General features: G+C 40.3%; 55 protein-coding genes and 1 other annotated feature (2 of these 56 only partly in view). Of the genes, 40 read left to right on the top strand and 15 right to left on the bottom strand.

The window, feature by feature from the left end:
- The 8 genes from ptsP to A9267_RS09850 all read left to right on the top strand — a co-directional run.
- Positions 1 to 587, top strand: partial view of a phosphoenolpyruvate--protein phosphotransferase gene (gene ptsP / locus A9267_RS09815; RefSeq protein ID WP_055025585.1) — the end only. 1,648 nt of this gene lie to the left of the window's left edge; 587 of the gene's 2,235 nt are visible here — the last part of the coding sequence; the start codon falls outside the window, past its left edge; its stop codon occupies positions 585 to 587.
- A 32-nt stretch (positions 588 to 619) separates the two neighbouring features.
- On the top strand, positions 620 to 1,423 hold the full coding sequence (locus tag A9267_RS09820) for a sulfite exporter TauE/SafE family protein (protein ID WP_065109031.1): 804 nt from the start codon (positions 620 to 622) through the stop codon (positions 1,421 to 1,423).
- A gap of 84 nt (positions 1,424 to 1,507) precedes the next feature.
- Positions 1,508 to 2,359: a thymidylate synthase gene (locus A9267_RS09825; RefSeq protein ID WP_065109032.1), complete on the top strand. Its 852-nt coding sequence runs from the start codon at positions 1,508 to 1,510 to the stop codon at positions 2,357 to 2,359.
- A 675-nt stretch (positions 2,360 to 3,034) separates the two neighbouring features.
- Entirely contained in the window at positions 3,035 to 4,213 is a 1,179-nt protein-coding gene (gene nhaA, locus A9267_RS09830) for a Na+/H+ antiporter NhaA (RefSeq protein WP_055025588.1), read from the top strand.
- Between the two features lie 13 nt (positions 4,214 to 4,226).
- On the top strand, positions 4,227 to 4,616 hold the full coding sequence (locus A9267_RS09835; protein ID WP_065109033.1) for a hypothetical protein: 390 nt from the start codon (positions 4,227 to 4,229) through the stop codon (positions 4,614 to 4,616).
- Positions 4,617 to 4,643: 27 nt separating this feature from the next.
- Positions 4,644 to 5,576 (top strand): transcriptional activator NhaR, encoded by a 933-nt coding sequence (gene nhaR, locus A9267_RS09840; protein ID WP_065109034.1) that lies wholly within the window; start codon positions 4,644 to 4,646, stop codon positions 5,574 to 5,576.
- Between the two features lie 31 nt (positions 5,577 to 5,607).
- Complete coding sequence (locus A9267_RS09845) at positions 5,608 to 5,856, top strand: FAD assembly factor SdhE (RefSeq protein WP_119968899.1); 249 nt, start codon at positions 5,608 to 5,610, stop codon at positions 5,854 to 5,856.
- Positions 5,857 to 5,931: 75 nt separating this feature from the next.
- Positions 5,932 to 6,360, top strand: a complete 429-nt coding sequence (locus A9267_RS09850) for a protein YgfX (RefSeq protein WP_065109035.1) — start codon at positions 5,932 to 5,934, stop codon at positions 6,358 to 6,360.
- Positions 6,361 to 6,450: 90 nt separating this feature from the next.
- On the opposite strand, the gene nadB is transcribed toward A9267_RS09850, so the two are convergent.
- Entirely contained in the window at positions 6,451 to 8,064 is a 1,614-nt protein-coding gene (gene nadB, locus A9267_RS09855; RefSeq protein WP_065109036.1) for an L-aspartate oxidase, read from the bottom strand.
- A gap of 224 nt (positions 8,065 to 8,288) precedes the next feature.
- Between nadB and rpoE the strand changes: the two genes are divergently transcribed.
- The 12 genes from rpoE (at position 8,289) to A9267_RS09915 (ending at position 18,559) form a co-directional block, all read left to right on the top strand.
- Complete coding sequence (rpoE, locus tag A9267_RS09860; protein WP_055025593.1) at positions 8,289 to 8,867, top strand: RNA polymerase sigma factor RpoE; 579 nt, start codon at positions 8,289 to 8,291, stop codon at positions 8,865 to 8,867.
- A gap of 25 nt (positions 8,868 to 8,892) precedes the next feature.
- A complete protein-coding gene (locus A9267_RS09865) occupies positions 8,893 to 9,507 on the top strand; it encodes a sigma-E factor negative regulatory protein (protein ID WP_055025594.1) in 615 nt (204 codons plus the stop codon).
- A 12-nt stretch (positions 9,508 to 9,519) separates the two neighbouring features.
- Positions 9,520 to 10,464: a MucB/RseB C-terminal domain-containing protein gene (locus A9267_RS09870; protein WP_055025595.1), complete on the top strand. Its 945-nt coding sequence runs from the start codon at positions 9,520 to 9,522 to the stop codon at positions 10,462 to 10,464.
- A gap of 119 nt (positions 10,465 to 10,583) precedes the next feature.
- Positions 10,584 to 11,051 (top strand): SoxR reducing system RseC family protein, encoded by a 468-nt coding sequence (locus A9267_RS09875; protein ID WP_065109237.1) that lies wholly within the window; start codon positions 10,584 to 10,586, stop codon positions 11,049 to 11,051.
- Positions 11,052 to 11,191: 140 nt separating this feature from the next.
- Positions 11,192 to 12,982: a translation elongation factor 4 gene (gene lepA, locus A9267_RS09880; protein WP_055025596.1), complete on the top strand. Its 1,791-nt coding sequence runs from the start codon at positions 11,192 to 11,194 to the stop codon at positions 12,980 to 12,982.
- A gap of 294 nt (positions 12,983 to 13,276) precedes the next feature.
- Complete coding sequence (gene lepB, locus A9267_RS09885; protein ID WP_065109037.1) at positions 13,277 to 14,191, top strand: signal peptidase I; 915 nt, start codon at positions 13,277 to 13,279, stop codon at positions 14,189 to 14,191.
- A complete protein-coding gene (gene rnc, locus A9267_RS09890; RefSeq protein WP_055025598.1) occupies positions 14,191 to 14,871 on the top strand; it encodes a ribonuclease III in 681 nt (226 codons plus the stop codon). Before lepB ends, rnc begins: the two co-directional genes overlap by 1 nt.
- Positions 14,868 to 15,872, top strand: a complete 1,005-nt coding sequence (era, locus tag A9267_RS09895) for a GTPase Era (RefSeq protein ID WP_055025599.1) — start codon at positions 14,868 to 14,870, stop codon at positions 15,870 to 15,872. The genes rnc and era overlap by 4 nt, the downstream gene beginning before the upstream one ends.
- Positions 15,873 to 15,916: 44 nt before the next feature.
- Positions 15,917 to 16,624, top strand: coding sequence for a DNA repair protein RecO (recO, locus tag A9267_RS09900; protein ID WP_055025600.1), 708 nt, complete (start codon positions 15,917 to 15,919; stop codon positions 16,622 to 16,624).
- Between the two features lie 91 nt (positions 16,625 to 16,715).
- Positions 16,716 to 17,453, top strand: coding sequence for a pyridoxine 5'-phosphate synthase (pdxJ, locus tag A9267_RS09905; RefSeq protein WP_065109038.1), 738 nt, complete (start codon positions 16,716 to 16,718; stop codon positions 17,451 to 17,453).
- Positions 17,453 to 17,833 (top strand): holo-ACP synthase, encoded by a 381-nt coding sequence (gene acpS / locus A9267_RS09910; RefSeq protein ID WP_055025602.1) that lies wholly within the window; start codon positions 17,453 to 17,455, stop codon positions 17,831 to 17,833. Before pdxJ ends, acpS begins: the two co-directional genes overlap by 1 nt.
- 183 nt (positions 17,834 to 18,016) lie before the next feature.
- Positions 18,017 to 18,559: an Mpo1 family 2-hydroxy fatty acid dioxygenase gene (locus tag A9267_RS09915; RefSeq protein ID WP_065109039.1), complete on the top strand. Its 543-nt coding sequence runs from the start codon at positions 18,017 to 18,019 to the stop codon at positions 18,557 to 18,559.
- A gap of 72 nt (positions 18,560 to 18,631) precedes the next feature.
- Here the strand turns inward: A9267_RS09915 and A9267_RS09920 are convergent, their stop codons facing one another.
- Both A9267_RS09920 and A9267_RS09925 read right to left on the bottom strand, forming a co-directional pair.
- A complete protein-coding gene (locus A9267_RS09920) occupies positions 18,632 to 19,918 on the bottom strand; it encodes an HlyC/CorC family transporter (protein WP_065109040.1) in 1,287 nt (428 codons plus the stop codon).
- Between the two features lie 101 nt (positions 19,919 to 20,019).
- Entirely contained in the window at positions 20,020 to 20,808 is a 789-nt protein-coding gene (locus A9267_RS09925) for a cytochrome C assembly family protein (protein ID WP_055025605.1), read from the bottom strand.
- Between the two features lie 266 nt (positions 20,809 to 21,074).
- On the opposite strand from A9267_RS09925, the gene ffh reads away from it, so the two are divergent.
- The 8 genes from ffh to A9267_RS09965 all read left to right on the top strand — a co-directional run bounded on the left by ffh (position 21,075) and on the right by A9267_RS09965 (position 27,519).
- The gene (gene ffh / locus A9267_RS09930) at positions 21,075 to 22,448 is read left to right on the top strand and encodes a signal recognition particle protein (protein ID WP_055025606.1); all 1,374 of its coding nucleotides are present in this window, start codon (positions 21,075 to 21,077) and stop codon (positions 22,446 to 22,448) included.
- A gap of 217 nt (positions 22,449 to 22,665) precedes the next feature.
- Positions 22,666 to 22,917, top strand: coding sequence for a 30S ribosomal protein S16 (rpsP, locus tag A9267_RS09935; protein WP_055025607.1), 252 nt, complete (start codon positions 22,666 to 22,668; stop codon positions 22,915 to 22,917).
- Positions 22,918 to 22,937: 20 nt separating this feature from the next.
- On the top strand, positions 22,938 to 23,468 hold the full coding sequence (rimM, locus tag A9267_RS09940) for a ribosome maturation factor RimM (protein WP_055025608.1): 531 nt from the start codon (positions 22,938 to 22,940) through the stop codon (positions 23,466 to 23,468).
- 15 nt (positions 23,469 to 23,483) lie between these two features.
- Positions 23,484 to 24,230, top strand: coding sequence for a tRNA (guanosine(37)-N1)-methyltransferase TrmD (gene trmD / locus A9267_RS09945; protein WP_055025609.1), 747 nt, complete (start codon positions 23,484 to 23,486; stop codon positions 24,228 to 24,230).
- Between the two features lie 34 nt (positions 24,231 to 24,264).
- Positions 24,265 to 24,618: a 50S ribosomal protein L19 gene (gene rplS, locus A9267_RS09950; RefSeq protein ID WP_055025610.1), complete on the top strand. Its 354-nt coding sequence runs from the start codon at positions 24,265 to 24,267 to the stop codon at positions 24,616 to 24,618.
- Between the two features lie 203 nt (positions 24,619 to 24,821).
- Positions 24,822 to 25,898 carry a 3-deoxy-7-phosphoheptulonate synthase gene (locus A9267_RS09955; RefSeq protein WP_065109041.1) on the top strand — a complete coding sequence of 359 codons (1,077 nt, stop codon included), beginning with the start codon at positions 24,822 to 24,824 and terminating at the stop codon, positions 25,896 to 25,898.
- A gap of 29 nt (positions 25,899 to 25,927) precedes the next feature.
- Positions 25,928 to 27,067 (top strand): bifunctional chorismate mutase/prephenate dehydrogenase, encoded by a 1,140-nt coding sequence (gene tyrA, locus A9267_RS09960; RefSeq protein ID WP_055025612.1) that lies wholly within the window; start codon positions 25,928 to 25,930, stop codon positions 27,065 to 27,067.
- A 119-nt stretch (positions 27,068 to 27,186) separates the two neighbouring features.
- Complete coding sequence (locus A9267_RS09965) at positions 27,187 to 27,519, top strand: hypothetical protein (RefSeq protein WP_055025613.1); 333 nt, start codon at positions 27,187 to 27,189, stop codon at positions 27,517 to 27,519.
- A 144-nt stretch (positions 27,520 to 27,663) separates the two neighbouring features.
- Here A9267_RS09965 and A9267_RS09970 read toward each other — a convergent pair whose 3' ends face one another.
- Together A9267_RS09970 and hpf are read right to left on the bottom strand one after the other, a co-directional pair.
- Positions 27,664 to 29,619: a chorismate mutase gene (locus A9267_RS09970; protein ID WP_065109042.1), complete on the bottom strand. Its 1,956-nt coding sequence runs from the start codon at positions 29,617 to 29,619 to the stop codon at positions 27,664 to 27,666.
- 59 nt (positions 29,620 to 29,678) lie between these two features.
- Positions 29,679 to 29,792: a sequence feature (Phe leader region), on the bottom strand.
- A 145-nt stretch (positions 29,793 to 29,937) separates the two neighbouring features.
- On the bottom strand, positions 29,938 to 30,291 hold the full coding sequence (gene hpf / locus A9267_RS09975) for a ribosome hibernation-promoting factor, HPF/YfiA family (RefSeq protein WP_055025657.1): 354 nt from the start codon (positions 30,289 to 30,291) through the stop codon (positions 29,938 to 29,940).
- 507 nt (positions 30,292 to 30,798) lie between these two features.
- On the opposite strand from hpf, the gene A9267_RS09980 reads away from it, so the two are divergent.
- Entirely contained in the window at positions 30,799 to 31,479 is a 681-nt protein-coding gene (locus A9267_RS09980) for a cytochrome b/b6 domain-containing protein (protein ID WP_065109238.1), read from the top strand.
- Positions 31,480 to 31,571: 92 nt separating this feature from the next.
- Here A9267_RS09980 and A9267_RS09985 read toward each other — a convergent pair whose 3' ends face one another.
- Positions 31,572 to 32,021: a c-type cytochrome gene (locus A9267_RS09985; RefSeq protein WP_065109043.1), complete on the bottom strand. Its 450-nt coding sequence runs from the start codon at positions 32,019 to 32,021 to the stop codon at positions 31,572 to 31,574.
- A gap of 220 nt (positions 32,022 to 32,241) precedes the next feature.
- Here A9267_RS09985 and trpR point away from each other — a divergent pair, with 220 nt between their 5' ends.
- Positions 32,242 to 32,517 (top strand): trp operon repressor, encoded by a 276-nt coding sequence (gene trpR / locus A9267_RS09990; RefSeq protein WP_055025616.1) that lies wholly within the window; start codon positions 32,242 to 32,244, stop codon positions 32,515 to 32,517.
- 55 nt (positions 32,518 to 32,572) lie between these two features.
- Here the strand turns inward: trpR and A9267_RS09995 are convergent, their stop codons facing one another.
- Both A9267_RS09995 and A9267_RS10000 read right to left on the bottom strand, forming a co-directional pair.
- Positions 32,573 to 32,956: a hypothetical protein gene (locus tag A9267_RS09995; RefSeq protein ID WP_055025617.1), complete on the bottom strand. Its 384-nt coding sequence runs from the start codon at positions 32,954 to 32,956 to the stop codon at positions 32,573 to 32,575.
- A 224-nt stretch (positions 32,957 to 33,180) separates the two neighbouring features.
- On the bottom strand, positions 33,181 to 33,738 hold the full coding sequence (locus A9267_RS10000) for an FKBP-type peptidyl-prolyl cis-trans isomerase (RefSeq protein ID WP_065109044.1): 558 nt from the start codon (positions 33,736 to 33,738) through the stop codon (positions 33,181 to 33,183).
- 754 nt (positions 33,739 to 34,492) lie between these two features.
- Here A9267_RS10000 and thrA point away from each other — a divergent pair.
- From thrA to A9267_RS10020, 4 genes are all read left to right on the top strand, one after another.
- Positions 34,493 to 36,961: a bifunctional aspartate kinase/homoserine dehydrogenase I gene (gene thrA, locus A9267_RS10005; protein ID WP_065109045.1), complete on the top strand. Its 2,469-nt coding sequence runs from the start codon at positions 34,493 to 34,495 to the stop codon at positions 36,959 to 36,961.
- Entirely contained in the window at positions 36,958 to 37,890 is a 933-nt protein-coding gene (gene thrB / locus A9267_RS10010) for a homoserine kinase (RefSeq protein WP_065109046.1), read from the top strand. Before thrA ends, thrB begins: the two co-directional genes overlap by 4 nt.
- 29 nt (positions 37,891 to 37,919) lie before the next feature.
- Positions 37,920 to 39,203 carry a threonine synthase gene (gene thrC / locus A9267_RS10015; RefSeq protein ID WP_065109047.1) on the top strand — a complete coding sequence of 428 codons (1,284 nt, stop codon included), beginning with the start codon at positions 37,920 to 37,922 and terminating at the stop codon, positions 39,201 to 39,203.
- Positions 39,204 to 39,419: 216 nt separating this feature from the next.
- Entirely contained in the window at positions 39,420 to 39,953 is a 534-nt protein-coding gene (locus A9267_RS10020) for a hemerythrin domain-containing protein (RefSeq protein ID WP_065109239.1), read from the top strand.
- Positions 39,954 to 40,042: 89 nt separating this feature from the next.
- Here the strand turns inward: A9267_RS10020 and A9267_RS10025 are convergent, their stop codons facing one another.
- The 5 genes from A9267_RS10025 to A9267_RS10045 form a co-directional block, all read right to left on the bottom strand.
- The gene (locus A9267_RS10025) at positions 40,043 to 40,228 is read right to left on the bottom strand and encodes a DUF3545 family protein (RefSeq protein WP_055025622.1); all 186 of its coding nucleotides are present in this window, start codon (positions 40,226 to 40,228) and stop codon (positions 40,043 to 40,045) included.
- Between the two features lie 198 nt (positions 40,229 to 40,426).
- Complete coding sequence (gene pgi / locus A9267_RS10030; protein WP_065109048.1) at positions 40,427 to 42,064, bottom strand: glucose-6-phosphate isomerase; 1,638 nt, start codon at positions 42,062 to 42,064, stop codon at positions 40,427 to 40,429.
- Between the two features lie 25 nt (positions 42,065 to 42,089).
- The gene (gene tal, locus A9267_RS10035; protein WP_065109049.1) at positions 42,090 to 43,043 is read right to left on the bottom strand and encodes a transaldolase; all 954 of its coding nucleotides are present in this window, start codon (positions 43,041 to 43,043) and stop codon (positions 42,090 to 42,092) included.
- Between the two features lie 306 nt (positions 43,044 to 43,349).
- A complete protein-coding gene (locus tag A9267_RS10040) occupies positions 43,350 to 44,459 on the bottom strand; it encodes an OmpA family protein (RefSeq protein WP_065109050.1) in 1,110 nt (369 codons plus the stop codon).
- 361 nt (positions 44,460 to 44,820) lie between these two features.
- The gene (locus A9267_RS10045) at positions 44,821 to 47,187 is read right to left on the bottom strand and encodes a phosphoketolase family protein (RefSeq protein ID WP_065109051.1); all 2,367 of its coding nucleotides are present in this window, start codon (positions 47,185 to 47,187) and stop codon (positions 44,821 to 44,823) included.
- A 545-nt stretch (positions 47,188 to 47,732) separates the two neighbouring features.
- On the opposite strand from A9267_RS10045, the gene A9267_RS10050 reads away from it, so the two are divergent.
- Together A9267_RS10050 and yaaA are read left to right on the top strand one after the other, a co-directional pair.
- Positions 47,733 to 49,169, top strand: a complete 1,437-nt coding sequence (locus A9267_RS10050; protein ID WP_055025660.1) for an alanine/glycine:cation symporter family protein — start codon at positions 47,733 to 47,735, stop codon at positions 49,167 to 49,169.
- A 165-nt stretch (positions 49,170 to 49,334) separates the two neighbouring features.
- Positions 49,335 to 50,111: a peroxide stress protein YaaA gene (gene yaaA / locus A9267_RS10055; protein ID WP_065109052.1), complete on the top strand. Its 777-nt coding sequence runs from the start codon at positions 49,335 to 49,337 to the stop codon at positions 50,109 to 50,111.
- 117 nt (positions 50,112 to 50,228) lie between these two features.
- Here yaaA and A9267_RS10060 read toward each other — a convergent pair whose 3' ends face one another.
- A complete protein-coding gene (locus A9267_RS10060; protein WP_065109053.1) occupies positions 50,229 to 51,662 on the bottom strand; it encodes a M28 family metallopeptidase in 1,434 nt (477 codons plus the stop codon).
- Between the two features lie 135 nt (positions 51,663 to 51,797).
- On the opposite strand from A9267_RS10060, the gene A9267_RS10065 reads away from it, so the two are divergent.
- The gene (locus A9267_RS10065) at positions 51,798 to 52,094 is read left to right on the top strand and encodes an ArsR/SmtB family transcription factor (RefSeq protein WP_055025629.1); all 297 of its coding nucleotides are present in this window, start codon (positions 51,798 to 51,800) and stop codon (positions 52,092 to 52,094) included.
- Positions 52,095 to 52,472: 378 nt separating this feature from the next.
- Here the strand turns inward: A9267_RS10065 and rpsT are convergent, their stop codons facing one another.
- Positions 52,473 to 52,739 carry a 30S ribosomal protein S20 gene (rpsT, locus tag A9267_RS10070; RefSeq protein WP_055025630.1) on the bottom strand — a complete coding sequence of 89 codons (267 nt, stop codon included), beginning with the start codon at positions 52,737 to 52,739 and terminating at the stop codon, positions 52,473 to 52,475.
- Positions 52,740 to 52,993: 254 nt separating this feature from the next.
- On the opposite strand from rpsT, the gene murJ reads away from it, so the two are divergent.
- The 3 genes from murJ to ileS form a co-directional block, all read left to right on the top strand.
- A complete protein-coding gene (gene murJ, locus A9267_RS10075; RefSeq protein WP_065109054.1) occupies positions 52,994 to 54,553 on the top strand; it encodes a murein biosynthesis integral membrane protein MurJ in 1,560 nt (519 codons plus the stop codon).
- A 64-nt stretch (positions 54,554 to 54,617) separates the two neighbouring features.
- Positions 54,618 to 55,553 (top strand): bifunctional riboflavin kinase/FAD synthetase, encoded by a 936-nt coding sequence (ribF, locus tag A9267_RS10080; RefSeq protein ID WP_065109055.1) that lies wholly within the window; start codon positions 54,618 to 54,620, stop codon positions 55,551 to 55,553.
- A 32-nt stretch (positions 55,554 to 55,585) separates the two neighbouring features.
- Positions 55,586 to 57,671 carry the 5' portion of an isoleucine--tRNA ligase gene (ileS, locus tag A9267_RS10085; protein WP_065109056.1) on the top strand. It continues 737 nt past the right edge of the window, so only the first 2,086 of its 2,823 coding nucleotides appear in the window; the start codon lies at positions 55,586 to 55,588; its stop codon lies beyond the right edge, outside the window.

The following is a 57,671-nucleotide window of genomic DNA, read 5'->3' on the forward strand; positions in this document are numbered from 1 at the left end:
AGCTACAAATTTTGCTACCTATGGTCAGTAACCTTGATGAAATTGATAGGACTTTATTATACCTAGAACAAGCTTATTCAGAATTAACTGACGAATTACAGCGTAGGATCCCTAAACCTAAAATTGGGGTTATGTTAGAAGTGCCTTCGTTACTGTTTCAGTTAGAAGATGTGGCTAAGAGAGTCGATTTTGTTTCAGTTGGCAGTAACGATTTAACTCAGTATTTACTTGCCGTTGATAGAAATAACCCCAGTGTTAGCTCACTTTTTGATAGCTTTCACCCTGGTGTGTTAAGAGCGTTAAAATGGACAATTACTGATTGTAAACGCTATAAATTGGATGCCAGTATCTGCGGAGAGCTAGCAGGTGAACCAATGGGGGCATTACTCCTTGTCGCTATGGGCTATGACAAATTGAGTATGAATCAAGGCAGTATTGCTCGAATTAATTATTTATTACGCCGGATTGATAAACAGTCATTAGAACAAATTTTGGATACCGCTCTGACACTCTCTAACGGGGAGCAAGTCAGGACATTACTCAATGACTTTTTAGCTGAAAACGGCTTATCTGCCATTTTGCATTAGCCGATTTAGCTATACACGGATAAGGTTTTACTGTGGACAATCTTTTACTGATTTTTTTAATCTGCTTGTTACTGGGCTCATTTGTCGGTTTCATGGCTGGCTTATTAGGTATCGGCGGAGGCTTAATCATTGTCCCAGCCCTTTTATATCTTCTCCCTTGGGTTGGTGTTGAGTCATCTCAGTTAACCCATGTTGCTATTGCAACCTCATTAGCCTCTATTATTTTAACTTCTTTTTCATCTGCGTTAGCTCATCACAAACGTGGAAATGTTCCATGGAATCTATTCAAACCCATGTTGCCGGGTATCATGTTAGGGGCACTAGCGTCTGGGTTTATTTCAGAAAAAATTCCATCTGCTGATTTACAAACCGCATTTTCGATATTTGTGATACTTATGGCCATACAAATGGCGTTCCCATTCAAGCCTAAAGCAAATGAGCAAATACCTGCATTTATCGTGTTATTTTTGGTTTCCTCGATTATTGCTATCGTTGCTGGATTAATGGGTATTGGTGGTGGGGTACTGTTTGTGCCATTTTTGAGCTATTGCGGCATTCAAATGCGCAGTGCTGTAGGGTTTTCTTCGGTAACGGGTTGTCTTATTGCACTAGCTGGTACCACTGGATACATCATTGCAGGCTTAAATGCACCTGATTTACCCCAAGGTACCATTGGCTTTATATACTTACCCGCTTTGTTTGGCATCATTATCAGCTCAATGTTAGTCGCACCATTAGGGGTAAAAATGGCAAGCGTATGGCCGACTGCTGTGCTTAAAAAGATATTTGCACTGTTATTAATGGTTATTGGATTAAAAATGGCGATAACCGCATAAAATTCTTGTTATCATCTACCCAATAATCGGAGACTGTCTCTTCAGGTAACCGAAACTTATCGAGCTTTTATATAGGAATGTACAATGCGTCAGTATTTAAATTTATGCCAAAACATCGTAGACAATGGTCATTGGATAGAGAATGAACGCACTGGAAAACGTTGTTTAACCATCATTAATGCTGATTTAGAGTACGATGTTAAAAATAACCAATTCCCAATTATTACTACTCGTAAAAGCTTTTATAAAGCTGCGATTGCTGAGCTTATTGGCTATATTCGAGGTTATGATAATGCTGCAGATTTTAGGGCTTTGGGCACTAAAACTTGGGATATGAACGCGAATGATAATGCTAGCTGGCTTGCTAATCCACATCGTAAAGGAGAAGACGATATGGGGCGGGTATATGGCGTTCAAGGTCGACGTTGGCAGAAAACCTCAGGTGGTACTGTCGATCAGTTAGCCAAGATTGTTGATAACCTGTCCAAAGGAGTTGATGACCGTGGTGAGATTATTACATTTTATAATCCAGGTGAGTTTGATGTGGGTTGTTTAAGACCATGTATGCATACACATACCTTCTCATTACTAGGTGATACTTTGCACCTAACGAGTTATCAACGTTCGTGTGATGTGCCATTAGGGCTTAACTTTAATCAGATTCAAGTGTTTACCTTTTTAGCATTAATGGCACAAATTACCGGTAATAAGGCGGGTACCGCATACCATAAAATCATTAATGCACATATTTACGAAGACCAATTAGATCTAATGAAGAATGAGCAGCTAACTCGCGAACCATTTCCTTCACCACAATTAAAAATTAACCCAGACATTAAGAGTCTTAAGGATTTAGAAACTTGGGTGACTATGGATGATTTTGAAGTTGTGGGTTATCAGCATCATGATGCGATTAAGTATCCATTTTCGGTCTAATGCTGATCAGATAAGCTAACTCATTGTATTAACGGTTTTTCACTTTTGATAAACCGTTAAAATCATTTGGTTATTGTAAATTACACTGTAATGACAGCTAAACTCTCTCAAATTCACTTCATAAACGACTACACTGATTCGTGTTAACTCACTTCATTTTTGTCTGAGATTGCACCTGGAAGCCTAAAAAACAAGCTAAACTAGTTGTATCCTACTTGGTTAGCATTTTTTGCGCTTTTGACACTGTATTTCACTTCTGTTTAAAACTCACAGTGAATTCCTATACTGATTTCATATTAATAGTTATTCAATGGGAAGTAGTCATATCAGCTTAAGTCTGTTTGGCTGATTATGTTAATAAATAGCCTTTTATTCTTGCTGGATTTTTTCGATAGTTTTTTATTAATAATTCATCAGCTAAAACAGTGTAATGTATGTTATTTCGTCAGTTGAGTAATTTATTGTGAATAAATAAATATGCGCCTAAACTTGAATAATGCGCATATTCCGAGTTAAACGTCGATCTGCTTCGCGTTTAGCGGGTGTTGTGTGATTAATCTCACTGCGTTTTGATACATACATCGGAAATACCGAGGTATTAATGCGAAACTAACGATTATGATTGTTTGAAAAATTCCGATAGACTCGAATTAATTGTTTTTTTTGGAGTGAATTATGGAACGTGCAATTAAGAATTTCTTAAGTCAAGAATCTGCAGGGGGTATCATTTTAATGATCTCTGTAGCACTGGCTATGTTAATGGCAAACTCGCCATTAGCTGGTTTATACAGTGGATTCCTTGATACAGAAGTCCAAGTGCGTATAGGTTCATTAGATATTGATAAGCCATTATTATTATGGATTAACGATGGTTTGATGGCACTTTTCTTCTTATTGATTGGTTTAGAAGTAAAGCGTGAATTATTAGAAGGCGCACTATCTAGTGTTGCTAAAGCTTCATTACCAACTTTTGCTGCTGTTGGTGGCATGGTATTTCCAGCTTTATTTTATCTAGCATTTAACTACTCAGATCCTGTTACTCAGGTTGGTTGGGCTATTCCAGCTGCAACAGATATCGCCTTTGCATTGGGTATTATGGCCTTACTTGGTAGCCGTGTGCCTGTTGCTCTTAAAGTCTTTTTATTAGCCCTAGCTATTATGGATGACTTAGGTGTTATTGTGATTATTGCATTGTTCTACAGTGCTGATTTATCAATGACAAGTTTAATTGTTGCTGCTATTTCTATCACATTAATGGTAGCGCTAAATCGTAAAGGTGTTAGCTCGTTAATCCCTTATGGTTTGTTAGGCGTTATCCTTTGGGTAGCTGTACTTAAGTCTGGTGTACACGCGACTTTGGCTGGTGTCATTATCGCATTCTGTATTCCGCTGCGAGCTAAAGATGGCTCATCTCCTTCAGAGCACTTAGAGCATAGTTTGCACCCATGGAGTACATTCTTTATTTTACCTGTGTTCGCGTTCGCTAATGCTGGTCTATCGCTATCGGGAATGAGCATCACTTCATTAGCAGAGCCTGTGACTATCGGTATTATTTTAGGTCTGCTACTTGGTAAGCCTGTAGGTGTATTACTGTTTAGCTTTGTTGCTGTAAAACTAAAATTAGCTGAGCTACCTCCTGGGATTAGCTGGAATCAAATTATCCCTGTTTCAATTATGTGTGGTATTGGTTTCACTATGTCAGTGTTTATTTCATCACTTGCATTCGAATCGGCCCCTGCACAATTAGGTGACTTTGCTCGCTTAGGGATTCTAATGGGATCTATGCTAGCTGCGGTTATCGGTTATGTATGGCTTGATAAAGTACTTCCTAAAGCTAAAGCTGAAGCAAAGTAGTATCGGAGCAAAAATGAAAACAAAACTGTTGATGTTAGCCTTAGCAATGGGTGTGATTGCCGCACCCGCTCAAGCAACCTCGTTTAATGTTTGCCAAGCAAACGTTGAGTCAAGCGAATGTAAAAGTTATTTAGACGGCGTTGTAGATGGTGCGTTGATGTATCACACTGATGCATCAAGTAGCCGTCTTGAAGCTGATAGTGGATATGAGTCTCGTGCACTTAAATATCGAGCTGGAAAACGTTATCAAGAGGCTAATCGCAGTTATTGTGCAGACAGAAAACCGCATAAAGATGAAATCGTTTTAGCTATTCAGGAACAAACCGCCGCTAAAAACGTTAACAACTTAAATGAGTTATCGATATTAATTGATAGCTTGTTGGACTGTCAGCGATTAAAATAAACCAACGCTCTTAGCTGGTTTATTTACATGCAACATTTAAATTATAACCATCTATATTATTTTTGGATGGTTAGAAAGAAAGCTTCGGTGGCTAAGGCCGCCGAAGCTTTATGTCTCGCACCTCAGACCATAACAGGTCAAATCCGCTCATTAGAAGATCGTCTTAACGGTAGTCTATTTAAACGAGTCGGCCGCTCGCTAGAACCCACTGAACTTGGTGAATTGGTATTTCGCTATGCAGACAAAATGTATAGCTTAAGTTATGAGATGCTGGATTTACTGGCTTACCAAAAAGACGAATCAATTCTATTTGAAGTTGGCTTTGCTGCTGCTCTATCAAAAGCGCTTGCGAGTCGGGTATTACTGACTGTCATTCCAAATGATGGCTCAATGCACCTAAGTTGTTATGAATCGACCCATGAAAACCTCATTCAACGCTTACGAGAACACAAGTTGGATATGATTTTATCTGACTCGGCTGGTGAATCTTTAAAATATCCTGAGATTTTATCTAAGAAACTAGGGCAATGCGGCATCAGCTTTTTTGCGGCATCTAAACCATCTTTAGACTTCCCTGCATGTTTAGAGCAAGAAAAGTTACTTATTCCAGGTAAAAGAACATCGCTAGGTCAGCAGTTACATCGATGGTTTGCTGAAAAAAATCTTGATGTCAGTATTCTTGGTGAATTCGATGATGCTGCGATGATGAAAGCATTTGGTTTATTCCAACGAGGAATTTTTGTCGCTCCATCTATTTATCGACATGATATACTGTCCCAAGGCATGGTTTTGATTGGTGAAACTGAAGATATACATGAAGAATATCATGTGATGTTTGCTGAGCGAATGATTCAGCATCCGGCAGTTCAGCGTCTTTTAGACACTGACTTTACCGATTTATTTGCAGGTGTCGATCCCCAAATACAAGATGTTGAATACAGAAGTTCGCATCAAAGATAAAGTATCCGCAGAAGATGTTAGGAGAATAGCGTTGGAATTAATGAATATTGCTAGAGTTCGTTGGGCTTGTCGTCGTGGGATGTTAGAGTTAGATGTCTTGTTTCAACCTTTTGTTGATTCACAATATGAAACACTTTCCGATACCGATAAACAAACCTTCATAGACTTACTGGCATGTGAAGATCCGGAATTATTTGCATGGTTTATGGGCCACGAGGTTTGCCCCGACCCAGCGCTAAGAGAAATGGTCAATACTGTCCGTGGTCGTCCTCAACCTTAAACATTCTATCCATTTATTCGCCATGAGACTCCTAGATAGCCTGATTAATTTCGGGCTTAATTTCAGGATTATTTTATGCCGTTCACGTTAACAACCTCATTCAGCCAAGTGCTTTCTCACCTTGTGCTTATCGCTATTTGTTTGACGAGTTTTATTCTTTGGCCGGATATCCATCATTGGGCTTATCAGCTTATATTTGCAGTAACGCTGACAATAGCATTGATTTTTTTCATTAAGCATTTGTTTACGTTACGCCAATTTCACACTCAATTTGTGTTACTAGAACAAGGTGTGGGGAAGCTAAATCATCAATATGAATTTACTCAATGGCGAGCGCCAATTGTGACTGTTTTTGCATCCGTAATATTTATTGAGTTCGACAGAACGGCGGCTAACAAGCTTAAAAAGACCAGGCAGTTAGTAATTGTTTGGTCAGATATGTTGAGTGATAAAGAGTACAGAAGTTTGTGTAGGGAGTTAGTAAAACTGCAGTCTACGCTTTGACATTAAATGGGCTAGTAGTTTGCGATAGCTGTTTACTATAGAACGCTGGCTTATTTTAACAGTGAAACAAGCCAGCATTACGAGCTTCGATTATCGCTCTGGTTGTAAAATTGTCGGCTGAGGATTATCTAATTGCTCTGGGTAATCAGCATTATAGTGCAGGCCGCGGCTTTCTTTTCGCTCCATGGCGCAGCGAATAATTAATTCAGCAACTTGAACTAAATTACGTAACTCTAGTAAGTTATTACTCACTCTAAAGTTACTGTAATACTCTTGAATTTCTTGTTGTAGCATGGCGCAACGTCGTAATGCTCGTTCTAGCCTTTTATCGGTACGAACAATACCGACGTAATCCCACATGAATAATCTTAACTCATGCCAGTTATGGGCGATAACCACTTCTTCATCTGAATTACTGACTTGGCTTTCATCCCAATGGGGTACGGGACCTGGGGCTGGAATTTTACTGAGCAAACTTTCAATATCTTGTGCAGCAGCACGGGCAAAAACTAAACATTCTAATAACGAATTACTCGCAAGGCGATTCGCGCCATGCAGTCCAGTGTAGGCCACTTCACCAATGGCATATAAACCATTGATGTCTGTCTGACCGTGTAAGTCAGTCATTACACCACCACAGGTATAATGCGCCGCTGGTACCACAGGAATAGGATCCTTTGTGATATCGATGCCAAACTCTAAACATCGTTTATGTATGGTAGGAAAATGCTTGATGACAAAGTCGGCAGGCTTATGGCTTATATCAAGGTACAAGCAATCGGCACCTAAACGCTTCATTTCATAATCTATGGCACGGGCAACAATATCGCGGGGGGCAAGTTCGGCGCGTTCGTCAAACTCAGGCATGAAGCGTGTGCCATCGGGACGTTTTAAGTAAGCACCTTCGCCACGTAAAGCTTCAGTAAGCAGATAGTTGCGAGCATCAGCATGATATAAGCAAGTTGGGTGGAATTGATTAAACTCCATATTCGCTACACGGCACCCAGCACGCCAAGCCATGGCAATACCATCACCACTGGCAATATCGGGATTTGAGGTATATTGATAAACTTTCGAGCTTCCACCTGTGGCAATCGCGACAAACTTGGCTGTGACAGTTTCAACGTGCTCAGCATCTCGATTCCATACATATGCGCCAACAACACGATTTCCAGGGCGATTAAGCTTTCTCGTCGTAATTAAGTCAATGGCGTTATAACGCTCTAGTACCTTGATGTTCGGATGCGCTAATGCCTGATCTTGAAGTGTCGTTTGGACCGCTTTACCCGTTGCATCAGCAGAGTGAAGAATACGTCGATGACTATGACCACCTTCTCGAGTTAGATGATAAGGTGCTGAACTTTGGTCGCCGTCACTGGTTTCTTCTTTATCAAAAGCAACGCCGCATTGAATTAGCCATTTCATCGACTTTTTGGCATTCTCAGCGGTATAAGTCACCACATCTTTGTCACAAAGCCCTGCACCAGCGATAAGCGTGTCGCTCACATGTGACTCAATCGTATCTGATTCATCAAATACAGAGGCGATTCCGCCTTGTGCATAATAGGTTGAGCCTTCAGCTAAAGGTCCTTTCGAAAGGAGAATAACTTGTGACTTTTCAGCTAGATGGAGTGCAAGCGTGAGTCCTGCTGCACCACTACCTATAACCAAAATATCAGATTGGTGTTCAACTGCTTGTTTCATAAGGTATCATGGGTGACTTAATATGGTTCTATAATGGTAAATCAAAACCGCTTTATTGGGTACTGAGACATTACTATTAAGCGAGATTTAGCCATTTTTTATAAAAAATTAAATTTTTTTCATTCAATATCGAACTTTTTCAAAGCATGCGAGTCTACTTTAATGTGAATATGATTCGAGCGACTGAGAAATCAGTATTATAGATTTAGGAGTAGTCGGCTCGGATGAGTGGACAAATAAGTGATCAACAGTTAGTTGAGCGTGTACAACGTGGCGATAAAAACGCATTTAATCTGTTAGTACAGAAATACCAAAATAAAGTAATGAGCTTGATCTCACGCTATATCAGAAATCAAGCAGACATCAGTGATGTGGCACAAGAAGCCTTTATTAAAGCTTACCGTGCATTACCTAATTTTCGTGGTGAAAGTGCTTTTTACACATGGTTGTATCGCATTGCAGTAAACACTGCAAAAAACCATTTGGTTTCTCAAGGCAGAAAAACACCGGCTAACAGTGTTGATGCAGAAGAAGCTGAATACTATGAAGGCAGCGATGCATTAAAAGAATTTGCATCACCAGAACGTCTCGTTTTGTCTGATGAAATTAATAAGGTGATTTTTGAAACCTTAGAAACGTTGCCAGAAGAATTGAAGATAGCAATTTCTTTACGTGAACTTGATGGTATGAGTTACGAAGATATTGCCAACATCATGGATTGTCCTGTTGGTACAGTAAGATCACGTATCTTCCGTGCTAGGGAATCAATCGATAAGAAACTCCAGCCTTTGCTGGAACAGTAATAGTCTTTATTGACACAGGTGAAAAATGCTTAAATCAGGTCAAGAATGGGTTTCATCAGCAGTTGATGGCGAAGTTGATGCTAAAACATTAGCAGAGTTATCAGCAGACGAAAGCTCACATAAGCAATGGCAAAACTATCACATGATTGGTGATGCTATGCGCGGAGAGTTACCGCAGACAATTGATTTAGATCTAACAGCAAGCATTGCTGCTGCTATCGAACTCGAACCTGCGATAATTGCACCGCAAACTGATACCGTTTCTCAGCATGATGAAAAAGTCACAGAAGTAGAAACCAAGAAGGACAATGTTGTTCCTTTCTTCAAGCAATTTGGCCAGTATGCGATTGCGGCTACAGTTGCTATGGTTGCTATTGTTGGTGTACAAAATTACGGTCAAGATCAAAATGCTGATTCGCCACTACCAGTACTGAATACTCGTCCATTGATTGGTACCGCTTCTCCAGTAAGCTTGCAAACAGGTGCAGTACAGAGTCAGTCGGCTGTAAACAATGATAATGTTGTAGAGCAACGTCGCAGAATAAATTCATATATTCAGGACCACATGCTACAACAAAGGTTGAATTCAGGTGTTGTTGTACAGCACAATAACGATACTGATAACAACATTAATAATTAATCTGGAGTTAGCTTGCGTCTAATCCTGTTAGTACTTGCTGCAATGGTATTCCCTGTTGCAGCAGAAGGTATCCCCGAAGAAGAAATGTCTGCGAAAGCTTGGCTTGAAAGTATGAGCCAAGCACTTCAAACCAAACAATACAAATCTTCCATTATCCAGTTACAAGCGGATCATATCCGTCCTCTCGTTTATCTACATGGAACGGTTAACGACAAAGAAGTCGCCTTTTTAGAATATTTGAATGGTCCTCCTAAAAATGCTGTGCGAGTAGCTGATACCGTGACGTTTATCGAACATGATCAACCTGCATACAGTATCAATGCCCCCCGTATTCAAGGGATTTGGCCAACGATTTTTGCGACAGATGTAGCATCACTTGAGCGTGGCTACCAATTTGTGCTCGGAGGTCGCAGCCGCATTGCTGGGCGTCCAGGTCAAATGATTAGAATCATGCCTGTTGATGAGCATAGGTTCATGTCTCAGATTTGGATTGATATGGAAACCCGTCTGCCACTTCGTTATGACATGATCAATCAAGATAAACAATTGATTGAGCAAATGATGGTGATTGAACTATTAGAACTTAATGAACCTGCCAGTATTTTAATTGAAGCTGAACGTCAGGGCTTGCCGCCAGTGATGAATCCTGCTGAGCGTATTGCTGGCCAAAATTGGCAATTTAGCTGGTTGCCCGCAGGTTTCCATATGGTGGTTAAGGACCATCACCGCTTGTTAGGTAGCGACGAGTCGGTTGAATATATCGCATTGACAGACGGCTTAGTCAATATCTCTGTGTATGTTGCCAGAATGGGGGACAGCCCTATGCCTGATGAGTTGATTACACGTAATGGCTTAACCATGGTGGTTGAGCAAGTCGGTAATGTTGAAGTTGTTGCTGTCGGTAAAGTGCCTTCTGATACCTTAAACCGTATCGCTAAAAGTCTTATCTTAAAATAAGTAAGATTATGGCCAATCAATCTAAGCCACCAAAAACTACCCCAAATGACAATGCGTCAACGCAGCTTGAATCAAACGAGTTGCTTGATGCAAGTCGTTCTGCATCACTATCACAATCTATGTTAGAAGAAGTGGCGACCGTTATTGCATATGATGAAACGGGGTGGGTAACGGTTGAGATTGAACTTAAAAGTGCCTGTAATCATTGTTCAAATAATGAAAATTGTGGCACTTCGACTGTGGCTAAAGCTTTTTCTATTAAGCGCCAACAGTTTTCCCTTAAGAGTGACAAAGCTTGTGAAGTAGGGGATTTACTCAAACTTGCGCTGCCAGAGAGCGTGATTCTTAAGGCCGCATTATTAGTTTATATTTTCCCTTTAATCGGATTGTTTATCGGTGCGTTAATAGGACTTTGGTTTAGCCATTTACTACTGATTAACCCTGACTATAGCTCGATGGTTATGGGAGCCTTAGGTGGAATAGGCGCGTGGCTTCTTGGTAAGCGACAAGCATCAAAGTTAGAAGCTGAATCCACCCCAGTTATTACTGCTTACTTGGGCCAAGGTGTGAGTTTGCAACGCGGTTAAATGCGCATTCTTATCCGTTATTAGGTGCTTTTTTATATTCATTTCTACAGTGTCATTTATTCTGATTGGTATTAACCCCTTATTCAGGTACAATTTGGCACCATTATTTCCATCATTTTAGTAGTAGTCATTTCAGCCAAATGAAACACATTAGAAACTTCTCAATTATTGCCCATATCGACCATGGCAAATCTACATTGTCTGATCGCCTTATCCAATTTTGTGGTGGTTTATCAGACCGTGAAATGGCCGCTCAGGTTCTCGATTCTATGGATATCGAACGTGAGCGTGGTATTACCATTAAAGCACAGAGTGTTACACTCGACTATAAAGCTGATGATGGCGAAACCTATCAACTGAACTTCATTGACACACCAGGTCACGTTGACTTCTCTTACGAAGTATCACGCTCACTTGCTGCATGTGAAGGTGCATTATTAGTTGTTGACGCTGGCCAAGGTGTCGAAGCCCAAACTCTTGCTAACTGTTATACCGCTTTAGAAATGGACTTAGACGTGGTGCCGATTTTAAATAAAATCGACCTACCTCAAGCTGATCCTGAGCGTGTAGCAGCAGAGATTGAAGACATTGTCGGCATCGACGCTATGGAAGCTGTTCGCTGTTCAGCGAAAACAGGTATTGGTATTAAGGATGTACTCGAAACAATCGTTTCAGACATTCCACCGCCTGAAGGTGACATTGATGCACCGCTTCAAGCGCTTATTATTGACTCTTGGTTCGACAGCTACTTAGGCGTTGTCTCTTTAGTGCGTATTAAACATGGCGTATTGAAGAAAGGCGATAAGTTTAAAGTCATGTCAACCGGTCAGAACTACAATGCTGATCGCGTAGGTATTTTTACGCCAAAACAAACTGACACCCCAGAACTTAAAGCGGGCGAAGTGGGTTTTGTTATCTCTGGTATTAAAGAGATTCACGGCGCTCCAGTCGGTGATACCTTGACCCATGCTAAGCACGGTGCAGAAGAGCCGCTTCCTGGTTTTAAAAAGGTTACGCCGCAGGTTTATGCTGGTGTATTCCCAATTTCTACCGATGAATACGAAAGCTTCCGTGAGGCATTGAATAAATTAAGCTTGAATGATGCGTCATTATTCTTCGAGCCAGAATCATCTTCAGCATTAGGCTTTGGTTTCCGTATTGGTTACCTTGGCTTATTGCACATGGAAATCATTCAAGAACGTCTAGAGCGTGAATACAATCTAGATTTAATCACCACAGCTCCAACAGTAGTTTATGAAGTTGAGATGACACGTGGTGAAATCTTGTATGTGGATAATCCATCAGATTTACCGCCGATCAATAACATTGCTGAAATCCGTGAACCTATCGTAGAAGCAAACATGCTTGTACCAAAAGAGTACTTAGGTAACGTCATCACCTTGTGTATTGAAAAGCGTGGTGTACAAACCAATATGGTTTATCACGGTAATCAAGTATCTGTGACTTATGAACTGCCAATGGCTGAAGTGGTTATGGACTTCTTCGATCGCCTTAAGTCTACCAGTCGTGGTTATGCATCACTTGAGTATAACTTCATCCGCTTTGAGCCTGCTGACATGGTACGTTTAGATATCATGATTAATGGCGACCGTGTTGATGCGTTAGCAATGGTTATTCACCGTTCTAATATTCGCCATCGTGGTTTAGCGCTTGTGGATAAGATGAAAGAGCTTATTCCAAGACAAATGTTTGATATTGCGATTCAAGCCGCTGTTGGTAGCCAAATTATTGCCCGTTCTAACGTCAAAGCAATGCGTAAAGACGTAACGGCTAAGTGTTACGGCGGCGATGTTTCACGTAAGAAGAAACTCTTACAGAAACAAAAAGATGGTAAGAAACGTATGAAGCAAGTCGGTAACGTCGAAGTGCCTCAAGAAGCGTTCTTAGCCGTGTTAAAGTTGAATGACTAAGCTCTTAATTTGTCGGTGAAAACTGATTTAACATTAAGAGTGATAACAACGCCGCTGCTTGCGGCGTTGCTATTAAAAAATCATTAAAAACGTGAGTTAAAAAATGATTATTAACCGGCATTAATAATCGTTTTTATCGTTTGATGAGCAAAAGTTAATTTTCCATATGAAGTGATTTTATATACTTTGTAACATTACTCAGAGTGAACCTAACAGCACGACATAGGATAATCACTTTTTATTAGTGTCATACACTGAACTATATACAGTGTTAAGGCAGGAGCTTAAACCCTAATGGCAGCCCATTTTTCTCTTATATTAGTTATTGTAACCTTAGTCAGCGGCCTAATTTGGCTTGTTGACGTAATAGCCTTCGCCCCTAAACGACGTGAAAAGTTAGCACTGGCTGAAGCGCAAACGCCTGATTTATCAGACGAAGCAAAAGAAAATATCACACGTGAATCAGTGGTCGTTGAATTTGCACACTCTATCTTCCCTGTGATTGCTTTTGTATTGATCCTTCGCTCATTCATTTATGAGCCGTTTCAAATTCCTTCAGGCTCTATGAAACCGACACTGCTTGTTGGTGATTTTATCTTGGTTGAAAAATTCAGTTATGGTTTGCGAGATCCTGTTTGGCGCAGCAAATTAGTTGAAACAGGCGAACCAGAACGCGGTGATGTGTTTGTATTCAAATACCCTAAACAACCAGAAATCGACTATATTAAAAGAGTTATCGGTTTACCGGGCGACAGAGTTGTTTACCAAAATAAACAGTTTCTGATTCAACCTAAATGTGAAGATAAGTCAGCGTGTCCTGGTGCTAAAGCGATTAAGTTAAGCAGTGTTAATCGTGGTGAGTTTACTCAAGAAGGCATTCCTTTATCTCGTTACACTGAGCAATTAGGCGACGTTGAACATGATATTTTAATTAATCCTTCGCGCCCTGACTTTAGTAATCACTTCTTTGAACAGCCTGGTACAGCAGTAGGCGAATTTATTGTCCCTGAAGGACAATATTTTGCCATTGGTGATAACCGTGACAACAGTACAGATAGCCGTTTTTGGGGCTTTGTTCCTGAAGCCAATTTAGTCGGTAAAGCGGTTGCGATTTGGATAAGCTTTGAGTTTGAACGTCCTGCTAGTAGTTGGTTACCAACTTGGGTGCCAACAGGTGTTCGTTTTGACAGAGTAGGTGCGATTAAGTAATGGAACCAATTAAAAATTTACCCCGTTTATGTCGCACATTAGGTTATGAGTTCAAGAATATAGATTTACTGACTCATGCTTTAACTCATCGTAGCGCATCATCAAAGCATAATGAGCGTTTGGAGTTCCTAGGTGATTCGATTTTATCTATTGTGATATCTGATGCTTTATATCACCAGTTTCCGAAAGTCACAGAAGGCGACTTAAGCCGTATGCGTTCAACCTTAGTGAAAGGTGAAACGTTAACCGTGATTGCAAAAGAGTTTAAATTAGGTGATTACCTTTATTTAGGGCCTGGTGAGTTAAAAAGCGGTGGCTTTAGACGGGAATCTATTTTAGCCGATGCTGTAGAAGCCATCATCGGTGCGATATACCTGGATGCCGATATCGAAACGTGTCGACGCTTACTACTGACATGGTATAAGCAACGATTAGCTGAGATTAAACCTGGTATAAATCAAAAAGATCCTAAAACCATTTTGCAAGAGTACTTGCAAGGCTATAAAAAGCCGTTGCCCGAATATAATGTGGTTGATGTAAAAGGTGATGCGCATAATCAGACGTTCACGGTCGAATGTCGTATTTCTGAATTAGATAAAGTAGTGACGGGTGTCAGTACTTCAAGAAGAAAAGCTGAGCAGCTTGCAGCCGCTCAGGTATTGGAGTTAATTAATAAATGACCAAAAAAACAGACTTGCCAGAAAGCTCGCCAGTAGAGCCAAGCTTAGATGAATTATTGGCAAGGATGAACGGTGCTGCACCAGCTGCAAAAGCCAAATATGAAGTGACTTTTTGTGGCATGGTTGCAATTGTCGGTCGACCAAATGTAGGTAAATCTACACTATTAAACAAGTTGCTTGGGCAGAAGGTCAGTATTACTTCTAAAAAGCCTCAGACAACTCGTCACCGTATTATGGGTATTCATACTGATGAAGAGAAACAAATCATCTTTATTGATACCCCAGGTCTTCATATTGATGAAAAACGCGCTATTAACCGTTTAATGAACCGTGCTGCTGCCAGTTCTCTTGCTGATGTGTCTATGGTTGTATTTGTTGTTGATGGTATGACTTGGACTGAAGATGACGAAATGGTGCTTAATAAGCTGCAGCAAGGTAGTGGTAAGCGTAAAACGGTTTTAGCCATTAACAAAGTCGATAATATTAAAGATAAAGAAGCATTATTTCCTTATCTAGCTGAGCTGTCTGAAAAGTTTACCTTTGATGAGATATTGCCAATATCTGCAACCAAAGGCACCAATGTGCAGCGCATTTTAGATTTAGCGCAAGCCTCGTTACCTGAGGGGCAGTTTTACTTCCCTGAAGACTATGTGACAGATCGCTCTCAGCGTTTTATGGCATCTGAAATTGTTCGTGAAAAACTCATGCGCTTTTTAGGTGATGAACTGCCTTATGATGCTACTGTTGAAATCGAGCAATTTAAAATGATGGACAATGGCGTCTATCAAATAAATGCATTGATTTTGGTTGAGCGTACAGGTCAAAAGCGCATGGTAATTGGTAACAAAGGTGAGCGTATTAGAACTATCGCTACTCAAGCTCGTCTTGATATGGAAACCTTATTTGATAATAAAGTCTTCCTCGAAATTTGGGTCAAAGTTAAATCGGGTTGGGCTGACGATGAGCGTGCACTTCGCAGTTTAGGCTATGGCGAAGACTAACCAAGTGTCAGTACCAGTTTTGTTTTACGCTGTTCATAACTAACATGTTACGCGGATATATACTTCATCATCGACCATACAGAGAATCCAGTGTGATTGTTAATCTGTTAGTCGATGGTGTTGGTCGCATAGATGCACTTGTTCGGGTGGGCAGCGGTAAAAAAAACCTTAAAAGTATCATTCAACCTTTTCAGCCACTGATATTTCAATTCAATTCAAAATCTGACACTTCAGATTCAAGCCTTAAATTTATAACCCAAATAGAGCCTGCTGCCCCTGCATTACCGTTAACTTCTACCAGCTTGTATTCCGCGATGTATCTTAATGAGTTGTTAGTAAGGGTGCTTGATTCAGGACAACATGCAGAAGGTCTATTTATTCATTATCACCGTTGCATTATGTCGCTTGCGAGCGAATTTAGCTCCGAGCATCTGCGATATTTTGAAATGGAATTATTAGCCGAACTAGGGGCGTTACCTTCATTAGATTATGATACTCAAGGTGAAAAAATTGAACCGGTGATGAGTTACCGTATTATCGCTGATGAAGGTTTTTTACCTGTTGCTCAGCAAGCGAGCACGCATATTACCCACAGTAAGCAACTGTTATCAGGCGAAATGCTGATTAACCTTAAAGCTAAGACATTGACGCCTGAAAACTTGGTACAAGCAAAAGGGCTAATGAGATTACTTTTGTCACCGTTATTGGGGACAAAGCCATTACTAAGTAGAAAACTATTTATTAAAAAATAAGCTAAGTGAATTTATAGAAGTCATTTAAGCTAGGTGAATGAGGTTAATAACCCATTTACGCTAAATATTATTGTGATTAAGGAGCGCTACCGTGAGTGGAATTTTATTAGGAATTAACATCGACCATATTGCTACTCTACGACAAGCGCGTGGTACAGATTATCCTGATCCTGTACATGCAGCAGCAGTCGCAGAACATGCAGGTGCAGATGGTATTACTATTCACTTAAGAGAAGACCGTCGCCACATTGTTGACCGAGATGTATATCTTTTAGCAAAGACGCTAAAAACCAGAATGAATTTTGAATTTGCTGTGACTGAAGAAATGATTTCTATCGCCTGCGATGTTAAACCCGCTTATGCGTGTTTAGTTCCAGAAAAGCGTGAAGAGTTAACGACTGAAGGTGGTTTAGATGTTGCCGGTCAGATGGATAAAATCACTGATGCAGTGACGCGTTTAGCAGGCCATGGGATTAAGGTGTCTTTATTTATTGATGCTGATAAAGCGCAAATCGATGCAGCTGTGGCCTCTGGTGCTTCATATATTGAAATTCATACCGGTTGCTATGCTGATGCTAAAACTGATGAAGAACAAGCATTGGAGTTAGCTCGTATCACTGAAATGGCTAAGTATGCGCATAGCAAGGGCTTAGTTGTGAATGCGGGACACGGTTTGCATTATCACAATGTCAAAGCGATTGCTGCTATTCCTGAACTGTATGAGCTTAATATTGGTCATGCAGTGATTGCTAGAGCTGCAATTGATGGTTTAGCTGTCGCAGTTAAAGATATGAAGAAACTGATGCTAGAAGGTCGCAGAGGCGAGTAATGGCAATCAAGGGACTTGGCACAGATATTGTTGAAATCAATCGCATTGAACAGCAGTATGCCCGTTTGGGAGATAAGCTGGCAAAGCGAGTACTCACACCGGTAGAGTTACAAGTGTATATAGCCTCAAGTGCGCCTCATCGCTTTCTTGCAAAGCGATTTGCTGCAAAAGAAGCGGCAGCAAAAGCATTAGGTACAGGTATTGGCCGAGGTGTATCGTTTCAGCATATTCACATCAGTAATAACGATAGTGGTGCACCGCAAGTGAGCTTTACTGACGGGGCGCTTGCACGAATGCATGAACTCGGCGCCACAAGCGGGCATCTGACAATTGCTGATGAGCAGCACTACGCAGTTGCTACTGTGGTTATTGAGTCCTAACGAGTTGTATCGTCAACAACTCATTTTAGTTTTTATAAAAGCGCTTCGGCGCTTTTTTTATTTGTGCTGAAAATTAAATAACTAGTCTAAATGTATTGATTGAAAAACCTAGAGCTTGAGCTCCACTGCTAACTTGAGGTAAGTTAACAAGGTGTTACATAATAATGATAATAAGGACTCAAGATGAAATCGGCCGTAGAACAGCTCGCAACCTATAAAAGTGTGCATTTAAATCCGAAAAATATTCGAACCCACTTTGTCGGTGTACCGTTAATTATTTGGTCAGTTTTTTTGTTGCTTAATCTTATTCCTATTAATTTTGTCTTATTCGCTGAAGAGGGGATTAAGCTGAACGTAGCTACTTTATTCGCCATAGGCACTTTAGTTTACTACTTTATATTACACAGAGGATTAGCCTTAGGTTTGACGATTTTTATTATTCCTGTGTTAATCACATCCTCATTAGTGTCACAAATCAATGACGCTTGGATGATAGGTGTTGGCGTATTTTTTATTGGTTGGGTAATTCAGTTTATTGGTCATAAATACGAAAAAGCAAAACCTGCTTTTATTGATGATTTGAATCAGTTATTAATAGGTCCGTTTTTTTTAATGGCTGAACTGTACTTTATGCTGGGTATGAATAAAGCACTAGAGCAAGAGATTACGCCGATTGCCCGAGATAAACGTCGCGCACTTGAGGCAAAAAGAAAACAAGCAGCGTAAACGCCGCCGTTCTCCCATAAATAAAGGCGCATTTTGCGCCTTTATTTATGGGATGAAGAAAGCGTTGGTGTTTTACTCTTCAGCTTCCTCATTGGTGGGTTCTTTCACTAATGGAATGACCTTAACCGTTTTTATCATATTATCTGAGACATCTATGACTTCGATATGGTAGCTATCAATCGTTAAACTGGTACCTGCATCAGGGATATCTTCAAGGTACTCAATAATGATTCCATTCAGCGTTTTTGGTCCCTCTGTCGAAAAGTCCCACTTCATTTCTTTATTTAAATCACGAATGTTGATTGTGGCATCAATAATGAAGCTACCATCTTGTTGAATATCAATGTCTTCGCTGGCAGTGGTAATCATCGAAGTGGTAAAGTCGCCGACAATTTCCTCTAAAATATCTTCAAGGGTGACTAAGCCTTGTATATCGCCATATTCATCAACAACTAATCCAAAACGCTCTTTGTTTTGCTGAAAATTCGATAGCTGCACAGTCAGAGGAGTGCCTTCAGGGATGAAGTATAATTCTTTAACGGCTCTTAATAGCGATGACTTGCTGAATTCTTCTTTTGATTGCAGGCGTAATGCATCACGTAAATGAATAAAACCGACAGCATCATCAATATTATCTCGATATACCAAAACCCTTGTGTGTGGGCTTTGGGTGACTTGTTTATTGATGGTTTTAAAATCATCATTAACATTGATTGCGTAAATATCTGAACGAGGGATCATAATGTCTTCTACCGTGACTTTTTCTAAGTCTAAGATCGATATCAGCATCTCTTGATGTCGTTGTGGAATAAGGGCGCCAGCTTCATGAACAACAGTTCTTAACTCTTCTTGGCTTAAGGCATCATTTACACTGACATTTTTAATGCCGAGTAAGCGAAGAAAACCAGAAGTGATTAAGTTAATCGCTTTAACAAATGGCCATAATACTGAGAGTAGGGCACGTAACAGCCAGCTTGATGGAAAAGCAATTTTTTCAGGGTGTAAGGCTGCAACGGTTTTTGGGGTTACTTCTGCAAAAATCAGTACCACTAATGTGAGAACACCTGTGGCAATGGCAACGCCCACATCACCAAACAAGCGTATTCCAATGATCGTAGCGATTGCTGAGGCAAGAATGTTAACTAGGTTATTACCGATAAGAATTAAACCAATAAGCCTGTCTGGTCGCTCCAACATTTTTAGGGCACGTTGTGCCCCTTTATGACCATTTGCGGCAAGATGGCGAAGTCGATAACGATTTAATGTCATCATCGCCGTCTCTGAGCCTGAAAAGTAAGCTGAGATTAGGATTAATACCAGAAGAGAAAGGAAGAGTGCGCTGGTAGAAATAGCGTCCAAAAATAGCTCCAGTTAATGTAGTAAAAAAAAGACGAATGATGAGTATCAATCATTCGTCATAAGTGTCAAGTTTGCTTGCGGCTAATTAAATAATTATCGGGTTATCGCAAAATGAGCTCGGTTACTATTCGTGCGCCAAAATAAGCAAGCGATAGTAAGGCAGCCCCTGAAAGCGTATAAATAACGGCAGTGCGAATACGACAACCGATAGTGTAATGCTGCCATAACATGATGCTGTACACGACCCAAGCGAGAATAGATAAAATCGCTTTATGGCCTTTACCGTCTTCAAACATGTCTTCTAAAAAGATAAAGCCTGTTGCTAAAGATAAGGTTAGTAACATCACACCAATAGTAACCAGGTGATATAACTGCTTTTCAACCGTCATTAATGGCGGCATACCAGGGCTCATCATGGTCTTTTTGTTTTTTAATTTATTTTGAATTAGCCATAGTTGAATCGCATAAAGTGCGGCAATCATCAGGGCACTATACGCCATTAATGATAAAACAATATGAGCGAGTATTTCTGGGTGGCCATCAAAATGAATAATGTACTGTGGTGGAATTAACCAAAGTACGGCAACTGATATTACCGAACAAGCATAAACCACAGGCACGACAACAATCACTTTTAAACGGTGCATTATGATGGTGAAGCTAAAGGCAATGATCCAATTAACTAACGAAATGACATTCGTTAAACTAAAGTTCTGCCCTTCTGCGGTATAAATGGTTTGTGATAGCGCTATGCCATGAAGCACAACTGCAATAGAAGCAAAGATTGCGACTAATTTACGGTTGGGTCCTTCTGCATGAAACAATCGACTTGTAACAAGTACAAGTGCGATGCAGTAAAACAACATAGCCGAAGCTGAAAAAATGACCATCTGGAATAAACCTATCAAGTTAGTAGTGCAGGTTGTTTTTAAAAATAAAATCAGCACAAAATTATTTATCTTAGATTAACATGAACCAAGGTCATTAGGGCAGTGACCTAAGACCCAAAATTTAACAGTTTCCTCCATTTAACGCCAAATAATTTACGAATAATGACCTACATCAATACTCTGTCTGAAGGCTAATCTCGCATCTTGAAGTAGTTTGGGTATAATAGGCGCCAATTATCGAATCGTTTTAAGGTAAACAGCAGAGCATGTTTGAGAATCTATCCGACAGACTGTCGCGCACCCTCAAGAATATTAGTGGTCGTGGTCGCTTAACCGAAGACAACATTAAAGAAACCTTGCGAGAAGTGCGTATGGCACTACTTGAGGCTGATGTTGCATTGCCCGTTGTACGCCAATTTGTTAATAGCGTAAAAGAGCGTGCCGTAGGTCAAGAAGTCTCTAAAAGTTTAAGTCCAGGACAAGCATTCATTAAAATTGTCCAAAATGAACTTGAAAAGGCAATGGGTGAGGCGAATGAAGCTTTAGATTTAGCCGCTCAACCTCCTGCAGTATTAATGATGGCCGGCTTACAAGGGGCGGGTAAAACGACCAGTGTCGCTAAATTAGCGAAATTTTTGCGTGAGCGTGAAAAGAAATCTGTACTGGTGGTCAGCGCTGACGTCTATCGTCCTGCAGCGATCAAACAGTTAGAAACACTAGCAACTGAAGTTGAAGTTGAATTTTTCCCATCAGATGTTAGCCAAAAGCCTGTTGATATCGCAAAGGCGGCTATTGCTCATGCGAAATTAAAGTTCATTGATGTGGTGATAGTCGATACTGCGGGTCGACTCCATGTTGATGAAGCTATGATGGATGAGATTAAAGATCTCCATGCCACGATTAACCCTGTTGAGACTTTATTTGTTGTTGATGCAATGACAGGTCAAGACGCAGCTAATACGGCAAAATCATTTAATGAAGCGCTACCGTTAACGGGTGTCATTCTGACAAAAGTTGATGGTGATGCTCGTGGTGGTGCCGCACTATCTATCAGAAACATTACCGGTAAACCAATTAAGTTCTTAGGTGTTGGTGAAAAAACCGATGCACTAGAACCTTTCCATCCTGAACGTATAGCATCACGTATTCTTGGTATGGGCGATGTATTGTCCCTGATTGAAGAAGTTGAGCGTGGTGTTGATAAAGAAAAAGCGATGAAGCTGGCTTCGAAAGTGAAGTCTGGTGGTGGATTCGACCTTGAAGATTTTCGTGAACAACTGCAGCAAATGAAAAACATGGGCGGCATGATGGGCATGATTGAGAAACTGCCTGGTGTAGGCCAACTTCCACCAGAAGCATTAGCTCAAGTTCAAGATGGTAAAATGACCAATCAAATGGAAGCCATTATTAACTCTATGACGCCTGGCGAACGCCAACGTCCAGATATTATCAAAGGATCGCGTAAGCGCCGCATTGCATTAGGTTCAGGTACTCAAATTCAAGACGTTAACCGTCTATTGAAACAGTTTACCCAGATGCAAAAAATGATGAAAAAAATGTCTGGTAAAGGTGGCATGAAGAAAATGATGCGCAGCATGGGCGGAATGATGCCTCCTGGAATGAAGTTCCCAGGACGTTGATTCGTAGCCTTATTCAACAAAGACTTTTCAATTTGTCCCGTAAAGATTGAGTTTTCATTGATGCAACCTTAAATGTCTTGGTTTAAAAAACGACGGATTTGGTTGCATTAATTGTAAAATCAGGTAAAATCTTGCGGCTTTCTCTGGGGCCCTTCGCGAACACGGAGTCCCAGTTTTTATTTTGCTAACTAGCAAATCATTAGAGGAATTAAAACGCATGGTTACCATTCGTTTAGCTCGTGGCGGCGCAAAAAAGCGTCCATTTTACAATATCGTTGTTGCTGATAGCCGCAATGCTCGTGACGGTCGTTTCATCGAACGTGTTGGTTTTTTCAACCCTTTAGCTAAAGGCCAAGAAGAAACTTTACGTTTAGATCTAGACCGTGTAGATCACTGGGTTGCTACTGGTGCAGCAACTTCAGAACGCGTAGCAAAGTTGATCAAAGACGCTCGTAAAGCTGTTGCTTAATAGCGTTAAGGTATAAATAGATGAGTAGTAATCAACAACCCATCGTACTAGGCAAAATTGGTTCTAGTCATGGTATTAAAGGTTGGATGAAAATCACTTCTTATACCGATTCTGTTGAAGGTATTTTTGATTATTCGCCTTGGCTAATTAAAGAACAAGGTGAATGGCGTGAAGTTAAGGTCGCTCAGTGGCGTTATCAAGGTAAAGCAATTGTTGCTTGTCTTGAAGGCGTAAACAACCGAGAAGATGCGCAACTGCTTACTAACTGTGAGATTGCCATCCAGCATGACCAAATTAAAGACTTGTCAGAAGATGAATTCTACTGGCGTGACTTAATTGGTTGTACTGTGACAAACACTAAAGGCTATGACATGGGCAGTGTTGACCAGATCGTGGAAACAGGATCTAACGACGTGTTACTTGTTAAAGCTAACGTTAAAGATGCTTTTGGCAAAGCGGAACGCATGATTCCCTTTGTCCCTGAGCAGTTCATCCTTGAGGTGAATGTGCAAAGTAAACAGATATTAGTGGATTGGGATCCAGACTTTTAAGTCGAGGTACAACATATGTGGTTAGGGGTTGTAACCCTGTTTCCTGAGATGTTTCGTGCTGTTACAGACTTTGGAGTGACGGGTCGAGCCGTTAAAAACGGACTGTTAGAGTTGCAAACATGGAATCCTCGTGATTTCACACATGATCGACATAATACTGTTGATGACCGTCCTTACGGTGGTGGTCCTGGTATGTTGATGATGGTGCAACCGTTACGCGATGCGATTCATGCTGCGAAAGCAGCTGCAGGTGACGGTGCGAAGGTGATTTACTTATCGCCTCAAGGACGCAAGCTGGATCAGCAAGGTGTCAGTGAGTTAAGTCAATCATCGAGTTTGGTACTGGTATGTGGTCGATACGAAGGTGTTGATGAACGTATCATCCAATCTGAAGTTGATGAAGAATGGTCAATTGGTGATTATGTGCTTTCGGGCGGAGAATTACCTGCGATGACTCTCATTGATTCAGTTGCAAGGCTAGTACCTGGTGTACTAGGTAAGCAAGCATCAGCAGAGCAAGATTCTTTCTCTGATGGTTTATTGGATTGTCCTCACTATACTCGCCCTGAAAACTTGGATGGTGTTGGTGTTCCGGCAGTGTTGTTAAGCGGTGACCACGAAAAAATTAGACTCTGGCGGTTGCAACAAAGTCTTGGTAGGACTTTTTTACGACGACCAGAATTATTTGAAAATCTAGCTCTGACTGGCGAACAAAAGACTCTTTTAGCAGAGTTTGTTAACAATTTAGACAAGCCTGTTTAGTCGAAGCTCAGTTAATCCTAGAACGGAGTAAGTTATGAACAATATCATTAAAATGCTCAACGATGAGCAAATGAAAACTGACGTACCTGAATTTGGTGCTGGTGATACAGTAGTCGTTCAAGTTCGTGTTAAAGAAGGTGAAAAAGAGCGTCTACAGGCGTTCGAAGGTGTGGTAATCGCTAAGCGTAACCGTGGTCTTCACTCTGCATTCACTGTACGTAAAATCTCTAATGGCGAAGGTGTTGAGCGTGGTTTCCAAACTCACAGTCCACTAGTAGCTAGCATCGAAGTTAAGCGTCGCGGTCGTGTTCGTCGTGCTAAGCTTTACTACCTACGTGAGCGTTCAGGTAAATCTGCACGTATCCGTGAGAAGTTGGCAACTAAGTAATAGTTACCCGCTTGAAAAATTAGATGCAGTGTTCGCACAACAACCCGCCTATATGGCGGGTTTTTGTTTTATTAGTCAAAATTAAAAATTTTTAGGTTGCCAAGTGAACTTGAACAAGGCATAGTTAGCTCAACTTTGTAATGGTGTAGCGTTACAGTGGTATTTTTAGATAGAGTTAACACGAACAGAAGTGAGTATAGAGCATGCAACAAGATACGATTAATAACGTCCACATTAGTTCTGAAAAGGTGTTGGTTACGCCAGCTGAGTTAAAAAATGAGTTACCGTTATCAGATCATGCTTATCAATATATTTTAGATGCTCGCCAAACGGTGGCGGATATTGTTCATAAGCGCGACAATCGTGTGCTAATCGTGACCGGTCCTTGCTCTATTCATGACATCGATGCAGCAAAAGAATATGCATTAAAACTTAAAAAACTTCACGATGAGTTAAGTGGTGAATTTTACATCTTAATGCGAGTGTACTTCGAAAAACCTCGCACTACAGTAGGCTGGAAAGGGCTTATTAATGATCCTGATATGAATGAATCATTTGATGTAGAGAAAGGTTTAAGAATGGCGCGTGAGCTGATGATTTGGCTTGCAGAGCTTGAATTGCCTGTGGCAACAGAAGCACTTGATCCAATTAGTCCGCAATACATGTCAGAGTTAGTTACTTGGTCTGCTATTGGAGCAAGAACGACTGAGTCGCAAACCCACCGTGAAATGGCATCGGGCTTATCTATGCCGGTGGGATTCAAAAATGGTACTGATGGCAAACTAGATGTGGCTATTAACGCATTAAAGTCAGCTGCCAGTAGTCATCGCTTTATGGGGATTAACCAACAAGGGCAAGTATCATTATTGCAAACGGCAGGTAACCCAGACGGGCATGTTATCTTACGTGGTGGTAAAACCCCAAACTATGACGCAGAAAGTGTCGCTGTTTGTGAAGAGCAATTACATAAAGCCAAACTGAATGCGCGATTAATCATTGACTGTAGTCATGGTAATTCATCTAAAGATTACACAAGACAAACCTTAGTCTGCGAAGATGTGTTTCAGCAAATCGCCGACGGAAACCGCTCTGTAATTGGTGTGATGTTAGAAAGCCATTTAAATGAAGGAAATCAAGCTTGCGATAAACCATTACCCGAGCTTGCTTATGGCGTATCTGTCACAGATTCATGTATCAATTGGGCGACGACTGAGTCATTATTGCGTCGTAATGCTGAATCATTAAAAGCAATTTTACCTACTCGCTTTGCGGCTAAGTAGTTGACCAATACTGCAGAGATTGAACTACCATGAACGAAAAAACGACATTAGATTTAGAAAATTTACGAGAGTTAATAGATGGCGTAGATAAGCAGTTATTGAACTTGCTACGAAAGCGCTTAGATCTTGTTGCGCAAGTCGGCACGGTTAAGCATGCTGCAGGTGTCCCAATTTATGCTCCGCAACGTGAAGCTTCAATGCTGGCTAAACGCCGTAAAGAGGCGAGTGAGATGGATATTTCTCCTCAACTTATTGAAGATATTTTGCGTCGTTTAATGCGTGAGTCTTATTTAAATGAGAAGGATGTTGGTTTCAAGCAGGTTAAAACGGATCTTGGTCATATTGTTATTGTGGGTGGCGAAGGTCAATTAGGTGGGCTTTTTAGTCAAATGCTGACCCTGTCTGGTTATCAAGTTAAAAGCTTAGATAAAGATGATTGGCATCGTGCTGATGAACTTTTTGATGGTGCTGGAATGGTGATTGTCACTGTGCCTATCAAGATTACATGCGATCTGATCAGAGACAAATTAAATAACTTACCTGAGCAGTGCATATTAGCTGATTTAACATCTATTAAGTCTGAACCGTTAAATGCAATGTTAGCAGCCCATAAAGGCCCTGTAGTTGGCTTACATCCAATGTTTGGTCCTGATGTCGGCAGTTTAGCGAAACAAGTTGTGGTTGTCTGTGATGGCCGTGGAGCGGAGTCTTATCAATGGCTACTTGAGCAAATAACCATTTGGGGGGCTCGAATTGTCAATGAAAATGCCGAAAAGCATGATAAAGCCATGCAGTTAGTTCAAGCAATGCGCCATTTTTCCAGTTTTGTTTATGGGGTGAATTTGTGTAAAGAAGAGGCTGATATTGAGAGTTTATTGCAGTTTAGTTCTCCGATTTACCGTCTTGAGTTAGCGATGGTTGGTCGCTTGTTTGCTCAAGATCCTGAGTTGTATGCCGATATAATATTTGCACAAGAAGGCAGCCAAGTTGCGATTAGTGATTATCTTGATAATTATCGTGATGCGCTGACATTACTTCAAACTGGTAATCGTGAGGCTTTTGTTGCCCAGTTTAAAGATGTGGCTAAATGGTTCGGTGATTTTGCTCCACAATTTCAACATGAAAGTCGTGCAATGTTGCAGTCAGTTAATGATATGAAAACGAATTAGTTTCAATTCGGTTGTAAAAGTCAGCTAAATATTGCGAAATGACGAAACTAGGATTATGGTTATAAGGGAGTTACGCTGAGTAACTCCCTTAAATTTAACGTGAATAGGAGTGAAGTCTGATGACAGAGACTGAGGTTTATACCGCAGAAGATTTATCACTCGGCCACTTTTTATACGCGCTCATGAGCGCATTTCCATTGTTCTTTTTGCCTGTTTTCTTTAGTTTATTGATTAACCTGTCACAAACTAATATAGCGACACATTCATTGCTGTCATCGCATTTACGTTGGCAGCGTAACAGTATTACTGGGTTAGTCACTTTATTGTTGATTGGTTACTTTATTCCTTTGCTCTGGCTCAGCATCCCGATTTTTTTGGCTGCTTTAACTTGGTTTAGCTACCGTATTTTTAAAGGTTGGTTAGGGCTAAATGACAGTGTGAATATGTACTAAACAACGGCTAAAGCCTTGCACCTAAAGTAAGATCAAATACAGTAAGACTAAAAATAAAAAACCGAACTCTTTAGTTCGGTTTTTTGTTGCTTGTTAATTTAGCTAACTAAAGCTAACAGAAGTTAGATTTTAATAACAAGTTTGCTATTGATGCAATTGATGTAAAAGTTCAGTTTGTTGTGCTGTGTCGGTTAGTTGCTTATTGCCTATAATCAGTCCGTTTGCACTTAGCTGTTTAATCGCTTTAGCTTGTTGACTGACGAGATTATCTTCAACTGCAAAACTAGTGTTCCCAAGTATTGGTAAGTGGCTTTGTGCGATAACTTCAATTAAGCCTGCAAGATCTAGAGATAATTGCTCTGGTGTTGTAAAGCTTCTTACACCAGCTTCAACGAGTATTAATTGCTGATTACCTTGCGTCAGGATTTTGTTTGCCGATGCAAGCCAGTCAGCGGTGCTCGCCATCGTATTTCGCTCTAACAATACTGGCGTTGTCACTGAGCCCGCAGAACATAATAATTCATCGTTATACATTTCTTTGCCTGAAATGTAGACCATATCAGCTACTTTCACCGTGTCGTTAATCTCGCTGACTGAATTTACTTCCACGACGCTAGTTAAGCCTGCTTGGTCTAGTAAGTGACAGTATTGCTTCATCTCAGATAAGGAAACACTTTCTGTTGCAGTATTTAGCATTAACACTGCTTGATATCCTGTTTCTTTGATTTGTTTCACTTGTGCAGCAAAGGCATCATTCGCCATTGGAATATCAAGTTGTTTAATGGCCGCAAACTCGCCTTTGCCGACGTTGAATTGTTTAACCTCTATGACCGTTTTTTGCTGGCGATATAAAGTGGAATGCTTTGGGGCATCATCGAGAGTGTTGCTTTTTTCACTGGTTTCTTTTGAGCTGACGGGCTCGATAAGTAATTGACTATTATTTAATTGAGTCGGTTTTACCGTTTCGCATGGGTAACAACCTAGCACTTTAATAAAGCGTGTTAAGCGTTCTAATTCTTTAAGCGCTTGTTGAAGCTCTGCAGTCGCTAAGTTTGCATCAACATCTAAATAAAACATCTCTTCCCAAGGGGTTCCAGGAATAGGGCGAGACTCTAATTTACTCATATTGATATTATGAGCTTTGAGTACGAGTAGCGTTTCAACTAGCGCACCAGGTTTTTGGCCTGTAGCCATAATCAAGGTTGTTTTAGCGGGTAACTGAGAAGGTACATCGACCGCTTTTCTTGCCACAACAATAAAACGGCTTTGATTTATTTTTTGATTTGCTAAACCGTTTTCAGCCGCACTTAGCTGATAAAGCGCTCCGCCTTCTGCACTACCAATAGCAGCAACGCTATTATCGTCAGCATCAATGACATTTTGCATCGCTTCAGCACTACTTGAGCAATATGCCAAGGTTAATTTAGGGTGTTGTGATAGCCAGTGACTGCATTGGCTAATAGGTTGCGGGTGAGCAAATACTGTTTTGATATCTTCTAGGCTTGCTCCGTCTTTGGTCAATAAGCAATGACCCACTTCAATGGTCGTTTCACCGACAATAGAAAGAGAAGTGTGTTGTAAAACATCGTAAACTTCATTGATGGAGCCTGATGAAGTATTTTCTATAGGCAGAAAACCTAAGTCAGCATGACCAAGTTCTACGGATTTAACGATTTCATCAAAGCTCTGACAGCCTAAATCAATCATTTCCACTTGTCTGCGTTGGCAAAAACGGCTGGCAGCTAAATAAGAATAAGAACCGCGAGCGCCTAGATACGCAATAGTAGATTGGGGTTGTTGAATTTCAGGGTTAGCACGACCGTGAAGATATGCTTGCTGATTAAGTACAGAGTCTTCGATAATGCTTTGATATAAAGAGATAACAAAATGGGCGTCTAAACCGTGTTCTCGACCTTGTTGCACCAGTCTTGCAAGTAGTTCTTTTTCACGTTTGGTATCTCGGATAGGTCTGACATCGACTTCCTTACTACGTGCAACATCCAAGCTTAAACTTCTTCGCTTTGAGAGAAGTGATAGTAACTCTTTGTCTAGGGCAGTGATTTGCTCTCGGGTTTGATTTAATTCTGGCGTTTTTTTCATTATTGCCTCTATAAAGACTGCTTAGAGATACTTACTGCCGTATGCATCAGGAATAAATTAATAAAAAGCCCCCCAAGTGGGAGGCTTCTAATTTCATTTTCGTTTTTACACAAAAAATCCGCCTCAATGTGGGGGCTGAATAAAAAAGAAAATAAAATTGCTTGGAATGAATTTGTTCATGTCATTAAAACTAAAGTGCAGAGCAGGTTGTGTCAATTAAATTATGCTCAAGATTATCGATAAACTGAGGTTATTAATGCTAAAGGCATAAAAAAGCGCATCCGAGGATGCGCTCTTGGTTGTTATGTAAATTGATCGTCAAGCTGCTGTTTCCTCCTTGTAGTCATACTCAAAATCATTATCGGTTTCAGCCATTGGCGAAACGTGACGTTGAGCTTGTGGTTTGTGGGTCAGGCGATTTAGCTGTTTTTCCAGCTTTTTACCCATTGCAGTAATTGCTGCGTAAAGGTTCTCGTTTTTCGCCTGGGCAAATAATTCTCCACTTGGCAAGCCTACAGAAGACTCAATTTTAAAGATCTGCTTTTCCTGAGTGATGATAACGTGTGGGTTAATTAATTGAATATCGTGTCGTGTGAGTTTTTCAAACTGTCCTTCAATACGTTCAAGAATTGGTGCAGTGACTTCAAGTTGCTTGCTAGTGATTTTCAGCATATTTCGAACCTTCTGTTGTTTGCTTAAGTTCAGATTACCAAGCTTATAAACAAAAAGCGTGATCTAGATCACGTTTTTAATCCAATAATAGACTGTTTGATTCATATTTGATCGCTTAGACGTTTTTGGTAAAAAACTCAGTAAAATTGCTTGAATTCCTGTTTTAATCGGCTCATATTGGAATGGATAACATGACTTACGCCTCCAAGTGATGATTCATTTTTGACCCGCTTTTTATAATAAAATGACCTCATAAATCCTCTCTTGCTCCATCCCCTCTTTTTCTTTGCTTACGAGTGTCACTCTTTTGCTGATAGTTAACCGATGTTACTGTAAAAATGAATGGGCAAGCATGGAACTCACCTAGTTTGTACAGCCTTGCCTAAATGAGTTGATAAGCGGTTAAATTGACATAAAAAATTACGCTTCTTTACGCAAGACCTCTATGAGAGCAGGTCTAGTGTCTTTATACTGCTAAACAATCTATGAACTTTGATGACTAATAATATGAGTATAGAACAAAAGAAAATTAAGGTATGGGACATACCAACTCGATTATTCCATTGGTTAACGGTTGGGTTATTATTTTCACTTTGGTGGACTGCCGATAGTGGAGAAATGGAGTGGCATCAAATATGTGCCTATAGCTTCATGGTTTTGATTATATTTAGGCTGTTATGGGGTGTTATAGGCAGTGAAACTTCCCGTTTTAGTGACTTTATTGCAGGCCCTAAAAAAGTCATGGCCTATGCTACTGGAAAAAAGACTTCACCAGTCGTTGGTCATAACCCATTAGGTGGTTACATGGTATTGTTTATGCTGGCCGTGTTAAGCCTTCAATTGGTCAGTGGTCTATTTTCTAGTGACGACATATTTACTGAAGGTCCCCTATATTCAATGGTTTCTTCAGATGTTAGTCGTTGGTTTACATGGTTGCATAAAGTCAATTTTAACGTCATTTTAGCTTGTATCATCCTCCATATTTCAGTCATATTGATTTATGCCATTAGAGGCAATAATTTAGTTTCTGCGATGATTTCTGGTAATAAAAAGCTGTCAGATGAAGAGTTAAGCATGTTACCAAATACGCCGAAAATGGCTTCATCTATCTTAGCGATGAGCTTAGTACTTATATTAAGTGCTGTAATTGGGTATTGGCTAATTGCACCTATTGTTGCTTTCTTATAAATCGATACTTAATTATTCTGATATTGATTTGTTAAGATCAAAAAGCCCACTTTAGTAGTGGGCTTTTAATTTGTATTGATTAATTAAATTAATTAATCTTTTTTATACATATCGTGGCAACCTTTACAGCTCTTGCCGGTATTACCAAAAGCCTGCTTGATTTGTTTTTTATCGCCACTTTGAGCAGCAACTGATAACTTAGCGGCATTCTCTTGGAAAGTCGTCATTTTGCTATCAAAGTCAGCTTTGTTTGACCAGATTTTGGTTAGCGCTTCAGTATCGCCCTTGTCAGAACCATCAATGAAGCCTTCATGTGGTATTTTTGCTAACGCTTCAAGGTTTGCTGCACGAGTTTGAAAAACATTAAGATCGAAATCTTTTTTACCTTTCAACATGGCACCCATGTCTGCAAATTGGTAACGGATTAAGCTAAATCCTGATTTACGATAATCAATCGCGTCATCTGCATCTTCAAAGTTGTGCGCATTGACACTTGGTATAAGTAGTGCACTCACTGCTATTACTAATATCTGGCTTTTCATAAGCTTTCTCTTATTTTCTAGTTATATGGTTAAGAAATGTCATCTAGGTTCATGTCACATTTTACACATAATTTTGAACTGAGTGCGAGTGTTGTTTGTGTCTATTTGTAAGTAAAAAAGTAAAACTTAGCAATATTAAAAAAGATTCAAAATTTTTTATTTCTATCGAGAAAAACTTGGTACACTTTGTACTGTTGAAGCATTACTAAAAGAGAGCAATATGCGCGCAAATTGGGAATCCGTGATTGAGAAGGTGTTGAGTTATCCTGATTCAGACGAGTTGAATGTGTTATTTCAATTGCTATTAACTGAAGAAGAACGCAGTGCCGTTGCAGGTCGTTTAAAAGTTTTCCAATTACTACTTCAAGGTGAACTCAGTCAGCGACAAATATCAGCAGATTATCAGGTCAGTATTGCTACAATTACACGATGTTCAAATTATCTAAAAAATATGAATAATGAACACCGTGAATTGATCCGTAATATGATTTTGTAAGGCTCGTTAATGATAAATGGGTCATTAAGGTCGGATGATTTTGATCTGATTTTGATTACCAACGCTGCATTTTAACGACAGGGACCTTATGGTGCCTGTAGCTAATTCGGCGCAGTAAAATGTATAAACCGTAGGTCAATAAACAGATAGAGATTACGACACCTGAATCTCGTGGTAGGAATCGAAATATAAGTCCCGCAGACATAATGTAAATGAAGGGTAAATAACCATAAATACTCTCAGGTAAAATCCCATCGATACGTTTTCGCTTCCTGTCGGTTCGACGGTTACGCGAGCGTTGATTCCAAATGTGAGCGCCATAAAAATATACCAACAACGATGCTATGATGGCATAAGGTTCTTTTAATAGGGCAACACTTCCTGCCCCAATAACCAGATAAGTTAATGGTAGGATTTCATAGATTGGTTTAATTAACATAAGCACTCCGTCGCTTGTTATTAATCATCAGTTAGTATCAAAAATTAACGCTATAATCTTTGTCGATACTCACTGCTGTTTTTTTATACTCATTAAATAATAACTTAAAAAAAATACGTTACCCATGAAATTGGCTAACGTATCTTTGATTTCAAACTTTTGGCGTAGTGCTGAGAGCCTAAGTCATTGAATTAAGCATTAAGCACTTTACACCCGCTGTTGAGTTAGTGACAACCACAGCCACCATTGCCATCACAGCCAGGCTTTTCTGTATCACATTGCTCGTGTTCATGAGCATGATCATGGCCACAACCGCCTGCTGCATGAATATGTCCGTGAGCCACTTCTTCAGCTGTCGCTTCACGAACATCCATCACTTCGACACTGAAGTTTAGGGCTTGGCCTGCAAGAGGGTGGTTGCCGTCTACAACGACAACGGTATCTTTTACTTCTGTCACTTGAACAGGACGTTGACCCATTTCTGTTTCTGCAATGAAACGCATACCTGGAACGATATCTTTGATATCACCAAAAGCTTCTAAAGGCACTTCTTGTTTTAGGCCTTCGTGGTATTCCCCGTAAGCTTGTTCTGTTGGGATATTTGCATCGAATTTATCACCAGCAACTTTGCCTTCAAGTTCAACCTCAAGACCCGGAATTAATCCTTCTGTGCCATGAAGGTAAACCATTGGTTCTGCTTCAAATGAACTTTCAATCAGTTCGCCATTAGCGTCTGTTAAGCGGTAGTGAATAGTCACTGCTGAATGTTTTGTGATTTTCATATCGACTCCAATTCTTAATGTGGCGGCATGATAATACTTTTTAACTTTGTGTGCGATGATTTGTATCAGCTTTTGCTTATTCAATCACATGTTTCTGAATTTGTTTAAAATGAAACAATTTCAAGCAAGTTGATGATAGAGGAGATTAAAACATCTTATTTTGTTGAGTTGACGGATAATCAGTACTGGTAATCGTATAATTCATGCTTTTATCTTTACTCGCCCTTTTTTGTACAGTTTAAGCAGCTGTTTTCTAGGTTTTTTTATGTTTGTGCACTCAGGGGGTTACGTTTACGTAAACAGGGGTTTTGTGCGGGATTTTGTATGATTAGCGGATAAAAACTGTCATTAGCAGCTTATTTCTCAACGATATTAGAACAATCTGGAATAAGCGGTTAAAAATAAAGCTTTATTAGGGGTTGACAACAGAGGGCAAAAAAAGCAATTCTGTTATTAATTCAAAACAAGTACATATTTGCTCGTGTTAATTGCATTGTTTTTTTTCAATTTAATAGCAAAAATAGTACAAAAAAAACAAATTTTAAATAAGTAGAGTGTTCGAATGAATGTCCATCACTATGTTGTAGCTACCATTATTACTACAACCACCACAATTACTATTGTGGGGGCGGGCTAAGTACACCCTAAAGATTTTATCGAAAGCCCGCTTCCCACAAAGAAGCGGGCTTTTTTGTTTCTATGCATAAATTATGAATAAATTTAGCTAAAGCTAACGAGTTAATGGAGTAATAAAATGAAAGTAATGAAGTTTGGCGGCACCTCGTTAGCCAATTGGCAACGTTTTCTCATGGCGGCAGATATTATTGAGCAGTCATCGGCTCAGGAGTCTGTTGCAACAGTCTTGTCTGCGCCTGCAACAGTGACTAATGGACTATTAGAATTAGTGGATTTAGCGCAGCAAGGTAAGGACTACAGCGCGACGTTAACTCAGATTGAGCAGGTGTTTATAGGGTTATTTTCCAATGCTGCACAGACGCTTATTTCTGCTGAGCAGAAACAAGTTTTAGATGAAAAGTTAGTAATGCAACTGGCGGATTGGAAGGATAAATTAACTGGAATCGCCTTGTTGAATGAATGTCCTGACCATGTAAGGGCGCAAGTTGTCGTATCGGGTGAGCGTCTTTCTGCTGCGTTAATGGAGCAGGTAATGAAGGCTAAATCGTTGACTGCTGCACAGTTTGATCCTAGGCAGCTTTTTTTAGCTCATGGTAAGCCTTTAGAGTCAGTTGTTGATATTAAAGCAAGTAAACAACGTTTTGCTGCATTAAATTTAGAAGAGGCAAGAGTTTGGATTATGCCTGGGTTTACTGCGGCAAATGAGTCAGGTAAAACGGTCACTTTAGGCCGAAATGGCTCAGACTATTCAGCTGCAGTTTTGGCTGCATGCATAGATGCATCAAGTTGTGAAATTTGGACTGATGTCGATGGTGTTTATAATACTGATCCGCGCGTTGTTGCCGATGCTAAGTTACTTGAACAGTTAAGTTATCAAGAAGCCATGGAGCTGTCGTACTTTGGTGCCAAAGTTTTGCACCCTAAAACCATTGCACCGATAGCTCAGTATCATATCCCTTGTTATATCAAAAATAGTTTTAATCCTTCTGCGCCTGGCACTTTAGTGTCGAACGAGGCTGACAAGACCGGATTGCAAGTTAAGGCTATTTCAAACCTTGATGATCAGACGATGTTTAATATCTCTGGCCCGGGAATGAAAGGCATGGTTGGTATGGCCAGCCGGACATTAGATGCCATCTCTCGCAGTGGTATTTCTGTCTCTTTGATCACGCAAAGCTCATCTGAATACAGCATTAGTTTTTGTGTTAATACAGATGAAGCTGAAAAGGCCAAACAAGCGCTTGAGCTTGAGTTTGAGTTAGAAATCCAGTCAGAGCTACTTGAACCAATCGAGCTTAGACAACATTTAGCGATTGTTTCATTAATTGGCGATGGCATGAAAACTCATAAAGGAGCGGCGGCGAAGTTCTTTAGTGCGTTAGCCAAAGCCAGTGTGAACATCGTAGCGATTGCACAAGGCTCATCTGAGCGTTCAATCTCGACTGTGATTGAACAACGTAAAACTAAGCATGCTATTGCAGCTTGTCATCAAGCTTTTTTCGATGTTCAACAATATCTTGATGTGTTCCTCGTCGGGGCGGGCAATGTGGGAGCGGGTTTATTAGCGCAAATTCACCAACAAGCTCAAATGCTGAAAGAGCAGCACATCACAATGCGAGTGTGTGGCATCGCTAATTCTCGTAAAATGTTGTTAAACAGTGACGGTGTTGATTTAACTCATTGGCAAGCTTTACTCGCTGATTGTCAAACAAGTTATGATCTACCCGCTTTGTTTGCTTGGGGTAAAGAGCAGCAATTACTTAATCCTGTGTTAGTGGATTGTACTTCAAGTGAGTTGGTTTCAGACAGATACGTCGATGCAATGAACGCTGGTTTTCATGTTGTTACCCCAAATAAAAAAGCCAACACTCGTGATTATCAATATTATCAACAATTGCGAAGCACAGCGTTGTTGCAACGTCGTCAGTTTTTATATGAGACAACAGTCGGTGCAGGGCTTCCTGTTATTGATAACTTGAAAAAGCTGTTATTTGCAGGTGATAAATTGCAACGATTTAATGGCATATTATCTGGTTCATTATCTTATATCTTTGGCATGCTAGATGAAGGCATGAGTCTATCTGAAGCCACGTCGATTGCTCGTGAAAAGTGCTTTACTGAACCTGATCCTCGTGAAGATTTAAGTGGTATGGATGTCGCACGAAAAGTCTTAATTTTGGCGCGTGAAGTGGGCATGGAACTTGAGCTAGATGATGTCATCGTAGAGTCAGTATTACCTGCATCTTTCGATGCATCAGGGGATATCGACACCTTTATGGCAAACCTTCCTAAACTTGATGCTGAAGTGAGTGCGCGAGTTGAAACAGCAAAAGCTGCAGGTAAGTTACTGCGTTATGTTGGTCAAATTGAAGATGGAAAGTGCTATGTACGTATTGCTGAAGTGGATTCAAGTGATCCACTTTACAGTGTTAAAGGCGGCGAAAACGCCTTAGCATTTTACAGCCAATACTATCAGCCTATCCCATTTGTGCTAAGAGGCTATGGCGCTGGAACTGATGTGACAGCTGCAGGCGCATTTGCAGACGTATTAAGAACGCTTAATTGGACACGAGAGGTTGGGCTATGAGCATAACAGTTTATGCACCAGCATCTATGGGGAATGTCGGTGTCGGCTATGACTTACTTGGGGCTGCACTTGCTCCAATTGATGGAAGTTTACTTGGTGACCGAGTGATGATTGAGTCAGCAGAGTCTGGTGTACATTACTCTCAAACAGGGGCTTGGGCAGATAAGTTACCTGCAGATGGAAAAGACAATATAGTCTATCAGTGCGCTGAATTTTTTCTTGAAAAGCTAGCTATTCAACAAGGTGTTGCTATTAGGCTCGAAAAAAACTTACCAGTCGGCAGTGGATTAGGCTCGAGTGCCAGTTCAGTAGTTGCCGCTTTGTATGCGCTTAATGAACACTTTGAACAACCGTTTGACCAGCAAGCCTTGTTATTATTAATGGGTGAGTTTGAAGGTATGATTTCTGGCAGTGTTCACTTTGATAATGTGSCACCGTGTTATTTAGGTGGAATGCAGCTCATGTTGAATACCCCACAACAGGTCTGCGCAACGATCCCTGGCTTTAAACAATGGTATTGGGTTGTTGCTTATCCAGGGATTTCATTGTCGACGGCTAAAATGCGAGCGCTATTACCCGAGCAATATGACAAGTCCGTGGCGATTGACTTTGCAAGACACCTTAGTGCTTTTGTTCATGCAAGCTATCAGCAAGACGCCTCATTAGCCATCAGTGTGCTAAAAGATGTTATGGCTGAGCCGTATCGTGCCAGTGCTATTCCCGGCTATACAGCAGCAAGAGAGGCATTAGCTGAGCTGGGTATGCTAACAACAGGTATTTCAGGCAGTGGGCCGACTTTATTTTCTGTGACCGATAATTTAGCCGTTGCAGAGCAAGCTAAATCGTGGCTTGAGAAACATTATTTATCACAGGCTGGTGGTTTTGCCCATGTCTGCCAACTCGACGATGCTGGCACCCGTCGTGTGTAACTCAATTATTATTGTATAGGCGTACCAAAATGGAATTATATAATTTAAAACATCCTTCTCAAGTGGTCAGTTTCAGTGAAGCGGTGCAACTTGGACTTGGAAAGGATAGAGGGTTGTTTTTCCCTAAATCAATACCAACAATATCGAATATTGATGAGCTGCTACAGCTTCCTTTTGTTGAGCGAAGCAAGAAAGTGCTGGGCGCTTGGCTCGCTGATGAAATCGGTCAAGCAAGTGTTGATAAGTTAGTTGAGAATGCATTTACTTTTGAAGCGCCGTTAGTTGCTGCTGATGATAAACGCGCTTGTTTAGAATTGTTTCATGGACCAACCTTAGCATTTAAGGATTTTGGTGCACGCTTTATGGCCCAGTGCGTTAATTTACTTGCTGGTGATAAAAAGTTAACGATTTTAACGGCGACTTCTGGAGATACCGGCGCGGCAGTGGCAGATGCTTTTTATGGCTTAGATGCCGTACAAGTTGTGGTGATGTACCCAAAAGGCAAAATCAGTGAGCTACAAGAAAAAATGTTCACTACATTGGGGCGCAATATTCATACTGTTGCGGTAACTGCTGATTTTGATGCCTGTCAAACCCTGGTAAAACAAGCATTTGATGATAGTGATGTTCGTGATGGGCTACATTTAAACTCCGCTAATTCAATTAACATCAGTCGTTTATTAGCACAGATTTGTTATTACTTTGAAGCGGTTGCACAAGCAAAGCAAAAAGGTAATGACGAGATTGTAGTATCAGTACCTAGTGGTAATTTTGGTAATTTAACTGCTGGATTATTTGCAAAAGCGATGGGCTTACCTATCAAGCGCTTTATCGCTGCAACCAATTCAAATGATACCGTTCCTCGTTATTTATCAGCTGGTGATTGGGCGCCAAATGCGACTGTTGCGACGATGTCTAATGCTATGGATGTATCTGAACCATCAAATTGGCCAAGAGTTGAAGCAATATGCGAAACAATGGGGTGGCCATTATCATCGATAACAGGCGTAGCGTTAACGGAATTGCAAACCAGCAAAGCGTTAAGTGACTTATACCAATTAGGCTACCAATCAGAGCCACACGCTGCGATTGCGGCTCAAGCTTTGACAGATGAGCTTGAGGCTAACGAAACAGGCATATTTTTAGGCACAGCTCACCCTGCTAAGTTTAAGGATGTTGTGGATGAGCAATTACATATTAACCTTCCTTTACCTGTAGAACTTGAGGCGGTGGTTAATAAACCTATATTGTCAGCGGAACTAGCGCCTGACTTTGAGCAATTAAAAGCACACTTATTTAAAACCTTAAATTAACGAGTAGGGCTTAAAGCTATAAAGCACCGTAAAGGTGCTTTTTTATGGTAAAAATTGCTCAGGAATATGCTTTTTCATTGCTTTTAAAGGGGTTTATTACAATCATTTATTTTATGATCTTCGTCATAACAAGAATTCAACCACTAGTGTAGATTGTAAATACTCGAAGTGTGATTAATCTATATACATGAAGGAATTGTGGTTATGGATAAAATGATATTGAAAAGGCTAATGAATGATCATAAGCATATTGCAGTTTTACTTGATGTATTAGCTAAAAAAAATCACAAACTTTCCCAAGGTGAAGCGGTTAACTTTTCGTTGATTAGAGATGTTGTCGAATATATGCAAGTCTATGCTGAGCATAGTCATCACCCTTTAGAAGACATCACTTACAATTACTTTGTTAAACAATTTTCTAGCCCCTGTAATACTCAACTACACGAAGAACACACAAAGCTTGCTGAGTATTCGGGTGCATTAATGTATAGCTTGAACCTTATTCTATCTGATGTGGTTATTTCTCGTGAAAAGTTAGTGACAGATTTGCAAGCTTATGTCGATATTCAGCGTAGCCATATGCATTACGAAGAAAGTGAATTGTTTCCTTTATTTGCAAAACAACTCACCGCACAGGACTGGGATACGATTAAATCTCAATGTGAAAAGCAATTAGTGGATGATCCTTTATTTAGTGACAATGATGAAAGTATCTTTGAAGATTTAAAAGCGCACATAGGCTTAGCTTGAAATGTTAACTAAATGAAACAAAAAAAGAGCGCTATATGCGCTCTTTTTATTTTTTGATTTATGAATAACTATTCAATTAGTTTTAATGCTTATAATGGCATTGTTTCAAAATCAAAATCAAAACTTGTATCAATGTCTTGAAGTTCTTTGAGTAGACGCTGTTTGTCCTTTAACGCTTCTATCTCCCGCCATTTACGTTTTTTGTTTGAGCTTTTTGAGCGAGTTGGTCTTTCAACAACTTGGTCTAGCGCACCACCATAGTCTAAACGATCCATGGTAAACCTCCCTTGTTATTATGATGTCTCTATGCAAATAAGTATCATATTTCATCGCTATTGTGCAATAGCTTTGTTTCATTTTTGTTAATGCGGGCTGACAATTTAATGAAGCTTTACTGGCTAATTTAGTGACTTGTGCTATGTGAAGAAATAAGAGGGAATAAAAAAGCCAGCTTATGCTGGCTTTTTTAGGTTTTATATCTGACCTTGTCGATATAAATTAATTAATGCATTACTCGAACAATCTAGCTCTGAAGCGTCTTTTTCAGCTCCAATCCTATCAAGAACGTCATTTCCAAGTACCTTACCAAGTTCAACTCCCCATTGATCAAAAGAGTTAATTTGCCAAATAGCACCTTGAACAAAGGTTCTATGCTCATAAAGTGCGATTAAAGCACCTAAAGTGGTAGGGGTTAGCTTATCCATTAATAATGTGTTGCTAGGCTTATTGCCTGACATGACTTTGTGCTGTGAAATAAGGCTTTTTTCTGCTTCTGGCATATCTTTCTCTGCAAGTTCAGCGTATGCCTCATCATACGTGCGCCCTTGCATTAATGCTTGGGTTTGTCCAAAGCAGTTAGAAGCAAGTTGGTTATGATGTTCACCTAACGGATTATGGCTTTGAAGCGGCATAATAAAGTCAGCAGGAATGAGTGCAGTGCCTTGATGCAGTAATTGGTGATAAGCATGTTGACCATTGGTGCCTTCACCGCCCCAAATTACCGGACCAGTACTAAAGTCAACTTGAGTACCATCTAGCATGACTGATTTACCATTACTTTCCATATCAAGTTGCTGGAAGTAAGCCGGTAAACCACGCAGGTAATGGTCATAGGTTAATACCACATGAGATTGCGCATCATGGAAGTTGCCATATAACACTGATAGCATGCCCATAATGACAGGCATATTTTGCTCAAGTGGTGTATGAGCAAAATGTGTATCCATCTGATGAGCACCGTCTAGTAACTGTGTAAAGTTGTCGAAGCCGACTAGCAAGGCAATGGGTAAGCCAATTGCTGACCATAATGAATAACGACCGCCAACCCAGTCCCACATAGGGAAAATGTTTTCAGCGTCAATACCGAATTCTGTGGCTTTATCGACGTTTGAAGTCACTGCAACAAAGTGTTTTGCAACATCAGTCTGCGAGCCACCATTCGCCAAGAACCAATCTTTAGCGCTAAGCGTGTTGGTTAAGGTTTCTTGAGTGCCAAATGATTTAGATGACATAACAAACAGGGTTTTTTCTGCATCTAAACCTTTTAACTTTTCACAGATAGAGGTGGCATCAACATTGGCAACAAAATGACAATTAAGACCTTTAACCCAGTACGGGCGTAATGCTTGAGAGACAATTTTTGGACCTAAAAAGGAGCCGCCAATACCAATGCTGACAATATCAGTAATGGTTTTACCGGTATAACCCTTCCAGTGGCCATCTTGCACTGATTCAACAAACTGCTGCATTTTAGCCAGTGTCTGCTGTACTTCAGGTACGATATTCTTGCCTTCAGCCATTATTACCTGTTCAGGCTTACTGCGAAGTGCCGTATGAAGTACTGCACGGCCTTCTGTGTTATTAATAATGTCGCCATTAAACATGGCTGCAATCTTATCGCTTAGGTTAGCTTCTTTAGCTAATTTGAACAGCAAAGATAAGGTTTCATCATTAATGCGGTTTTTAGAATAATCTAGTAATAAACCACAGTCCTTAACACTGAGTTGCTCAAACCTTTGTGGGTTTTGAGCAAAAAGTTCGCGCATATGAGGCAATACAGATGCATTTTGAATTAACTGCTGCCAGGTATTACTCTGAGTTAAATGGGTCATGCAAATCACTCCATTGATTAATTAATTAGCCTAGCTTCTCGTTTAACATGACTTCAAGTTTCCCTTGGTCAATGGCAAAGTTACGAATGCCTTCTGCTAATTTATCTACAGCCATTGGATCTTGATTATATTCCCAGCGGAATTGTTCTTCAGTAAGTGGGGTTGGGGCTGCTTCAATTGACGTAGCTGGTGCTAACTTTTGTGTGATAGCTGCATCGCTATTAGCAAGCTCTTCAAGTAATGCAGGCCCAATGGTTAAGCGGTCACAACCAGCAAGTTCGATGATCTCGCCAATGTTACGGAAGCTTGCGCCCATAACAACGGTATTATACCCATGACGCTTGTAGTAATTGTAAATGTCGGTTACTGATACAACACCTGGATCGGTCTCAGCAGTGTAATCTTGACCTGTGTCTTTTTTATACCAATCTAAAATACGACCAACGAAAGGTGAGATTAAGTAAACACCGGCTTCAGCACATGCACGTGCTTGAGCGAAACTAAATAGTAAAGTTAAGTTACAGTTGATGCCTTCTTGTTCAAGTTGTTTTGCTGCGCAAATACCTTCCCACGTTGATGCAAGTTTAATAAGAATACGAGATTTATCGATACCAGCATCTTTATAAAGCTTGATTAACTTATGTGCTTTTTCAATTGAACCATTTTTATCAAATGAAAGGCGAGCATCAACTTCTGTCGAAATACGGCCTGGGACAATTTTAAGAATTTCAATGCCGATATTAACTGCTAATTTATCGCCTGCGTCTTCTACTTGTTGCGCTACATCATTTGACTGAGCTTTAGCCCAATTAATAGCATCATCAATTAGTGGTGCGTACTCAGGTATCTGAGCTGCTTTTAAGATCAGAGAAGGGTTTGTTGTCGCATCTTCAGGTTGGTAACGTTTGATTGCTTCGATGTCGCCAGTGTCTGCAACAATAGTTGTCAGTGCTTTAAGTTGAGCTAACGTGTTCGCCATGGAAATTTCCCTCTCAAGTAACAAAGTTGTTTTGTTGAATGCGGTTATTAGAAGCGATTTTACTGTATTTTCCAACTGTATTTGTAAAAAAATTACATAAAAAAGTAATTTTTGAGCAACTAGACATGAAATCTTGTTATTTAATACCTGATTTATTAGCCATTTAGATAAAAAATAATGATGAAAAACAATTGTTACCGATAACATCCCTTTGCTGCTGTGGTTTTTAAATATGTCACTTTTCTTTCAAAATTAAAAAGTCGCTGCAAGCAGCGACTTTTATTTGGGCTAATTAAGCTTTGGTACTTATTTTAGTACAGGGCGTTTCTCTGCACCACTTACTACAGCATCAATACGACGGTTTTGTTTGTTAGCTTCAGGTGATGTTCCTTCCATAATTGGATTGTCTTCACCAAAACCAACGGCTTTTAATCGACTTGCGTCAATGCCGTATTTTTCAACTAAAGCGTCAACAACAGCTTGTGCGCGGCGCTCAGATAAATCCATATTATAATCAGCATTACCAACTAACGATGCATGACCTTCAATCACAGCAGTTGTGTGCGGATTATCTTTTAAGTATTTAGCGCCTTTTTCTAGACGAGTGTATGATTCAGGTTTTAATACTGCAGAATCATTATCAAAATAAACACCTTCCATACGAGATGAAATAGGTGCATCTTCATAAATAGTACAACCTTGGGCATCTACTTTGTGAGTCGATGGGGTGTCTGGACATTTATCCATATCGTCTGTCACGCCATCGTTATCAGAATCAATTGGTGCAGCAACAACCGGTGCAACGACAGGCGCTGGAGCGGGTTTATCAACACCGAAACGATAGCTTAATTCAAGACCCCAGTAATTACTTTCCATATCAAGGGTATTGTATTTATCGTCATCTAAGTTTTCGTAGCGGCGATATTTAGCTTGTAACTTTAAGTTATCAGTAAAGTTATATCCAATACCTGCACCTATGTATGGTGCTATACCACTGTCACTATAATATTCAGTATTATAGTTTTTCTTGTTTGAGATAAGGTAATTCATCGCACCAGCTTCAGCCGATAAACTCCACTTATCAGCAAATGGATAAAAACCGACTAAGCCTAACGCCATGCCTCTAGCGCCAACATCATTACGTTTGTTGCTGTAGTCAGTCCATTCTGCGCGACCTAAATCACGGTAACCGAGTTCAACACCAAAGTAATCATTGAATAAGTAACCACCGAAAACATCCCATGCATAAGGGTCGTCTTCACCACATACTTTCATTGTTTTTTGATCGCAGTTTGGTTCGTAATTATTAACACCAAGACCACCACCAACATACCACGGTGTTAACTCTTGCTCTGCTGAAGCAGCAAAAGGTAACAATGAGGTGAGTAATACTACTTTTAATGTGTTCTTCATCATGTATAAGTCCATTGTTATTTTACTCCACCAAAACACATGTAAATGATTTGTTTGATACAAGTGTCGCTGACGCTTATGTGGTGTTCCTATTATGTTTTTGTCAGCGTGCTAATTATCGTCGTAATTTCAATGGTTTTCCATAGTAATAAAGAACAATGTTGGTATTAATTTAACAATCTTTGCTTTTTGGGCTGTTTTAAGGGGGGGGAGTTCGTAAGAATGTTGCAAGTGAGGTGTGCTTTTTAACAATTGTGTAGTTTGCTCGAAGTGACGCACTTGAGGTGAGGTAAATAAAATTTGAGGATATAAAGCGCCAAATGGCGCTTTATATCCTAGTCGAGTTATCGTTATCTACTAACCGTTATCGAGTCCATACCCAGTTTTCAATTTCTTGAGGGTCTACACCATTTGCTTTGATGTAGTTACGGTGCTCAACTAAGCGTTGTAACATATCGGTTGTGATGGCGACGTGCTGTGTTTCATCAATTACACCTTGTTGGAATAGCTTGTAAGCCATATCTATCACTAAATGATAACGTGAGGTGCCATTACGGACACCCATGTCAAATGGTGTCGTAGTAGAACCTTCTTCTTCGTAGCCTTTGATTCTAAAGCGGCGACTACCTTTATAATCAAATACAAGTTTCTTGATGGTATTTGGGTAACCATGGTAGTTAAATACCACGCCTTTATCTTCAGTAAATATTTCATCCATCATCCAAGGTTTAGCTTGGAAGTCTCGACTACCTAAACCATTACTATTGAGTTCAGTTACACTGACAAAACGAATTCGAACTCGAGGTAATAGCTCACGGATAAGTACTAAAGATGCCATACATTCCTGGGTGACATAATCCCCGCAGCCAGCTAGAACCACATCTGGATTCTCATCCGATGCAAAATCCCAAACCATGACACCGTCTTGAGTTTGCTTACGTGCTTCATCTAACGATAGCCATTGTGGTAGTTCTTTTTTACCTGCAACTAAGATGTTTAACTTGTCGCGATCTTCATAAGCGCGCTCTGTGTACGTCAGAGTCGAGTTACCATCTGCAGGTAAGTATGCTGAAATAATATCAGGGTGTTTCTCTAACATTGCCCCTAGGAAGGATGGGTTCTGATGAGAGTAGCCATTATGGTCTTGACGTTCTAATAAAGAAGACAACACAACGTTACAAGAAGGCACAGGTTTGCGGAAATGAACCCCTTGGCTTGCATATACATATTTACAGTATTGATCTGCCATTGAAGACACAACTTGTGAGAAGGCTTCATAGGTTGGGAACATTGCATGGCGACCTGTTACGGTATAACCGTGCATCATGCCGAATAACAAGTTTTCTGACAGTAATTCGATGACACGACCGTCTCTTGCCATATCTTGATCCCAGCTCTTAATTGGCCATTGCCAAGCACGGTCTGTTTCTTCAAATACAGCTTGAAGCTGGTTTGAGTAGGTTTCATCAGGGCTGAAGATACGTAAATTACGTTGATCACGGTTTAATTTGAACGCATCACGCATCCATTCACCCATTTTGTACATAGATACACCTCGAGTGCCTCGTGGTGTTTCTGGCCCATAGCTCAATTGTTTTAAGTCAGGTTGCGCTAGAGCACGTACAACTTCTCCGCCGTAACTTAGATGCTGTCTACCGCAACATAAGTGCTTAGGTGGTATAAGCGATTGAATATCTTTATCGAAGCTAATTTGTCCATCAGCATTGATGTCACATAACTCATCAAACTTATAACTCTCTAGCCAGTCATTCAATGCTTGAAGATGGCTTGGATCCGTTGCGCATTTATTAACGATGACTTGATGCGACTCACAGTTACCTTCAAGCTTTTTACCACCGTGTTCAGCAGTGCCAGTCCAGCCTTTAGCTGTTCGCATTAAAATAACAGGCCAACGTGGTTTGCAGACATCTTCGCCATTTCTTGCGCGAATTTGAATGTCATTGATCATTTCATAAGACAGATCCATTGCATTTGCCATTTGCACAAAGACATCTTCTTCAAGCTCATCATCGACAATAATTGGGTGATAACCTAAGCCACGAAACTCAAGATCAAGTTCTTCGTGATCCATACGTCCCATGCGAGTAGGACCAGATATCTTGTAACCGTTGATATGAACAATAGGAAGTACTGCGCCATTGGTTGCAGGATCTACAAGTCGGTTAGCATACCAAGATGCAGCTAATGGACCTGTTTCTGACTCACCATCACCGACTAAGCATGCTGCGATAAGATTTGGATTATCAAGCACTGAGCCCCATGCGACAGAGAGCGAGTAACCTAACTCACCGCCTTCAAGGATTTGACCTGGTGCTTCAGGGTTAGCATGAGAAGGGTAGCCATAAGCTGCTGAGAATTTTTTACAGATATCTTCAATGCCAGATTCATTATAAGGAATGGTTTCTGGATAAAAGTGGCTTAATGAGCCTTCTACAAAAAGGTTAGCTTGTACAGCAGGGAAGCCATGACCTGGGCCAACCAAGTAGATGAAATCTCTTTGATGTTTAACAATGAGGCGATTGACGTTGGCGTATACGAAGTTAATACCTGGGCAAGTGCCCCAATGGCCGAGCAGTCTTGGCTTAATATCATCATGCTGTAATGCTCTTTTGAACAATACATTTTGTTTTAGGTAGATTTGAGATGTGGCAAGGAAGTTCGTTGCTCTAACAAATTTTTTCAGCGAAGTGATTTCATTTGCTTGTGTCATAGTGACCTCAGTATTTTGAAGATTTAAGTTGATTTAATTCTTAATGAGAACACTGTATTCTTATTTTGGTTGCAATAATGTGGTCTTTGTCTAACTTTTTATTAAATATTTTTATAATTAAAATGGGTTAAAGTTGGTTTTGTGTTAAAGCTTATGGGTGTGAAGGGCGTAGGATTGTTATTTGAGATGCAGCTAAAGGCTGCTAATTAGATAAGTGTGATCTTGATCACCTGCTGGTTCAGATCTTCTATGCTAATTTTTTGCACCGAAAAATCAGCGATAAGAATTGAGAAAGTTTGCTAGGCATTCGTGCCTAAAAAAAGTAAAGTTAACTCGATCAAATCCTAAATAATAAATAACTAATATTTCGCTCACTGAAATTCAATGTGATAAGCAAATGAAATACCTGCTGAATTGAACTTGAGTGCTCTTATTAAAATAATACGATAATTTTATTTTGTCCGAAGCGTTTGTTTTGATGCTTAATCACAAGCCAACTTTTTACAAAATAAAGTTATTCGAAGGAATAATTTAAGCAAATGGCAATGTTAGAAACGATTGTGAATTTCATGAACGATTTACTCTGGGGTAAATTGTTAGTTTATGGGCTAGTAGGCGCAGGTTTATTTTTTACTGTACGCTTAGGCTTCATCCAAATTACGCATTTTGCGCATGGTCTCAAAATTTTATCCATTAGCCGCCGTCCAGGTCGCAATGGTTTATCTTCTTTCCAAGTTTTCTGTACCAGTATGGCGGCCCGTGTCGGCGCCGGTAATATGGCAGGTGTTGCTGTTGCAATTGGTGCAGCTGGTCCCGGCGCAGTTTTCTGGATGTGGGCAATTGCGATGCTAGGTATGGCAACCGCAATGATTGAGTCAACGCTTGCGCAAGTTTATAAAGTAAAAGATGTCGACGGTCAGTACCGCGGTGGTCCTTCTTACTATATGGAGAAAGGACTTGGCCAACGTTGGATGGGAATTCTATTCTCAATCCTACTGATAATCTGTTTTGGTTTAGTGTTTAATGCAGTACAAGCTAATACAATTACTGGTGCAATGACTGCTGTATTTGATTTGAACCCGATTTATGTGGGTGTGGCAATTGCTGTATTAAGCGGTTTAGTGATTATGGGTGGCCTTAAAAAAGTCGCTAAAGTTTCTGAGATTGTTGTACCTGTTATGGCATTAGCTTACATCGCCATTGCATTAGTGGTTGTATTGATGAATGTCGAACAACTACCTGCAGTATTTATGTTGGTGATTAACAGTGCGTTTGGTTGGCAAGAAGCCGCTGCTGGTGGTGTTGCTTATAGTGTTGCACAAGCTATGCAAGCAGGTATTGCGCGCGGATTATTCTCGAATGAAGCTGGTATGGGTAGTGCTGCAAATATTGCGGCAAGCGCATCGCCAAATCCTAACCATCCTGCATCGCAAGGCTTTGTGCAAATGATGGGTGTATTCGTTGATACTATCGTTATTTGTACTGCTACAGCGGCAATTATTTTATTGTCAGGTGATGCAGCAGGGAGCGGCGATGGTATTGCTAAAACCATTAACGCTCTGTCATCGCATGTTGGTGACTGGGGGGGAGCATTTATTGCTTTTGCTATTTTACTGTTTTGCTTTACATCAATTATCGCTAACTATTCTTACGCTGAAACTAACGTCATGTTCTTATCTGGCAATAAGAAAGGTGCATTACCAATCTTCAGATTAGTTGTGCTTGGCATGGTAATGTTTGGCGCCGTAGCAAAAATCAATATTGTTTGGAACTTAGCGGACGTGTCGATGGGCTTAATGGCATTGGTGAATATGATTGCACTGCTATTATTATCAGGTTTAGCTGTTCGTGTGATTAATGACTATCGTCAACAGATTAAAGCTGGTGAAGAGCCGATGTTTGATACTGATAAGTTCCCTGAGCTTGCAGAGCAGTTAGAAGACGGCATTTGGAAGAATAAGCCTGCTGAGTCATCAAAATAGGCATCTTTGTTATTGGCTACAGAGTTGACCCTCGCTAGGGATTTTTAAACTCTATTAGCGCAATCTAAAAAACCATGCATTTATTGCATGGTTTTTTTTATTTAGCCCAGTATCATAGAGGCAAATTGAAAGAATGTACTTTACGGCTTAATAGGATAGTTAACGATGTTAGTATTAGTTTCTCCAGCAAAAACTCTCGACTTCGAAACCAAGGCTAACACAACGTCTTTTACACAACCGACGTTGTTAGATCATAGCCAACAATTAATTAATGTGTGTCGTGAGTTGACTCCTATAGATATTGCTTCGCTGATGAAAGTTAGCGATAAAATTGCAGGTTTAAACGCAGCTAGGTTCATCGAGTGGCAACCTAACTTCACCCTAGACAATGCCAAGCAAGCGATGTTTGCTTTTCGTGGCGACGTTTATACAGGGCTTGATGCTGACTCAATGTCTGAAAAAGAAGTGAGTAAAGCACAACAACATTTGCGGATTTTGTCAGGTTTGTATGGCTTACTTAAGCCACTTGATTTGATGCAAGCTTATCGCCTCGAAATGGGCACGAGTTTAGTTAACCCTAAAGGTAAAAACTTGTACGCTTTTTGGGGGGATGTGATCACCGATGAAATTAATCAGGCTGTTGCTGAGCAAGAAGACGATATCATTGTTAATTTGGCTTCGAACGAATACTTTAAAGCGGTAAAACCTAAAAAGCTGAATGCAACACTGATTACCCCAGCATTTAAAGACTGTAAAAATGGTCAATATAAAGTGATTAGTTTTTATGCCAAAAAAGCGCGCGGTTTGATGGCAAGGTATATTATTGAAAATGACATTAAATCGTTAGCAGGGTTACAACAATTTGATGTTGATGGTTATTATTACAGCGAAGAATTATCAACGCCTGCAGTGCCTGTATTCTTACGTGAAGAGCGTGTTTAGAGGTTGAGTATCAACCTTTTACTGTTGGATTAGCTAACCGTTTTTTTTAAAACGAACAGACAATAAAAAAGCAGTGATTTCGCTGCTTTTTTATTGCCTAACAGTTTTGCTAAAAGGCTATTTGGGTTCTTTTTTGGCTAAAGGGCGTAAATCAAGTTCCGATTGCGCCATGATATACGCAAATTGAGCATAAGCAGCGACATTTTGGGCAAGCGCTTTTGGATCGATTTTATCCAACGTGTCGTTAGGGGTGTGATGATAATCAAAGTAGTCAGTACCATCTTGCCTTAATGATGCCACTGGCACACCTAAACCTGGCATCATAGAGACATCCGGGCCGCCTGACGCTTTGTTATTACCAAGTTTTACACCATTGATAGTCATTGATTGATGTTCAAGTTGAACTTGCTCAAATACGTTTGGGTTAACGTTAAAATCGATTTGATAAATTCTACCTGCGCCAAAGTCTGACTCTGCTGCAATATAATGTTTTTCCAGCTCATCACTATGCTGTTTAACGTACGCTTTACCGCCGACAAGGCCAACTTCTTCAGCTGCATATAATACAACTCTTATCGTTCTTGCAGGTTTTTGTGGTAAATCCTGGATAAGTTTAGCTGCTGCAGTAACAATGGCGACACCAGCACCATCGTCAATGGCGCCAGTCCCCTCATCCCATGAGTCAAGATGTGCCCCGATTAATACAATCTCTTCTGGCTTACTGCTACCAGTGACTTCAGCAATGACATTGTAAGAGGTTGCTACACCCAAATTTTTCGACGTTAAGTTAAGTGAAAGGGTGATATTGTCATTACGCTTGAGCATTGAATTAATCATATCAGCATCTGGTGCTGACAACGCAGCGGCAGGAATTTTTTTCACCCCATCTTTATAACGCATCATACCTGTGTGCGCCATGCGGTCATGATCGGTACCAATTGAGCGAATAACGACAGCTACAGCGCCTTTTTCTGCTGCAGCAACAGCGCCTCTAGAACGACCTCCGACCGATTTCCCGTAGCCTTTACCGCTAATATGTCTCTCGGTTTTATGGTCGATAAATGCAATTTTACCTTTGACTAATTCAGGATCTGCCGCTTGTAAATCGGCAAGTGTGTCAAAGCGTACAATATTTGCTTGTATGCCTTCTTCTGGCGTTGAAACACTGCCTCCTAGTGCAGTAATAACAAGTGGTTGTTCATAGGGAGCTGTGATTGAAGCTTTCGCACTGCCTCTATACCACGCAGGGACTTGAACTGATTCTTTATAAACTTTATCAAACCCTAAACTTTTCAGTTTATCCATCGCCCATTCAACGGCAATAATATCTTTTTCAGAACCAGCTAATCGAGGGCCCACTTCGACTGTTAGTGATTCAACGATTTCATAACCTAAAGATGAATCTAAAGCTTTTAGGACGAGTTGTTGACTAACCGCATTATCTTTAGTGTTCTCGATTTTAGTTACTTGGGTATCATTAGTTTGATTCTGACATCCTGACAACGCAGTAAAAACCATTCCTGCAAAGAGTGCCTTATTGTAGTTTTTCATGAGTTTCCTTCATTTTTATTAGCTAAGTCTCATTTTTAAAAACAATCTACCAAAAAGTGTGCTTCATGTCGCTGCCCTATTTGTTAGGGAAGGCTATATTAGCGAGGGAGATGATTGAGGAGAACCAAGCGCGTGATGAATATAGAATTAATGCAACAGCGTGCAGATCATGCTGTAGTAATGCTTAAAGCACTAGCAAATGAACGCCGATTGTTTATTTTATGTCATTTGCTTAATGAAGGTGAAATGTGCGTTGGTGAGATGAACAAAAAACTGGGCCTTAGCCAATCTGCATTATCGCAGCATTTAGCTTGGCTAAGAAAAGATAATCTCGTTTGTACACGTAAAGAAGCTCAAACTGTTTTCTATTCACTTAAAAGTGATGAAGTTCGTGAGCTGATTAAAGTACTGGATAACTTATATTGCCACTAATGGCTTAGTATCTGCTCAGTGCTAAAAGCGTCTTAGTCAGTTACTTACTTAGGTAAGTGCTGTTAAGGCGTTTTTTTTGCTTTCAAGAAGGCTCATGAAAGCTTTTTGTTGCGGTAAATATTTTTGAAGGGAGTTTTAGCTGGATATCGTTAGCAGCCAATACGGGTTGCCATGACCTGAATGTTGTTTATTAGCTTGCAATAAGCCTAGTTGTATATGTTTACACTGAATGTAAGTATTAAAAATAGTGAAGGCTTGAGCTAAGAGTGATGTAATCGGGTGGGGATAGACTCAAATAGCGCCAAAGTTGAGTGAGTCATTTATTTTAGATATAAAAAAACCGACCTAAGTCGGTTTTTTAAAAACTAAATCACGAGATTAAGCAGCAAGTGCTTTGATTCTTGTGTTTAGACGTGCCTTTTGACGAGCGGCTTTATTCTTGTGAATAAGACCTTTAGTCGCCATACGGTCAACAATCGGTTGTGCTGCTGCGAATGCTTCTGTAGCCGCTTTGTGGTCACCGCTTTGGATAGCAGCGATAACTCTTTTAACGTATGTACGTAACATTGAACGACGACTAGCATTATGCTGACGACGTTTTTCAGATTGAAGCGCGCGCTTCTTTGCAGACTTGCTATTAGCCAAGGTGCAACTCCTAAAACTGGGATTAATACTTTGAGGGCGAGGAATATGCCTGCTTTTATTCATTTTGTCAATGAATATGGCAGAAATATCGTCAAATAAACAAATATAACTACCTTGCGCGGTGATCTTCAACCCAACTCGTGTAAGATGTGGCGCATTCTAACAGTTCTTCTACCGCATAGACAGTAGTAGAATGGAAAATTTGAGATATATCCACGTTTAAAATATCGATAGCAAGCTGCTTCGGAGGCTGTTTGAGTAAAAAGTTATTAAAATCGGGTGCAATAGTCAGTGTGATGACTTTGGTATCAAGAGTATTAGGCCTGATCCGTGATGTTGTTATTGCGAATTTAATGGGGGCAGGTAGTAGTGCAGATGTCTTTATTTTTGCTAATAAAATACCTAACTTTTTACGTAGACTGTTTGCTGAAGGTGCATTTGCTCAAGCTTTTGTTCCTGTATTAACTGAATACCAACAAAAAAATACACCCGAAGAGACTCGTGAGTTATTAGCTAAAGTTGCTGGTACCTTAGGTGGCATTGTCAGTATTGTGACTTTAATCGGTGTTATTGCTTCGCCTTTATTAGCTGCATTGTTTGCTGGTGGTTGGTTTTATGACTGGTTAAATGATGGACCTGATGCAGGCAAATTTGAACTCGCTTCATTAATGTTGAAAATTACCTTTCCTTATTTATGGTTTATTACGTTAACTGCTTTAGCGGGATCGATTTTAAATACCCGAGGCAAGTTTGCCGTTTCTGCTTTTACCCCAGTTTTTTTAAACATCACCATTATTGTTGCTGCATTATATTTTGCGCCAACAATGGAGCAACCTGAACTGGCTCTAGCATGGGGGGTATTTTTTGGTGGTTTAGTACAATTTTTGTTTCAGTTGCCATTTTTACTAAAAGAGAATGCTTTAGTAAAACCAAGTTGGGGTTGGCACCATCCTGGTGTTGTTAAAATTAGAACATTAATGATCCCTGCTTTGTTTGGGGTATCGGTGTCTCAAATCAATTTATTGTTTGATACCTTTATAGCGTCTTTTTTAATGACGGGTTCTATTAGTTGGCTTTATTACTCTGATAGGTTGTTGGAGTTTCCACTTGGTTTGTTTGGTATAGCCATTGCTACTGTGATTCTACCTGCGTTATCTAAAAAGCATGTTGATGATAAAGGCACTGGGTTTAGTGAGACCATGGATTGGGGCGTAAGAGCGATTTTGCTGTTGGGCGCACCCGCGATGCTTGGGCTTATCATATTGGCTCAGCCAATGTTAATGGTGCTATTTATGCGCGGCGCTTTTTCAGTCAGTGATGTTGAGATGGCCTCATATAGTTTAGTGGCCTATGGCTGTGGTTTATTAAGCTTTATGATGATTAAGGTATTAGCACCAGGTTATTACTCTCGTCAAGATACAAAAACGCCGGTTAAATTCGGCATTATTGCCATGGTAAGCAATATGGTTTTCAATATTATTTTTGCCATTCCATTTGGATATGTTGGGCTTGCAATTGCAACGTCATTATCAGCATTGTTAAATGCAGTATTGTTATACCGTGGGCTACACATTGCTGGTGTTTATAGAATAACGAAATCAACTGTCATATTTTTCATCAAAGTGATTATTGCGACAGGGCTTATGACAGTATTGTTGTTAAATACACTACCTGTTCAAAGTGAGTGGCTTGCAATGGACATGATGATGAAGATATTGACTCTTATAAAACTGATTGTTTCTGGCGCAGTTGTGTATTTATTGAGCCTAGTCATAATGGGGCTAAGACCTTGGAAGATGAAACGTCAATCATGAGTGCTGATAATCAAATCTATCTAGTATATAATCAGCCGATTTACAGTTGCAGTTAATTGGCGTAATGGAATTAATCCGCGGTATACACAATATTTTACCTTCGCATCATGGGTGCGTGCTCACTATTGGTAACTTTGATGGTGTGCATCGAGGCCACGCGCAAGTTCTTAATAACTTAGTTAATAAAGCTAAGCACTTTCAGTTGCCCGCAGTTGTTATGACGTTTGAGCCACAACCTCAAGAGTTATTTCGTCAGCAAGATGCTCCAGCAAGAATCAGTTTGCTTCGCGATAAGATTAGCCTGCTTGATGAATTAAGTATTGACCGTTTATTGTGCGTCAATTTTAATAGTCGTTTTGCTAATCAGCCAGCTGAGCAATTTATTGAAGATTTGCTAGTAAAAAAACTAGGGGTTAAATACCTTGTTGTCGGTGATGATTTTTGTTTTGGTAAGAATCGTGCTGGCACCTTTGATATGCTACTTGAAGCTGGCAAAAAGTTTGGATTCACTGTTGTGAGTACCCAAAGCTTCATTTTAGGTTCGATACGCGTGAGTTCGACAGCAGTTAGAGAACAACTTGCTCTAGGTAATTTAGAGCAAGCAAGAAGATTATTAGGTCATCCCTTTGTGCTAACGGGTAGAGTGGCACATGGGCAAAAGTTGGGTAGAACCATAGGTTTTCCGACTGCCAATATTGCATTAAAGAGAAAGGTGTCACCCGTAAGAGGGGTGTTTGCCGTAAAAATGTATTGGGATGATAGCGATATATATGAAGGCGTTGCCAATGTTGGTTTTAGACCGACGGTTGACGGCCAAATTTGCCAATTAGAAGTCCATTTATTTGACTTCGATGGTGATTTATACAGTAAAAGAGTAGAAGTTGAATTAGTTGCTAAAATCCGTGATGAACATCCGTTTGAGTCACTTGAGGCACTAAAGAAACAAATTTTGAATGATGCAAATGAAGCAAAAGCTTTGTTTGGCAATGATGCAGGTTGAAATAAATCAGCCCAATTAATGGTATAGGATCAATGACCGACTATAAATCTACGTTGAATTTGCCGGAAACAGATTTTCCGATGCGCGGTAACTTGGCTAATCGTGAGCCAGAAATGTTAAACCGTTGGACTCAAAACGAACTTTATCAAAAAATTCGTGACAGTCGAATTGGACGCAAACCATTTATTTTGCATGATGGCCCTCCATATGCGAATGGCAATATTCATATCGGTCACTCAGTCAATAAAATTTTAAAAGACATCATTATCAAGTCAAAAACAATGGCTGGTTTTGATGCGCCATACGTTCCTGGTTGGGATTGTCATGGTCTGCCTATCGAACTTATGGTAGAGAAAAAGGTTGGTAAGCCTGGCCAAAAGATTTCTGCTGCTGAGTTTCGTGCAGAATGTCGTAAATATGCAGCTAAACAAGTAGATGGTCAGCGTGATGACTTTATTCGTTTAGGTGTTTTAGGTGATTGGCATAACCCATATCTAACAATGGATTACAGCACCGAGGCTAACATTGTACGCTCTTTGTCAAAAGTGATTGAAAGTGGCCATTTACATAAAGGTGTTAAACCTGTTCACTGGTGTACAGATTGTGGTTCTGCGTTAGCCGAAGCTGAAGTTGAATATGAAGACAAAACTTCACCGGCAATTGATGTTGCTTTCAATGCTGTTGATGCAGCAGCAGTAGCCGCTAAATTTGGCGTTGAAGGCTATAAGACTCCAGTTGCCGCAGTTATCTGGACAACAACACCTTGGACACTACCTGCAAACCGTGCATTATCATTAAGCCCTGATCTTGATTACAGCTTGGTTGAGTTTACTAAAAATGGCGCAACTAAAACTCTAATCTTGGCTGAAGTACTTGTTGAGTCTTGCTTAACGCGTTTCGAAGCTGAAAGCCATAAAGTTATTGGTACTGCAAAAGGTGCTGAGCTTGAGTTGATGCGTTTTCAGCATCCTTTTTCGTCTTTCGATGTGCCTGCTATTTTGGGCGATCATGTTACGACTGATGCTGGTACGGGTATTGTTCATACTGCACCTGGTCATGGTCAAGACGATTTCGTGGTTGGACAAAAATACGGTTTAGAAGTTGCAAATCCAGTTGGTGATAACGGGGTTTATAAAGCGGATACTGAGTTCTTTGCTGGCCAGCACGTGTTTAAAGCAAACAAAGGTGTGGTTGAATTACTGGAAGAGAAAGGCCAGTTATTATGCCATGTTGCTTACCGTCATAGTTACCCACATTGTTGGCGTCATAAAACACCTATTATTTTCCGCGCTACGCCGCAGTGGTTTATTTCGATGGATAACCATGGCTTGCGTCCTCAGGCGTTAGCTGAAATTGAGAAAACACAATGGATCCCTGATTGGGGCCAAAGCCGTATCGAAAAAATGGTTGAAAACCGCCCTGACTGGTGTATCTCACGTCAACGTACTTGGGGTGTGCCAATCACTTTACTGGTTAACCGTGAAACTGAAGAGTTACACCCAGATAGTGTTTCTATCATGGAACGCGTTGCTCATCGTATCGAGCAAGAAGGTATTCAGGCATGGTGGGATCTTGAGCTAAGCGAATTAATCGGTGATGAGGCTGAACAATACCGTAAAGTGACTGATACTCTAGATGTTTGGTACGACTCTGGCTCAACATTCTCATCAGTGGTTGCATCTCGTCCAGAATTTAATGGTCACGAAATTGATTTATATCTAGAAGGTAGTGATCAACACCGTGGTTGGTTTATGTCTTCATTGATGATTTCAACTGCAATGAATGGCAAAGCGCCATATAAGCAAGTATTAACCCATGGCTTTACCGTTGATGGTAAAGGTCGCAAGATGTCAAAATCAGTGGGTAACGTGATTGCTCCTTTACAAGTTATCAATAAACTGGGTGCCGACATCCTTCGTTTATGGGTTGCAGCAACCGATTACAGTGGCGAAATGACGGTTTCTGATGAAATCTTAAATCGCAGTGCCGATTCATACCGTCGTATCCGTAATACTGCTCGCTTCTTGTTGGCTAACTTGAATGGTTTTAACCCTGAAACAGACATGATTGCTACAGAAGATATGGTGTCACTAGATCGTTGGGTTGTACGCCGCGCAG

Origin of the sequence: Shewanella sp. UCD-FRSSP16_17 (assembly GCF_001675935.1) — a bacterium.
Lineage (GTDB): Bacteria > Pseudomonadota > Gammaproteobacteria > Enterobacterales > Shewanellaceae > Shewanella > Shewanella japonica.

Bases quoted from the DNA above. Each gene is read 5' to 3' on its own strand.
- rplS (WP_055025610.1), top strand. From the start codon at position 24,265: ATGAACAATATCATTAAAATGCTCAACGATGAGCAAATGAAAACTGAC.
- nhaR (WP_065109034.1), top strand. From the start codon at position 4,644: ATGCAACATTTAAATTATAACCATCTATATTATTTTTGGATGGTTAGA.
- recO (WP_055025600.1), top strand. From the start codon at position 15,917: ATGTTACGCGGATATATACTTCATCATCGACCATACAGAGAATCCAGT.
- ribF (WP_065109055.1), top strand. From the start codon at position 54,618: ATGGAATTAATCCGCGGTATACACAATATTTTACCTTCGCATCATGGG.
- trmD (WP_055025609.1), top strand. From the start codon at position 23,484: ATGTGGTTAGGGGTTGTAACCCTGTTTCCTGAGATGTTTCGTGCTGTT.
- rimM (WP_055025608.1), top strand. From the start codon at position 22,938: ATGAGTAGTAATCAACAACCCATCGTACTAGGCAAAATTGGTTCTAGT.
- A9267_RS09925 (WP_055025605.1), bottom strand. From the start codon at position 20,808: ATGGTCATTTTTTCAGCTTCGGCTATGTTGTTTTACTGCATCGCACTT.
- tal (WP_065109049.1), bottom strand. From the start codon at position 43,043: ATGGCGAACACGTTAGCTCAACTTAAAGCACTGACAACTATTGTTGCA.
- trpR (WP_055025616.1), top strand. From the start codon at position 32,242: ATGCGCGCAAATTGGGAATCCGTGATTGAGAAGGTGTTGAGTTATCCT.
- ffh (WP_055025606.1), top strand. From the start codon at position 21,075: ATGTTTGAGAATCTATCCGACAGACTGTCGCGCACCCTCAAGAATATT.
- A9267_RS10000 (WP_065109044.1), bottom strand. From the start codon at position 33,738: ATGAAAATCACAAAACATTCAGCAGTGACTATTCACTACCGCTTAACA.
- rpsP (WP_055025607.1), top strand. From the start codon at position 22,666: ATGGTTACCATTCGTTTAGCTCGTGGCGGCGCAAAAAAGCGTCCATTT.
- nadB (WP_065109036.1), bottom strand. From the start codon at position 8,064: ATGAAACAAGCAGTTGAACACCAATCTGATATTTTGGTTATAGGTAGT.
- acpS (WP_055025602.1), top strand. From the start codon at position 17,453: ATGGCAATCAAGGGACTTGGCACAGATATTGTTGAAATCAATCGCATT.
- A9267_RS09915 (WP_065109039.1), top strand. From the start codon at position 18,017: ATGAAATCGGCCGTAGAACAGCTCGCAACCTATAAAAGTGTGCATTTA.
- A9267_RS09825 (WP_065109032.1), top strand. From the start codon at position 1,508: ATGCGTCAGTATTTAAATTTATGCCAAAACATCGTAGACAATGGTCAT.
- hpf (WP_055025657.1), bottom strand. From the start codon at position 30,291: ATGCTGAAAATCACTAGCAAGCAACTTGAAGTCACTGCACCAATTCTT.
- A9267_RS09980 (WP_065109238.1), top strand. From the start codon at position 30,799: ATGAGTATAGAACAAAAGAAAATTAAGGTATGGGACATACCAACTCGA.
- A9267_RS09985 (WP_065109043.1), bottom strand. From the start codon at position 32,021: ATGAAAAGCCAGATATTAGTAATAGCAGTGAGTGCACTACTTATACCA.
- A9267_RS09865 (WP_055025594.1), top strand. From the start codon at position 8,893: ATGCTTAAATCAGGTCAAGAATGGGTTTCATCAGCAGTTGATGGCGAA.
- A9267_RS10045 (WP_065109051.1), bottom strand. From the start codon at position 47,187: ATGACACAAGCAAATGAAATCACTTCGCTGAAAAAATTTGTTAGAGCA.
- A9267_RS10050 (WP_055025660.1), top strand. From the start codon at position 47,733: ATGTTAGAAACGATTGTGAATTTCATGAACGATTTACTCTGGGGTAAA.
- nhaA (WP_055025588.1), top strand. From the start codon at position 3,035: ATGGAACGTGCAATTAAGAATTTCTTAAGTCAAGAATCTGCAGGGGGT.
- A9267_RS10025 (WP_055025622.1), bottom strand. From the start codon at position 40,228: ATGGATCGTTTAGACTATGGTGGTGCGCTAGACCAAGTTGTTGAAAGA.
- A9267_RS09835 (WP_065109033.1), top strand. From the start codon at position 4,227: ATGAAAACAAAACTGTTGATGTTAGCCTTAGCAATGGGTGTGATTGCC.
- lepB (WP_065109037.1), top strand. From the start codon at position 13,277: ATGGCAGCCCATTTTTCTCTTATATTAGTTATTGTAACCTTAGTCAGC.
- tyrA (WP_055025612.1), top strand. From the start codon at position 25,928: ATGAACGAAAAAACGACATTAGATTTAGAAAATTTACGAGAGTTAATA.
- A9267_RS09850 (WP_065109035.1), top strand. From the start codon at position 5,932: ATGCCGTTCACGTTAACAACCTCATTCAGCCAAGTGCTTTCTCACCTT.
- rnc (WP_055025598.1), top strand. From the start codon at position 14,191: ATGGAACCAATTAAAAATTTACCCCGTTTATGTCGCACATTAGGTTAT.
- thrC (WP_065109047.1), top strand. From the start codon at position 37,920: ATGGAATTATATAATTTAAAACATCCTTCTCAAGTGGTCAGTTTCAGT.
- A9267_RS09965 (WP_055025613.1), top strand. From the start codon at position 27,187: ATGACAGAGACTGAGGTTTATACCGCAGAAGATTTATCACTCGGCCAC.
- A9267_RS09970 (WP_065109042.1), bottom strand. From the start codon at position 29,619: ATGAAAAAAACGCCAGAATTAAATCAAACCCGAGAGCAAATCACTGCC.
- A9267_RS09955 (WP_065109041.1), top strand. From the start codon at position 24,822: ATGCAACAAGATACGATTAATAACGTCCACATTAGTTCTGAAAAGGTG.
- A9267_RS10040 (WP_065109050.1), bottom strand. From the start codon at position 44,459: ATGATGAAGAACACATTAAAAGTAGTATTACTCACCTCATTGTTACCT.
- A9267_RS09995 (WP_055025617.1), bottom strand. From the start codon at position 32,956: ATGTTAATTAAACCAATCTATGAAATCCTACCATTAACTTATCTGGTT.
- era (WP_055025599.1), top strand. From the start codon at position 14,868: ATGACCAAAAAAACAGACTTGCCAGAAAGCTCGCCAGTAGAGCCAAGC.
- thrA (WP_065109045.1), top strand. From the start codon at position 34,493: ATGAAAGTAATGAAGTTTGGCGGCACCTCGTTAGCCAATTGGCAACGT.
- yaaA (WP_065109052.1), top strand. From the start codon at position 49,335: ATGTTAGTATTAGTTTCTCCAGCAAAAACTCTCGACTTCGAAACCAAG.
- pgi (WP_065109048.1), bottom strand. From the start codon at position 42,064: ATGACCCATTTAACTCAGAGTAATACCTGGCAGCAGTTAATTCAAAAT.
- A9267_RS10060 (WP_065109053.1), bottom strand. From the start codon at position 51,662: ATGAAAAACTACAATAAGGCACTCTTTGCAGGAATGGTTTTTACTGCG.
- rpoE (WP_055025593.1), top strand. From the start codon at position 8,289: ATGAGTGGACAAATAAGTGATCAACAGTTAGTTGAGCGTGTACAACGT.
- A9267_RS09875 (WP_065109237.1), top strand. From the start codon at position 10,584: ATGTTAGAAGAAGTGGCGACCGTTATTGCATATGATGAAACGGGGTGG.
- lepA (WP_055025596.1), top strand. From the start codon at position 11,192: ATGAAACACATTAGAAACTTCTCAATTATTGCCCATATCGACCATGGC.
- A9267_RS10065 (WP_055025629.1), top strand. From the start codon at position 51,798: ATGAATATAGAATTAATGCAACAGCGTGCAGATCATGCTGTAGTAATG.